The 57,671-nt window shown below is 68.9% G+C and carries 52 protein-coding genes and 3 pseudogenes (2 of these 55 cut by a window edge); 19 read left to right on the forward strand and 36 right to left on the reverse strand.

Translation table 11 applies throughout. The features are described 5' to 3' along the window. A protein-coding gene (locus IG65_RS0128815; RefSeq protein WP_036525995.1) for an NAD(P)/FAD-dependent oxidoreductase crosses the window boundary here: on the reverse strand, positions 1-1,337 show its 5' portion. It extends 172 nt beyond the left edge of the window; 1,337 of the gene's 1,509 nt are visible here — the first part of the coding sequence; its start codon is at positions 1,335-1,337; the stop codon falls past the left edge of the window. Positions 1,338-1,533: 196 nt separating this feature from the next. Between IG65_RS0128815 and IG65_RS0128820 the strand changes: the two genes are divergently transcribed. After that, the gene (locus tag IG65_RS0128820; protein ID WP_231509500.1) at positions 1,534-2,709 is read left to right on the forward strand and encodes a phosphatidylserine decarboxylase; all 1,176 of its coding nucleotides are present in this window, start codon (positions 1,534-1,536) and stop codon (positions 2,707-2,709) included. 315 nt (positions 2,710-3,024) lie between these two features. Here the strand turns inward: IG65_RS0128820 and IG65_RS35250 are convergent. Then, a pseudogene (locus tag IG65_RS35250) lies at positions 3,025-6,304 on the reverse strand (protein kinase). Between the two features lie 394 nt (positions 6,305-6,698). On the opposite strand from IG65_RS35250, the gene IG65_RS37275 reads away from it, so the two are divergent. The 3 genes from IG65_RS37275 (at position 6,699) to IG65_RS0128845 (ending at position 8,919) form a co-directional block, all read left to right on the forward strand. Further along, positions 6,699-7,292 carry a Zn-ribbon domain-containing OB-fold protein gene (locus tag IG65_RS37275; protein WP_255359492.1) on the forward strand — a complete coding sequence of 198 codons (594 nt, stop codon included), beginning with the start codon at positions 6,699-6,701 and terminating at the stop codon, positions 7,290-7,292. A 92-nt stretch (positions 7,293-7,384) separates the two neighbouring features. Next, a complete protein-coding gene (locus tag IG65_RS0128840) occupies positions 7,385-7,717 on the forward strand; it encodes a nitroreductase family deazaflavin-dependent oxidoreductase (RefSeq protein WP_231509492.1) in 333 nt (110 codons plus the stop codon). Between the two features lie 215 nt (positions 7,718-7,932). Further along, complete coding sequence (locus IG65_RS0128845) at positions 7,933-8,919, forward strand: zinc-binding alcohol dehydrogenase family protein (protein ID WP_030518093.1); 987 nt, start codon at positions 7,933-7,935, stop codon at positions 8,917-8,919. A 13-nt stretch (positions 8,920-8,932) separates the two neighbouring features. Here IG65_RS0128845 and IG65_RS0128850 read toward each other — a convergent pair whose 3' ends face one another. From IG65_RS0128850 to IG65_RS37285, 3 genes and pseudogenes are all read right to left on the reverse strand, one after another. Beyond that, positions 8,933-9,439, reverse strand: coding sequence for an FBP domain-containing protein (locus IG65_RS0128850; protein WP_030518094.1), 507 nt, complete (start codon positions 9,437-9,439; stop codon positions 8,933-8,935). A gap of 731 nt (positions 9,440-10,170) precedes the next feature. After that, positions 10,171-10,518, reverse strand: a pseudogene (locus IG65_RS37280) (TetR/AcrR family transcriptional regulator); the annotation flags it as partial. 128 nt (positions 10,519-10,646) lie between these two features. Continuing rightward, positions 10,647-11,669, reverse strand: a complete 1,023-nt coding sequence (locus IG65_RS37285; protein WP_030518096.1) for an NADP-dependent oxidoreductase — start codon at positions 11,667-11,669, stop codon at positions 10,647-10,649. Positions 11,670-11,922: 253 nt separating this feature from the next. Here IG65_RS37285 and IG65_RS0128865 point away from each other — a divergent pair, with 253 nt between their 5' ends. After that, entirely contained in the window at positions 11,923-13,038 is a 1,116-nt protein-coding gene (locus IG65_RS0128865; RefSeq protein WP_051757106.1) for an aminotransferase class I/II-fold pyridoxal phosphate-dependent enzyme, read from the forward strand. 19 nt (positions 13,039-13,057) lie between these two features. On the opposite strand, the gene IG65_RS0128870 is transcribed toward IG65_RS0128865, so the two are convergent. Together IG65_RS0128870 and IG65_RS0128875 are read right to left on the reverse strand one after the other, a co-directional pair. After that, positions 13,058-13,729 (reverse strand): DUF2064 domain-containing protein, encoded by a 672-nt coding sequence (locus tag IG65_RS0128870; protein ID WP_030518098.1) that lies wholly within the window; start codon positions 13,727-13,729, stop codon positions 13,058-13,060. Next, positions 13,726-14,388 carry a glycosyltransferase family 2 protein gene (locus IG65_RS0128875; RefSeq protein ID WP_227462922.1) on the reverse strand — a complete coding sequence of 221 codons (663 nt, stop codon included), beginning with the start codon at positions 14,386-14,388 and terminating at the stop codon, positions 13,726-13,728. Before IG65_RS0128875 ends, IG65_RS0128870 begins: the two co-directional genes overlap by 4 nt. A 113-nt stretch (positions 14,389-14,501) precedes the next feature. Here IG65_RS0128875 and IG65_RS38075 point away from each other — a divergent pair, with 113 nt between their 5' ends. From IG65_RS38075 to IG65_RS0128890, 3 genes are read left to right on the forward strand one after another with little or no spacing between them, the layout of a single operon-like run. Then, positions 14,502-15,908, forward strand: coding sequence for a hypothetical protein (locus IG65_RS38075; protein ID WP_369801605.1), 1,407 nt, complete (start codon positions 14,502-14,504; stop codon positions 15,906-15,908). Between the two features lie 5 nt (positions 15,909-15,913). Next, positions 15,914-16,603 carry a response regulator transcription factor gene (locus tag IG65_RS38080; RefSeq protein ID WP_030518101.1) on the forward strand — a complete coding sequence of 230 codons (690 nt, stop codon included), beginning with the start codon at positions 15,914-15,916 and terminating at the stop codon, positions 16,601-16,603. Next, entirely contained in the window at positions 16,593-17,669 is a 1,077-nt protein-coding gene (locus IG65_RS0128890; RefSeq protein ID WP_081879843.1) for a sensor histidine kinase KdpD, read from the forward strand. Before IG65_RS38080 ends, IG65_RS0128890 begins: the two co-directional genes overlap by 11 nt. Positions 17,670-17,678: 9 nt before the next feature. Here the strand turns inward: IG65_RS0128890 and IG65_RS0128895 are convergent, their stop codons facing one another. Continuing rightward, on the reverse strand, positions 17,679-18,743 hold the full coding sequence (locus tag IG65_RS0128895) for an NAD(P)-dependent oxidoreductase (RefSeq protein WP_030518103.1): 1,065 nt from the start codon (positions 18,741-18,743) through the stop codon (positions 17,679-17,681). A 239-nt stretch (positions 18,744-18,982) separates the two neighbouring features. Continuing rightward, positions 18,983-19,468 carry a MarR family winged helix-turn-helix transcriptional regulator gene (locus IG65_RS0128900; RefSeq protein WP_197039965.1) on the reverse strand — a complete coding sequence of 162 codons (486 nt, stop codon included), beginning with the start codon at positions 19,466-19,468 and terminating at the stop codon, positions 18,983-18,985. Between the two features lie 224 nt (positions 19,469-19,692). Here IG65_RS0128900 and IG65_RS0128905 point away from each other — a divergent pair, with 224 nt between their 5' ends. Then, a complete protein-coding gene (locus tag IG65_RS0128905) occupies positions 19,693-21,300 on the forward strand; it encodes a carboxylesterase/lipase family protein (protein WP_081879844.1) in 1,608 nt (535 codons plus the stop codon). 23 nt (positions 21,301-21,323) lie between these two features. Here the strand turns inward: IG65_RS0128905 and IG65_RS0128910 are convergent, their stop codons facing one another. Further along, entirely contained in the window at positions 21,324-22,805 is a 1,482-nt protein-coding gene (locus IG65_RS0128910; protein WP_030518106.1) for an amidase, read from the reverse strand. 342 nt (positions 22,806-23,147) lie between these two features. On the opposite strand from IG65_RS0128910, the gene IG65_RS0128915 reads away from it, so the two are divergent. Then, the gene (locus IG65_RS0128915; RefSeq protein ID WP_051757110.1) at positions 23,148-23,606 is read left to right on the forward strand and encodes an NUDIX hydrolase; all 459 of its coding nucleotides are present in this window, start codon (positions 23,148-23,150) and stop codon (positions 23,604-23,606) included. Here IG65_RS0128915 and IG65_RS39390 read toward each other — a convergent pair. The 3 genes and pseudogenes from IG65_RS39390 to IG65_RS0128925 form a co-directional block, all read right to left on the reverse strand. Further along, positions 23,596-23,844 (reverse strand): annotated as a pseudogene (locus IG65_RS39390) (NAD(P)H-binding protein); the annotation flags it as partial. The gene IG65_RS0128915 and the pseudogene IG65_RS39390 overlap by 11 nt on opposite strands. Positions 23,845-23,863: 19 nt before the next feature. Next, complete coding sequence (gene cbiE, locus IG65_RS0128920; protein WP_081879846.1) at positions 23,864-25,159, reverse strand: precorrin-6y C5,15-methyltransferase (decarboxylating) subunit CbiE; 1,296 nt, start codon at positions 25,157-25,159, stop codon at positions 23,864-23,866. A 123-nt stretch (positions 25,160-25,282) separates the two neighbouring features. Further along, positions 25,283-26,038, reverse strand: coding sequence for an SDR family NAD(P)-dependent oxidoreductase (locus IG65_RS0128925; protein WP_030518109.1), 756 nt, complete (start codon positions 26,036-26,038; stop codon positions 25,283-25,285). A 43-nt stretch (positions 26,039-26,081) separates the two neighbouring features. Here IG65_RS0128925 and IG65_RS0128930 point away from each other — a divergent pair, with 43 nt between their 5' ends. Further along, positions 26,082-26,492 (forward strand): TIGR03618 family F420-dependent PPOX class oxidoreductase, encoded by a 411-nt coding sequence (locus tag IG65_RS0128930; protein ID WP_030518110.1) that lies wholly within the window; start codon positions 26,082-26,084, stop codon positions 26,490-26,492. 55 nt (positions 26,493-26,547) lie between these two features. Here IG65_RS0128930 and IG65_RS0128935 read toward each other — a convergent pair whose 3' ends face one another. Further along, the gene (locus tag IG65_RS0128935; protein WP_030518111.1) at positions 26,548-27,675 is read right to left on the reverse strand and encodes a Xaa-Pro peptidase family protein; all 1,128 of its coding nucleotides are present in this window, start codon (positions 27,673-27,675) and stop codon (positions 26,548-26,550) included. 103 nt (positions 27,676-27,778) lie between these two features. Here IG65_RS0128935 and IG65_RS0128940 point away from each other — a divergent pair, with 103 nt between their 5' ends. Further along, complete coding sequence (locus IG65_RS0128940) at positions 27,779-28,744, forward strand: 5'-3' exonuclease (RefSeq protein ID WP_030518112.1); 966 nt, start codon at positions 27,779-27,781, stop codon at positions 28,742-28,744. A 63-nt stretch (positions 28,745-28,807) separates the two neighbouring features. Here the strand turns inward: IG65_RS0128940 and IG65_RS37300 are convergent, their stop codons facing one another. From IG65_RS37300 to IG65_RS0129005, 13 genes are all read right to left on the reverse strand, one after another. Beyond that, positions 28,808-29,545: a DUF4333 domain-containing protein gene (locus tag IG65_RS37300; RefSeq protein ID WP_030518113.1), complete on the reverse strand. Its 738-nt coding sequence runs from the start codon at positions 29,543-29,545 to the stop codon at positions 28,808-28,810. Positions 29,546-29,649: 104 nt separating this feature from the next. Beyond that, entirely contained in the window at positions 29,650-32,346 is a 2,697-nt protein-coding gene (locus IG65_RS0128950; protein ID WP_030518114.1) for an RNA helicase, read from the reverse strand. Further along, the gene (gene tatC / locus IG65_RS0128955) at positions 32,343-33,332 is read right to left on the reverse strand and encodes a twin-arginine translocase subunit TatC (protein WP_030518115.1); all 990 of its coding nucleotides are present in this window, start codon (positions 33,330-33,332) and stop codon (positions 32,343-32,345) included. The genes IG65_RS0128950 and tatC overlap by 4 nt, the downstream gene beginning before the upstream one ends. Positions 33,333-33,443: 111 nt before the next feature. Then, positions 33,444-33,734, reverse strand: coding sequence for a Sec-independent protein translocase subunit TatA (gene tatA, locus IG65_RS0128960; RefSeq protein WP_030518116.1), 291 nt, complete (start codon positions 33,732-33,734; stop codon positions 33,444-33,446). 100 nt (positions 33,735-33,834) lie between these two features. Continuing rightward, positions 33,835-34,878: a 2-dehydropantoate 2-reductase gene (locus IG65_RS0128965; RefSeq protein WP_036526000.1), complete on the reverse strand. Its 1,044-nt coding sequence runs from the start codon at positions 34,876-34,878 to the stop codon at positions 33,835-33,837. Beyond that, entirely contained in the window at positions 34,875-35,879 is a 1,005-nt protein-coding gene (locus IG65_RS0128970) for a YafY family protein (protein WP_030518118.1), read from the reverse strand. The genes IG65_RS0128965 and IG65_RS0128970 overlap by 4 nt, the downstream gene beginning before the upstream one ends. Positions 35,880-35,919: 40 nt before the next feature. Continuing rightward, on the reverse strand, positions 35,920-36,915 hold the full coding sequence (locus IG65_RS0128975) for a YafY family protein (protein WP_030518119.1): 996 nt from the start codon (positions 36,913-36,915) through the stop codon (positions 35,920-35,922). A 119-nt stretch (positions 36,916-37,034) separates the two neighbouring features. Further along, a complete protein-coding gene (gene pafA / locus IG65_RS0128980; RefSeq protein ID WP_030518120.1) occupies positions 37,035-38,393 on the reverse strand; it encodes a Pup--protein ligase in 1,359 nt (452 codons plus the stop codon). A gap of 324 nt (positions 38,394-38,717) precedes the next feature. After that, positions 38,718-39,500, reverse strand: a complete 783-nt coding sequence (gene prcA / locus IG65_RS0128985) for a proteasome subunit alpha (protein ID WP_030518121.1) — start codon at positions 39,498-39,500, stop codon at positions 38,718-38,720. Next, the gene (gene prcB, locus IG65_RS0128990; RefSeq protein WP_051757112.1) at positions 39,497-40,315 is read right to left on the reverse strand and encodes a proteasome subunit beta; all 819 of its coding nucleotides are present in this window, start codon (positions 40,313-40,315) and stop codon (positions 39,497-39,499) included. The genes prcA and prcB overlap by 4 nt, the downstream gene beginning before the upstream one ends. A gap of 26 nt (positions 40,316-40,341) precedes the next feature. Further along, a complete protein-coding gene (locus tag IG65_RS0128995) occupies positions 40,342-40,536 on the reverse strand; it encodes a ubiquitin-like protein Pup (protein ID WP_030518123.1) in 195 nt (64 codons plus the stop codon). A 182-nt stretch (positions 40,537-40,718) separates the two neighbouring features. After that, positions 40,719-42,218 carry a depupylase/deamidase Dop gene (gene dop / locus IG65_RS0129000; protein WP_030518124.1) on the reverse strand — a complete coding sequence of 500 codons (1,500 nt, stop codon included), beginning with the start codon at positions 42,216-42,218 and terminating at the stop codon, positions 40,719-40,721. An 82-nt stretch (positions 42,219-42,300) separates the two neighbouring features. Further along, a complete protein-coding gene (locus IG65_RS0129005) occupies positions 42,301-43,056 on the reverse strand; it encodes a TetR/AcrR family transcriptional regulator (protein ID WP_051757114.1) in 756 nt (251 codons plus the stop codon). 99 nt (positions 43,057-43,155) lie between these two features. Between IG65_RS0129005 and IG65_RS0129010 the strand changes: the two genes are divergently transcribed. Continuing rightward, complete coding sequence (locus IG65_RS0129010; RefSeq protein ID WP_030518126.1) at positions 43,156-44,055, forward strand: diiron oxygenase; 900 nt, start codon at positions 43,156-43,158, stop codon at positions 44,053-44,055. Continuing rightward, positions 44,052-44,942, forward strand: a complete 891-nt coding sequence (locus tag IG65_RS39395) for a DUF4873 domain-containing protein (RefSeq protein ID WP_231509494.1) — start codon at positions 44,052-44,054, stop codon at positions 44,940-44,942. Before IG65_RS0129010 ends, IG65_RS39395 begins: the two co-directional genes overlap by 4 nt. A gap of 10 nt (positions 44,943-44,952) precedes the next feature. Here IG65_RS39395 and IG65_RS0129020 read toward each other — a convergent pair whose 3' ends face one another. Together IG65_RS0129020 and IG65_RS0129025 are read right to left on the reverse strand one after the other, a co-directional pair. Continuing rightward, a complete protein-coding gene (locus tag IG65_RS0129020; protein ID WP_030518128.1) occupies positions 44,953-45,333 on the reverse strand; it encodes a nuclear transport factor 2 family protein in 381 nt (126 codons plus the stop codon). Positions 45,334-45,451: 118 nt separating this feature from the next. Further along, on the reverse strand, positions 45,452-45,820 hold the full coding sequence (locus IG65_RS0129025; protein ID WP_030518129.1) for an arsenate reductase family protein: 369 nt from the start codon (positions 45,818-45,820) through the stop codon (positions 45,452-45,454). Positions 45,821-45,935: 115 nt separating this feature from the next. Between IG65_RS0129025 and IG65_RS0129030 the strand changes: the two genes are divergently transcribed. Together IG65_RS0129030 and IG65_RS0129035 are read left to right on the forward strand one after the other, a co-directional pair. Further along, positions 45,936-46,544 (forward strand): TetR family transcriptional regulator, encoded by a 609-nt coding sequence (locus tag IG65_RS0129030; protein ID WP_030518130.1) that lies wholly within the window; start codon positions 45,936-45,938, stop codon positions 46,542-46,544. Between the two features lie 52 nt (positions 46,545-46,596). Then, on the forward strand, positions 46,597-48,198 hold the full coding sequence (locus IG65_RS0129035; protein WP_030518131.1) for an FAD-dependent monooxygenase: 1,602 nt from the start codon (positions 46,597-46,599) through the stop codon (positions 48,196-48,198). 15 nt (positions 48,199-48,213) lie between these two features. Here IG65_RS0129035 and IG65_RS0129040 read toward each other — a convergent pair whose 3' ends face one another. The 4 genes from IG65_RS0129040 to IG65_RS0129055 form a co-directional block, all read right to left on the reverse strand. Next, the gene (locus IG65_RS0129040; RefSeq protein WP_231509495.1) at positions 48,214-49,758 is read right to left on the reverse strand and encodes a glycosyltransferase family 39 protein; all 1,545 of its coding nucleotides are present in this window, start codon (positions 49,756-49,758) and stop codon (positions 48,214-48,216) included. Between the two features lie 129 nt (positions 49,759-49,887). Then, positions 49,888-50,748 (reverse strand): biotin-dependent carboxyltransferase family protein, encoded by an 861-nt coding sequence (locus IG65_RS0129045; protein ID WP_030518133.1) that lies wholly within the window; start codon positions 50,746-50,748, stop codon positions 49,888-49,890. A gap of 17 nt (positions 50,749-50,765) precedes the next feature. Beyond that, entirely contained in the window at positions 50,766-51,398 is a 633-nt protein-coding gene (locus IG65_RS0129050; RefSeq protein WP_030518134.1) for an allophanate hydrolase subunit 1, read from the reverse strand. Beyond that, positions 51,395-52,144 (reverse strand): LamB/YcsF family protein, encoded by a 750-nt coding sequence (locus IG65_RS0129055; protein WP_030518135.1) that lies wholly within the window; start codon positions 52,142-52,144, stop codon positions 51,395-51,397. The genes IG65_RS0129050 and IG65_RS0129055 overlap by 4 nt, the downstream gene beginning before the upstream one ends. 106 nt (positions 52,145-52,250) lie before the next feature. Here IG65_RS0129055 and IG65_RS0129060 point away from each other — a divergent pair, with 106 nt between their 5' ends. After that, positions 52,251-52,778 (forward strand): NUDIX domain-containing protein, encoded by a 528-nt coding sequence (locus IG65_RS0129060; RefSeq protein ID WP_030518136.1) that lies wholly within the window; start codon positions 52,251-52,253, stop codon positions 52,776-52,778. On the opposite strand, the gene IG65_RS0129065 is transcribed toward IG65_RS0129060, so the two are convergent. After that, positions 52,775-53,455 (reverse strand): TIGR00266 family protein, encoded by a 681-nt coding sequence (locus tag IG65_RS0129065; protein ID WP_030518137.1) that lies wholly within the window; start codon positions 53,453-53,455, stop codon positions 52,775-52,777. The two genes, IG65_RS0129060 and IG65_RS0129065, sit on opposite strands and share 4 nt — an antisense overlap. 198 nt (positions 53,456-53,653) lie before the next feature. Here IG65_RS0129065 and IG65_RS0129070 point away from each other — a divergent pair, with 198 nt between their 5' ends. Next, on the forward strand, positions 53,654-54,307 hold the full coding sequence (locus tag IG65_RS0129070; RefSeq protein WP_036526032.1) for a peptidylprolyl isomerase: 654 nt from the start codon (positions 53,654-53,656) through the stop codon (positions 54,305-54,307). A 63-nt stretch (positions 54,308-54,370) separates the two neighbouring features. Here IG65_RS0129070 and arc read toward each other — a convergent pair whose 3' ends face one another. Beyond that, positions 54,371-56,131: a proteasome ATPase gene (gene arc, locus IG65_RS0129075; RefSeq protein ID WP_030518139.1), complete on the reverse strand. Its 1,761-nt coding sequence runs from the start codon at positions 56,129-56,131 to the stop codon at positions 54,371-54,373. A 348-nt stretch (positions 56,132-56,479) separates the two neighbouring features. On the opposite strand from arc, the gene IG65_RS0129080 reads away from it, so the two are divergent. After that, positions 56,480-56,920 carry a nuclear transport factor 2 family protein gene (locus tag IG65_RS0129080; RefSeq protein WP_231509496.1) on the forward strand — a complete coding sequence of 147 codons (441 nt, stop codon included), beginning with the start codon at positions 56,480-56,482 and terminating at the stop codon, positions 56,918-56,920. 40 nt (positions 56,921-56,960) lie between these two features. Here the strand turns inward: IG65_RS0129080 and IG65_RS0129085 are convergent, their stop codons facing one another. Next, positions 56,961-57,671, reverse strand: partial view of a tRNA (adenine-N1)-methyltransferase gene (locus IG65_RS0129085; RefSeq protein ID WP_030518141.1) — the 3' portion only. 123 nt of this gene lie beyond the right edge of the window; only the last 711 of its 834 coding nucleotides appear in the window; its start codon lies off the right edge, out of view; it ends in the stop codon at positions 56,961-56,963.

Raw genomic sequence — 57,671 nt, forward strand, 5'->3', positions numbered from 1 at the left:
CACTGCGCAACGGGCCGCGCCATGATCCGGTACAGCGACACATGTCCGGCAGCGATGTCTCCGCCCACGTAATTGGCGTTGTGCGAGGACATTTCACTGGCGGGGATGCACCGCGAGCCGACGACGACATCGCGGAAACCGGGAGCGAACCGCTCGATCTGTTCGATCGCGGTCTCGGTGAGGTCGCGCGTCGACCCGTTGGGGACGTGCGCGTAGCTCCACAGCGGCCGGTGCCCGTCGGGACCGAGGCGGGTCGGGTCGACGACGGTCGGCTGACTCACCAGCATCATCGGTGCCGGGTTGTGGCGTCCGCGGCCGGCGTCCGATTCGGCGCGGGCCATCTGTTCGCGCGTGCCACCGAGGTGCACGGTGCCCGCCGCCGCGACCCGTGAATCGGCCCAGGGAACCGGCTCGCTGAGCACGAAGTCCACCTTGGCGACACCGTTGTTCGACGAAAAGCGGCCCACCGCCCGGCGGTAGCGGGCGCTGAGCCGGTCACCGAACACCTCGGCCAGCGTCCAAGGGTTCGTATCGAACAGGTACACCCGCGCCGGCGGGAGGTCCGCGACGGACTCGACACGCCGATCGCAGATCACCTCGGCACCGCGCGCAGCCAGGTCGGCGGTCAGCGCGTCGGTGATGGCCTGGCTCCCGCCGATAGGAATGGGCCAGCCGTGCGAATGCGCGAGCGTGCCCAGCAGCAACGCGGTAGCCGCGCCTGCCGTCGCCGGAATCCCGGTGTTGGCGTGGGCGCCGACGCCACTGAGCAGAGCACCGCAGACGTGCGCGTCGGTGGTGCGGTCCCACACCCGGGTGCCGAGCTGCATCGCCCGGATCCCCATCGTGGCGGCGGTAGCGAGCCCTCGCGGGTGCAGGACCGACGCGGGAATGCTTCGCACATCGGACAACCCGAGGCCGCGGACCGCGTCGACGCCCTCGACCAGCGGCGTCATGATCCGCCGGTACAGCCGACTGTCACGTTCGCTGTGTTCGCCCAGAGTGGCCACCGTTCGGGAAAGGTCGCGGTAGGCCAGAGCCGCGGGTGCCCCGTCGAGCGGGTGAGCGAAAGAAATATCGGGATACCCGAACCGGACACCGCGCGCCGCGAGATCGAACTGCGCGAAGAACGGCGAGGCCACCGCCATCGGATGCACGGCCGAGCACAGATCGTGCCACAGCGGAACCGCCAGATCGAGGCGTTGTGTACGGCATCCGCCGCCCGCCTCCGGCTCGGCCTCGAGCACCGTGACCGACAGGCCCGCCGCCGCACAGACGACCGCTGCCGCAAGACCATTGGGGCCCGATCCCACCACGACGACGTCGCTCGATGAGTTCATCCCGCGCGCCTTTCCGTCGACACCGCGTGCACAGGCCTATTCCACGAGGCGGCAGCTTCAAACACGCAAGCGCCCAGCTGGGCGGCGGGCGATGGTTCCGTCTGAACCGCCACTCGTGCGTGAGGTGTAAACGAGGCTGCGGGGGTAGCCGACAAGTGGGGTTGGTGGCGAGCGGAAGGGGTTCGACGTGAGTGATATGGCGATCGCGCAGCGGTTGAGAGACCTTCTCGACGAAGACCCGGACTTGGCCGCCGGCTTGGAGCAGTCGTTGGTGCAAGCGCGGCAGGTGGCCGAAGACGGGCTGAAGGACGAGCTGCTCGAGGCGCTCCCGTGGCCACAGTCCGTCGCGGAGTACGTCGACTACATCGACGATTTCGCTCGCTGGGTGCCGCGCGAGACCGACTCGCCCGCATGGCGCGCCCAAGCACCGCACCAGCGGTACGCCCAAGAGGTCAGCGACCGGCTCTCCCACTTCTTCTGGATCATCGACCAGAGACCCGACGGCCGTGACACGTCCGTGGCATACGGCTCGGACACATTCCGGGAATGGGTCACCGACTTCGCCCGGGACTGGGGCAGCTTCCTCGACACTCCCGAATCCTTCGGACCCGACGTGCTGAAATCGTTCATCGACAACGCTCCCGAATACCACGTCGGCGACTCCCTGATCGACGGCAAGCCGAACGCACCCAGCGGCTGGATGACCTTCAACCAGTTCTTCGCCCGCGAACTGAACGGCGGCCTACGACCGATTGCCGAACCCGACAGCAACCGATCGATAACCTCACCCGCCGACTGCACGTTCCAACACCGCTACGACATCGATGACGCCTCGAACATTCCGGCGACCACGATCAAAGACACCCACAAGTACGGCAATATCGCCACGCTTCTCACCGGCAGCGACTACGCCGAGAAATTCGCCGGCGGGACCTTCACCCACTACATGCTGCCGACCCACGCCTATCACCGCTTCCACCTACCGGTGGGCGGTGTCATCAAAGAATCGTTCGTGACTCACGGCCAAGTGTTCATGCAGGTAGAGCTGTCCGACCACGGCCTGAAGGGTCAGGACAACGCCGAAACCGGCTTCGAGTTCTTCCAGACCCGCGGCGTGGTCGTCATCGACACCACCGACTCGCCGTGCGGCGACATCGGAACGGTCGCGGTCGTGTGCGTCGGTATGCAGAACGTCGCATCGGTAACCCTCACCTGCACCCCCGGTAAGCACATGGCCAAGGGAGACGAATTCGGCTATTTCACTTTCGGAGGCTCCGACATCATCCTGCTGTTCCAAAAGGGCGTCGACATCGACATCGATACCGCCGAGGAAACCCGTCCGGTCGGCGTGCCGGTGGCGTGGTGCAGGTGACCCGGCCCCGTCGCGCTCGCTCGCCGCGGGCTATCGATGCGGCGCTCATCGACGGTTCGGGCGATCGCTCACGACGGCTTCTCGCCGGCGTCGACCCGTTGAACGAACTCCTGGCGGACGGAGCTCGGACGACCAAGCCGCATGCGAGGTCGGCGACCACACCCCTAGCAGGCCCCACCGCGATCGATGAAGGTGTCGATCTCACCGGGCCGGTCGACCCGCGCGGTTCGCGGTGCCAACGCGTACGAATTCGGCTGCGGGACAGCAGAACTCGTCGCTCCGGGATAGTGGCGACCCGGTTGCGACTCAGGAACTCTACCGACGAGCGCGGTCCACGAACCAGGCCGCTATCTGGGCGCGGGAGGTGAATCCGAGTTTTGTCAGGATGTGTTCGACGTGCCCCTGGGCGGTGCGCTGGGAGATCACCAGATTCGTGGCGATCTGCTTGTTGGTGAGCCCTCGCGCGACCAGCTCCGCGACCTGCTGTTCACGCTTGGTCAGCTGCGCCGGCCCGGTGGAGGCAGGAGGCGACTCGGCCGGCTGCTCGCCGAGTGCGTAGGCCACCGCGGCGTTCATCGTCATCGCCCGGCCGCGCCGCAACGCCGCATCGAACCGTCGCTCGCCGAGCGCGCGGCGCACGATGCGGTCGCATTCCTCGTACGACTCCGTCAAGTCCGGGAACGTGATCGAGGCACCGGAACCGGACCGGGAGAGGCTTTCCGCGGCGCCCATCAGCACCGCCGCGCGCTCGCCGTCCTCCTCCGCGATGATCCAGGACAGCGCCTCGAAGTCGAGCACCGCGACTACGGGACTGCAGACGCGTTCGTTCACCCGCAGCGATCGAGTCAGAAGTTCCTTCGCACGCGGTGTTTCACCCTGCCGCCAGGCGTAGATCCCCAAGCCGCACAACGTGCTCGACCGGAACAGCGATTCACCCCGCGACTCCGTGATCGCGAGGATTCGCTCGTGATTCTCGATCGCCTTCCGGGTTTCGCCCTGCGCCGCCAGCGCCCAGCCGAGCGTCATCGATGCCGCGATATAAAGATGCCCGGCAGGATTCGAGCCGAATACATCGATCGCGGTCTCGAGGCAGGGAATCGCGCGTGCGGCCTCGCCTCGGTACAGCGCCAGACTACCGTCGACGTAGGCGACGAGTGCCCGGTGCAGCGGAGCGGGGTCCTGTTCCGCAAGGTCACGGATTTGTGCCAGCAGCGGCTCCGCAGTCAGAAAATCTTGCTGCTCAGCGGCCATCAAAATTCCGACATGAAGGGCCTGGATCCGGGCGGGCAGAGCGCGAGCGGCCGGGTGTGCCAGGACGCGGTCGATCCAACGCCGACCCTCACCGTAATGCCCGCGGAAACTCCAGAACAACGACAGCGCGGTGACCGTGCGCAGCGCCGCCTCACCCGATTCCGCGGTGTTGTCGGACAGGCAGAATTCGAGCGCTTCGCGTAGGTTCAGTTGCTCGCGTTCGAGTCGCGCCAGCCAGTCGGGCTGCCGCTCGCTGATCCATTCGGCTTCGGCGTCCCCCGTCAACTGCCGGCACCAATCGAGGTGGCGCCGACGCACTGCGGTTTCCTCGCCGGCCTCCCGCAACTGCTCACGCCCGTAGTCGCGCACGGTCTCGAACATCCGGAACCGGACAGCGCCCTCGGGCTCCTCCCGGATCACGATCGACTTGTCCACCAGCGACGACAACTCGTCGAGCAGACTCCCCCGCCCCGCCTCGGCCGTACACACCCGCTCGACCGCATCCATCTCGAAACCGCCTGCGAATACCGACAATTGGGCCCACAGCCGCTGCTCGGCCGGTGCGCACAGGCGGTAGCTCCAATCGATACACCACCGCAACGTCTGCTGCCGCTGCGGCGCGGTGCGACTGCCGCGAGTGAGCAGTGCGTAGCGGTCGGTCAGCCGAGCCAGGATCTGCTCGGGCGACATCGTGCGGATCCGCGCGGCGGCGAGTTCGATCGCCAGCGGCAGGCCCTCCAACCGGGCGCAGATTCCCGCCACCGCGGACATATTCTTCTCGGTGACCTCGAATCCGGGCACCCCCGCCGCCGCGCGCTCGGTGAACAACGCCACCGCGTCGTATCGAGGCAGCCCCCGCAGCGTGGGCCGGTCGTCGTGGCTCGGGACGGTCAGCGGCGAGACCCGCAGCACCGCTTCTCCGGCGATGTCGAGCGGCTCCCGGGTGGTCACCAGAACCCGCAGGTCCGCACACGCCAGCAACAGCGTTTCCACCAGATCCGCCAACGCGTCCACGACCTGTTCGCCGTTGTCCAGAACCAGCAGCACCTCCCGCGCACGCAAGAATTCCACCAACGCCTCACGCATCGGCCGCGCCGGATCGTCGCGCAACCCCAGCGCACCCGCCACCACATCGATCAGCAGTGCCGGATCGGTCACGTCGGCGAGTTCGATCAGCCACACCCCGTCGGCGAAATCGGTACGCACCATCGACGCCGCCCGCAACGCCAGCCGTGTCTTACCGACGCCGCCGACACCGGTCAACGTCACCAGCCTCCCCGCCGCCAGCAAGTTCTTGATCTCGGCCGTCTCCACCCGCCGGTCGATGAAACTGGTCAGCTCGAGCGGAAGCTCGGCGGTGCCACCGCGGCCTGAAACCGGTTGCTGTGGAACGGATTCGGTATTCGACGACGCCGCCTCGCGCGGCTTTCGCGCGGCGGCCGGCTGTCCTCGCAGGGCCATCTCACCGACCCGGTATCCGTGGCGGTGCTGCACCTCTCGAATCACCTCGCCCAGCTCCGCCGCCGAGGGCCGCGCCTGCCGATCCCGATTCATCGCCGACTCCACGAGCGCGGCGACGTCTTCGGGGATGCCACCTTCTCGCAGATCCGGCAGCGGCGCACTGGTGATCCGCAGGAACTGCGCGACGACCTGCTCACCAGTGCGCCGCTCGAACGCGGCATGTCCCGTCAGCGCGGCGAACAGCGTCGCACCCAGCCCGTACGCATCCGCGGCCGGTGTCGCCGCTTCCCCTGCGAGCACCTCGGGCGCGGTGAAGGCCGGCGAGGCGGTCACCACCCCCGTGGCCGTATGAAAGCCGCCGGCGATCCGGGCGATTCCGAAGTCGGTGAGTGCCGGTTCCCCGTACTCGCTCAGCAGGATATTGCCCGGCTTCACATCCCGATGCATGATCCCCAGCCGATGCGCGGTCTCCAGCGCACCCGCGATCTTCACCCCCACCCACAGCACCGTCTCGACCCGCAACGGTCCTTCCCGGCGGATCCACGCATCCAGCGAATCCAGCGAGTGATAGGGCATCACCAGATACGGCCGCCCACTCGCGGTCACCCCGACCTGCAGCACCGTGACGATATTCGGATGTCCGGTCAACCGGCCCATGGCCTTCTGCTCGCGCAAGAACCGCGCCTGATTGTCGGCGTCCAACTCCGCGGTCAGTACCTTCACCGCCACCGTGCGATCCAGGGCCGTGCTGCGTACAGCGGTACACCACACCGAAACCGCCGTGCCCGATCTCCTCGGCATCCTCGAAACCCGACGCACTCAACTCCACCGCCACGGGTATGTTCACGTCGCGGCTGGTCCGCAGCGGATCCTCGTCGACCATCAGTCGCTCGCGAAGCATTGGGCTGTATCGGGCGCCATGCGCTCACCTTCCGACATCGCCAGCGTATCGCCGGCAACGCCGCGAGACCGGCGCTTCGACCACAGCACCCGGCTCCTCCGACACGGCCGCTCCGCACCGAGGAGCGGGCTCCCCGGTCGAAAAATAGGTATGTTCCGGGTAAGTTCTACCGTCGCGCGAGACACGCCCGGAAACGAAGCTGTGAATGCGGGGGATCCCGATATCACCTTCGAGGTTTGCGATGGTCCAGCACACACAGACACCGAGCGGCTACCACACCCGCACCGGCGACTCTCTGATGGTTCGACGCTGCAGGCAATGCGACGGAATGCACGCACCGACCACTGCGGAATGCGCCGCGTGCCGTACCCGGAACATGGAGTGGACGCCATCGTCCGGCCGAGGCTCGCTCGTGTCCTACCGGCTGGTGCACCGCAGCATGGGCGCACCGCATGCCGAGGTCGTCCCGCTGACGATCGCCATCGTCGAACTCGACGAGGGACCACGCATCTACGCCACCGTCGAAGGCGACCTCCCGACCTCCTCCGACCACCCGGTGCGGGTGCGCTTCGAGGCGCGGCCCAAATACGACCGCTTCCCGGTCTTCACGATCGACACCGCGCCCGCGGAACAGCTTCGCGAGTCGCCCGGTGACGCGGCAGACCGCAGCACGGAATGCGACGCCGCGTGGGTGCGGTCGTCGCTGCGCCGCTGCGATCTGATGGCACGAGCGGGCCTGCTGAGCACCGCCGAAAAGACGCTGGTCGCCTTCGCCGTTCGATGGGCGCCCTTCGGCGGCTCCAGCGCGGAGGAGTTGCTCGTGGCCTTCGGGACCGACCGGCGCAGGTTCCTGCATCTGGTGGCCGAAGCCCTGCGCCCACGACGGACCGACACTCGCGCGGTACGCGAACACAGAAGGCTGCTGCATCAGACGCTGATCCGAGCATGGCAGGTTGGACATACGAACTAGCGGAGGCCGACCGATCTCGCCGAAGCGGCCGAAATGGCCGGGGCCACCAACGCCCGTACGCCTATTCCCACACCTAGGGCGGACTGAAGCGGGTGTTCAATCCGCGCGCGATCGCGAACGGAAAGTGGCCGGTGTTGACTCACGTCGGCCGCACATCCGGCACGAGCTACCGCACACCGCTCGATGCGTATCCCGTCGACGGCGGCTACCTGTTCGTGCTGGTGTATGGATCCGGCGCCGACTGGGTACGCAATATCCTGGCGTCCGGTCGCGCACGGCTGGAAATCAACGGAGAGGCAATGGAATTCGAAAACCCACGCATCATCGGTGAATCCGAGGCGTTCCAGCATCTCCCCGACGCGGCGCGCCCGCCGCGGCTGATGCGGATCACCGAGTTCCTCCACATGGACCTGGCGGCAAGCTGACTTCGGATCCCGCCAAACGACCGCTGCAGCAACCCGATTCAGCAGAAATTCTTGCGCCGGTGCACCTCTACCGGTGGTAAGGCGGGCCGTCCGCGGGAATGGACAATCATCGTGGCGTCGGTGGCCGCGCTCGGCGGCCCGGTCGCCAGGAATGTGCCTCCGCGTTGTGGAGTTGATCTCCATCGATCGACGGCAGTGAAGTGTTGGGAGTGACGATGCGAGCCCTGGTGATGACCGCCCCCGGCGGTGCGGAGAAGTCGGAGATCCGCGAGGTGGAACCGCCGCGGCCCGCTGCGGGCGAGGTGACCATCGACGTTGCCTACGCGGGCGTGAACTTCATGGACGTGATGGCTCGCCGAGGCGATGCGGGCTACGCCTCGTCGTGGCCCTACCGCCCCGGATTGGAAATCGCGGGCACAGTGCGCGAAGTGGGTGCCGAGGTCACGGGACTGGCTGTCGGTTATCGGGTCGCCGCCGTCGCGCTCGGCGGCGGAGGTTTCGCCGAGATCGCCACGGCGCGAGCGGAACTCACCGTGCCGGTACCGGACGCCGTCCCGTTGAGCTCGGCCGCCGCCACCCCACTCGGCCTGGCGACCGCACTGCTGCTGCTCACCGAGGCCGGCCGCTTCACCGCCGGGGACACGGTTCTGGTGCACTCCGCCGCCGGCGGTATCGGCGGCGCAGTGGCACAGCTGGTGCCGCTGCTCGGTGGTGGCCGCCTCCTGGGGACAGTGAGCCGCGCCGGCAGGTCGGTGCCCGGCTACGACACCGTCCTCGTCCGCGGTGACGGCCTGGCCGAGGAGATCCGCGCGGCGACCGATGGCCGCGGAGTGGACCTCGTGCTCGACCCGCTCGGCACCGAGGCACTGGATCTGGATCTCGAGGTCACCCGCCCCACCGGCCGAATCGTCTTGTTCGGCAACGCAGGTGGCGGCGCACCCGCCCCGCTCCCGCCCTTCGGTCGCCTGCTGGGCGGCAACCTCACCCTGACCGGTTTCAGCCACCGCGGTCTCGTCGCCGGTGCACCGGCGAAGGTCGCCGCCGCTACCCGCCGGGTGCTGGACTACCTCGCCGAGGGCACACTGTCGCTCCCGGTCACCGAACTGGCGTCGCTGGACGAGGTGATTGCCGGACACGACCTGCTGGCGTCCGGACAGGGTATGGGCAAATACGTCGCCCGCATCGGTTCTGTGTCGACGTAGGTGCACAGCGGAGTCAACGCCGCGCCGGCTCGGATATGGCGCGCAGGAAAGCGATTGTGCGAGAGCGTAATCCGCTACGTCGTTGCCTGATCAGCTCGTCCGCCGACGGATCGAGCGGGCCGAGCGGCACGGCGCGCTTCACATTCGCATGGCAGTCGAGTCCGCTGCACAGATGCAGACCGCGACCGGACAATCGTTGCCGCTTATCCTTCGCGGCGCGGCGGGCGGTGAACACCGACACCTCGTTGAACCGCCGAGTGAACCGGCACAGGTCGCACATCATCGCCCGCGAACCCAACTCGGCCCGAGCCGGCGCCTGCCGCAACAACACGCCTGTGGCCGCCCCGTCGATCTCGGCAACCAGATACGCCCGCATGGGCGAACGCGGATCGCGCCACCCTAGATATTCGAGAGCGTCCCAGGAAATCTCGTCGAACCACCCGGGCAGCCGAACTCGGCTACCCGGAGGGTCCATATTGACAATCGCGGCGCGTACTTCGGCACGGGACATAGCTCGCATGGGATTCCTATCGACGTTTCCTGAATTGGGGGCGACAGGTGGCACGAGCGCCGAGCCGTCGCAGTGAGCTGTCCCGACTCGTCACCGTTCATCACGATGCGTCCACGGCGGCGGACCCTTTTACGGCCAGTCCGGTGGCAAGCGGAGGAATCGACGGCACAACACGGACCGAGGGCGCCGACCACGCTCACAGCGGGCAGTCGTCAACCCGGCGACGCGCGACGAGACAGCAGGATCAGGCCGAGCGGACCCCAACAGAGAACTTCCCGTGCACATCACGGGTGTACCCGATCGGTGATTGCGAACGGACGCCGGACCTTTCGCGGCCGGTCCGTTCGGCGGATGGACGCGCGGTTACGCGGCGCGGCGAGGCGCGCTCGGCGAGAACCGGGACATCAACACCCTCTTCCGAACTATCCAGGCCCGGAACCAGACCCTCCGGGCGCGCTCCAAGCTAGCAGGCCGACCGCCCCGTCACAACGAATTTTCGGACCGTCACATTCGATGACGGTCGCGCTGCTCGGAGAACGAGCCGGATCGCCCCGGCACCGCCGAGCGTGGCCACAGTCGGCATAGTCGCAGTGCACAGAACTCGAAGGCACCATGCATCGCAGGCGGGCGAGACGAAGCGAAACAGCCTTGGAGGGTTGCTTTTACGCTGTGGCGGCGGTGCGGTCCGACATGCGCGGATCCCGCAGGGATGGTTGGCCGGTCGACCGCCCCCGGCCGGCTCAGGCCGGCTGGGCGGCGGGTTGGAGGCCGTCCATCAGGAGGTTCAGTAGCCGGCTCGCCAGAGCTTCGTGGGTGGGCCTCGGGGTAACGGTGAAGATTCCGACGAGCATGGCGGCGATGTCTTCGGCGGTGGCGTCGGAGCGAAGGTCGCCTGCCGCATGGCCGGCGTCGAGGATCATGGTGATGGCCGCCAGTAGCTCGGTACGGGTTTGGGCGTGGGCGATCTCGCCCGCCTCGATCATCGCCACCAGCGTGCCGAGCATCCCGTTCTTGGTCGCGATCCAGTCGCCGAACAAGTCCATCCACTGCCGCATCGCCGCGGCCGGGGGCAGTTGGCCGAGCAGTTCCCCGCGGCGCGGACCGCACCGTGCTCTCGACAATGCGATTCAGCCCTTCCGTCACAGGCGTGTACAGCCCACCTGTTGACGTAGGGCCCCCTTCCGGAGCAGCCTCGCGGTCCTCGGCGGTCGATAGGTCAGGACTCCACGATGTCGACCAACTGCTTACCCAGATTGCCGCCCTCGAAGACAGCGCGCAGTGCACCGGGAGCGGATTCCAAGCCGATACTCACGGTTTCGGCGATGGTGAGTTCGCCCCGGTCGTGCCAGTCGCGCAGCGCCGCGAACGCCTCGGGAAAGCGGTCGAGATAGTCGAGGAAGATGAACCCTTCCATGCGTGCCCGGCGCATGGCCAGCTGCATGTAGTTCCGCGGCCCGTACTGCGGGTCCGCGCCGCTGTACCCGGAAGAGATCGCACCGGCCAGAACGACACGAGCGCCGTGCGCCAGGTGCGCCAAACCATGCTCGAGAACGCGGCCGCCGACACCGTCGAAGAAGACGTCGACACCGTCCGGGGCCAGGCGGGACAAACCGGCCGAGACGTCGTCGTTCTTGTAATCGATGGCGGCATGCAGGCCCGCACGGTCGGTGATCCAGGTGCACTTGGCCGGACCGCCTGCGATGCCGATGACAGTGCAGCCCAAGGCTTTCGCTATCTGTCCCGCAATCGATCCGGTCACACCGGCCGCAGCCGACACCAGCACCGTCCGGCCCGGCTCGGGCCGGCCGATATCCGTCATACCGAAGTACGCGGTCAAGCCGGGCGCTCCGAACAGGCTCAGCATCAGCGTCGGGGCGACACCGTCGGGCACCACGTTCAGCCCGAACAAACCCCCGTCGGACGCGACGACGTAATCCTGCCAGCCGACCATACCGGCGACCCAGCTGCCCTCCGGATAGCTCGCGGTGTTCGAGCGCACCACCTGTCCCACCCCGCTCCCCCGCATCACCGTGCCGACCGGGACCGCATCGATGTAGTTGTCCGAATCGTTGAGCCACCCACGCTGGGTGGGATCGATACCCAGTCGATGCACCCTGACCAAGGCCTCCCCAGGCCCCGGCACCGGAATCGGAGCGCTTCCGAGCTCGAAATCACCCTCCCGCAACTCCCCCTCGGGCCGCCTCCGCAGAATCCACTGCCGGTTCACCGTATCCGCCACCGGGCGATGCTAAATCACATACATCACAGCCTTCGAACCATTTTCCGCCGTGACCGGCAAGCACGGATTCGACTACTACCCCGGCCAGACGAGACGAGATCATGACGTCATTGTTTCGTCATCGCATCGCGGGGCACCTCCCCCTCCGAGTGCGCGATGATCTTCGGGGCGCCTGCTCATCAGGCTGTGGCGGCGGGCACCGACCAGGCAGGGCGAATCACACCGACGAGCGCGACCGACCGAGGAGACCGAGGTGGCAACAGTCGCCGAACGCGTGCAACAACATATCGGCCGCGGCCACGCGGCGGAGATGCGAGAAGCCCGGATGTTTCTTCGCGGCCCCGGCACGGCCGCAGCCGACATCGGACTGTCGACGAGCGACTACCTGGCGCTGTCCGGCGACAGGCGGATCACAGCCGCCATGAGCGAGGCGCTGCTCACCCCGATCGAGGCCGAACCCGGTCCTCTGGCGCACCGGCTGGCCGACTACACACACAGCGCTACGGCGGTGGTGTGCCAATCCGGCTGGGCGGCCAATATCGGGTTGTTGCAAGCGATTGCGGCGCCGGGCGTTCCGATACATGTCGGGGAGAACACGCACATGTCCTGGCGACAGGCGGCCCTGGCCGCAGCCGCGCCGCTGCACACCTTCGGGCACAACGACCCCGCCCGGCTGGCGGCACAGATCCGCGCCCACGGCCCCGGCATCATCGCCGTCGACGCGATCGACAACACCACCGGCACACCCAGCCCCCTGGCCGCACTGTGCGACGTCGCCGACGAGACCGGTTCTCTGCTCGTCGTCGACGAATCGCACTCTCTGGGCGTCGTCGGCCCGCGCGGTGCGGGTGCCGTGGTCGCGCTCGGGCTCACCCGGCGCGTGCCGTTTCGCACCGCCAGCCTGGCCAAGGCGTTCGTCGGCCGCGCCGGACTGGTGACCGCGCTCGACCCCGAGTTCGCACCCTATTTCGAGTCGGTGTCCTACCCTGCGATCTTCTCCTCGGGCCTGCGATCCCACGACATCGCCGGGCTGTCCGCGACCCTGGAGGTGATCCGAGCCGAGGACGGACGCCGCGCCCGGCTCCGCGAGATCGCCCATACCGTCCGAAAAGCGCTCGCCCGCACAGGTTTCGACATGGCGGGAGTCGACAGCCACATCATCGCCGTTCCCGCCGGAACCGAAGCCGACGGTCGCGCGGTGCGCGCGATCCTGGAAGCACACGGTGTCCTCGGCGCGCCGTTCTGTCCGCCCGCCACCCCTGCGGGCAGGTCGCTGATCCGGCTGTCGCTGCACGCCGCACTCACCGCCGAGCAGATCGGGCGAATCATCACCGCGTGCGAACAGGTCCATGCCGTATACGGCGGGTGACCTCGGCCGCGCTCGGCGCTCATGCGTGCGGAGCCGTCAGCGATCCGGCCGCCGCCGCGAACAGCCCCTGGCAGCCCGCTGCGACCTCGGCGATATCGGAGTACAGATCGACATCGTTGAGTTCCCGCAGCATCTCGACGCGACAACCGTTGCGCAACAACGCCTCCCGAGTGAGCGCACCGGTTCGATCGGTGGACATCGGCACCTCCGCGAGGACTCGTGCCGGGCGCACGTCACACAGCCCCAGCGCCCACCAGCCGCCGTCGGCCGCCGGCCCCAGCACCGCATCCGGGCCGGCCAGCAGCCGAGCCCCGCATTCGGCCAGCAGCGCCGGCCCGGCCTGCGGGGTGTCCATTCCGATCTGCAGAACGGGCAGCCCGAATCGCGCCGCGTCGGCGTGCGCATTCGCCAGGCGCACACCGAAACCGTCGCCGCGCTGCGGGACCACATCGAAATCGCGCAGGGCCGAACCTATTTCGCGTGCGCGGCAGGCTCGCTCCAGGTCGCCGGTCCACGCGACCACGCCTTGCGCCGCGCCGCAGTCGCGCACCGCGGCCAAGGTGTCCAGGAGCGCGGCGGCGGCCAGATCCGCCGCCTCGGCCGGAGCCAGCGGCGGGGTCAGCCGGGTCTTGGCGAATCCGGCGACCGGCGCCTTCGCCACCACCAGCAGCGTCAATGGCAGAACAGTCATCGCACACTCCAGAAGTCGCGGGCGGCACGTACCGTCCCGATTACCGAACCGGACACTTTCGACACACCGTGGGTGCGCGGCCGATAGGTGACATCACGTTCGACCACCTTCCACCCGGCCCGCGCCGCGCCGGCCAGCAGGGCCAGCGGATATCCCGACCGGGGATGCAGCGGGCCCAGTGCCACCAGCTCGGAGCGACGGATCACGCGCATCGCGGCCAGATCGTGCACGGGCAGCCCGTAATGGCGCCGCAACCAGTGCGCCAGCAGCCAATTGCCCAGGCGCGCATGCCACGGCCAGGCGCCCCGGACCGGGCGGCGGCGCCCGGCCACCATGGTCACATCGGGGCCCAATTCGGCCACCAGCAGCGGCAATTCGTCGGGCGCCATCGAACCGTCGCCGTCGAGCACCGCCACCAGTTCGGTTGTGGCGGCCGCGATCCCGGCTTGGACGGCGCTGCCGTAGCCCGGGACGGATTCGACGACCACCGTCGCGCCCGCGGCACGCGCCACCGCGGCGGTGTCATCGGTCGAACCGTTGTCCACGACGACCACCCGATACTCCGTCGGGACCGCCGCCAGGACGCCCGGTAGCGCGTCGGCCTCGTTCCGGCAGGGAATCACCACGGTCAGCTCTCCACTGGCTTCGACTGGGGTCACGTGTCGACCGTAAGGCCGATCGGACGAAAAACAGCTGGTGACACAGGTGACGAAAGTATGACGGCACGATCGCGTGCGCGCCGCGTCGCACCGACGGGACCTACGGTGAACGGGTGAGCGATACCCGCAGCAGCACCGCATCGCATACACGGCGAGTATCGGGCGTGCGCGCCGATGTCGCCTGCGCGGCAGCAGCGACGATCCTGGTGGCGGCCGCCTTCCTCGTGCCGAGGATCAGCACACCGCACTATCGCGAATCGCTCTACGCCGCGGCGGCGCCGATCTTCGGCTCCTGGCTTCCACATATCGGCTGGGGTACGGGCCCCGCGATCGTGATCGCCGTCGCCGTGGTGCTCTACGGCCCCCGGCTCGCCGCCACGCTCACCTGGCGACGGCTGCTGCCGGCCACCTGGGTGACCGCACTGGCGTGGGCGTTCTCCCTGGCCATGGTCGACGGGTGGCAGCGCGGATTCGCCGGCCGGCTCACGACGATGCACGAGTATCTGCACGAGGTCGGCGGAGTGCACGACATTTCGGCCATGCTGCGCGGATTCTCCGCCCGCATCCTGGACTTTCAACCCGATTCGTGGACCACGCACGTGTCCGGTCATCCACCGGGCGCACTGCTGGTGTTCGTCTGGATGGACCGGATCGGGTTGGGCGGCGGCGCATGGGCTTCCACGCTGTGCGTGGTGGTCGGCTGCAGCGCGTCGATGGCCGTGCTGGTGGCGATGCGGGCGTTGGGCGCGGAAAGCAGGGCGCGGGCGGCCGCACCGTATCTCGCCCTCGCGCCCGCGGCGATCTGGCTGGCGGTCTCGGCGGACGCGTTCTTCGCCGGAGTGGTCGCCTGGGCGGTGGCCGCGCTCGCGGTAGGACTCGGCGGCGCGCGGCCACGTCCGCTGATCCTGGTCGTCTCCGGGGTGCTGTTCGGATTCGGCATCTATCTCAACTACGGACTGGTTCTGATGGCCGTCCCGGCCGCGGCGGTGGCACTGCTGCGCGGTGTGCGAGCGGTGTGGCCCGCGGTGCTGGGCGCGCTGGCGGTCGTCGCCGCCTTCACGCTGTCCGGCTTCTGGTGGCTGGAGGGTTATCACCTGGTGGTGCAGCGCTACTACCAGGGCATCGCGACGACGCGTCCCGCGTCCTACTGGATCTGGGGAAATCTGGCGGCGACGGTGTGTGCGATCGGATTGGCGTCTGCCGCGGCGCTGCATCGGCTTCCGGGTGCGCTGCACCTTCCCGCGCTCACGCAGATTCGCGCCGCCCCCGCGGCGGCGTTCGCGCGCTGGCGCGCCCGCGCGGACCCGGCGGCGCTGCTGGCCCTGGCCGCGCTGACCGGTCTTCTGCTCGCCGATCTCAGCGGCCTGAGCAAGGCCGAGACCGAGCGGATCTGGCTGCCGTTCGACATCTGGGTGATCGGCGGAACCGCCTTCCTGCCGGCGCACACCGCGCGCGCCTGGCTGACCGTCCAGGCCGTCGGCACGCTGGTGCTCGCCCACCTCGTTCTCACGAATTGGTGAGCGCGGTGCGCATTTTGATCGCCGATGACGATCCCGTCGTGCGTGAGGTGGTCCGCCGCTACCTCGAACGCGACGGCATGGAGGTCACCGAAGCCGCCGACGGCGTACAGGCGGAACGCGCACTCGACGGCGGTGACATCGATCTGGCCGTTCTCGACGTGATGATGCCCGCGCCCGGCGGCATCGAGTTGTGCCGGTCGGTGCGCGAGGGCGAGCGTCCCGAGACACCGATCATCATGCTGACGGCCCTCGGCGAGGAGGAGGATCGCGTGCTCGGGCTGACAGCGGGCGCCGACGACTACCTGACCAAGCCGTTCAGTCCGCGCGAGCTGGCGCTGCGGGTGGCGTCGGTGCTGCGCCGCACCCACGGACCGGCGCCGACGGCCGGTGTGCTGCGCAGCGGCGAGATCCGCCTGCGGCCGGCGGCCCGGACGGTGGATATCGCCGGTCGGCCGGTATCGCTGACGGCACGCGAATTCGACCTGTTGTCTTTCCTGCTGGCCAATCAGCGGCGCGTGTTCAGCCGGACGGAACTGCTCGCGGCGGTGTGGGGCTGGGATTTCGGCGACCAGTCGACGGTGACGGTGCACGTCAAACGCTTGCGTGCCAAACTCGGCGATACCCACCGGATCGAGACGGTGTGGGGGCGGGGCTATGCCTGGGGTACCGGGACAGGAGTCGATCGTGCCGAATGATGTTGCGGGACTGGTCGGATGGGCACTGGCCGGGTCGGTGCCGGTCGTCGCGCTCGGAGCGGTGCTGCTGCGCGCCTTTCGCAATCGGGCCCTCGGGCTGTCGATGGTGATTCTGGTGTTGATCCCGACGCTGGCCACCCTCAGCGGTTTCATCGCCGTCAGCGGTCTGATGTTCAGCGACGCGCTGGCCAAGATGTCGGTGGTCCTCGTCGTGGTCACGGCGGTGACCGTGCCCGCGGCGGTCGTCTTGGGCCGGGCGCAGGCACGGCAGCTGGTCTGGGAGAAACAGATGCTCGATCAGGAGCGCGCCGCCGAGGCGTCGCGCCGCGAACTGGTGGCGTGGGTCAGCCACGATCTGCGCACACCGCTGGCCGGGATCCGGGCGATGGGCGAGGCGCTCGCCGACGGCGTGGTCGCGCAGACCGGAGATGTCGAGCGCTACGGCAGGCAGGTGGTGCGTGAGACCACGCGATTGTCGGGCATGGTCGACGACCTGTTCGAGATGTCGAAGATCAACGCCGGAGCCCTGCGCCTGCACCTGGAACCACTGGATCTGCGCGAACTCATCGACGAGGTGGTCGCCGCCACCGAGCCGGCCGCCGGGCGTGCGGGAGTGAAACTGTCTGCCCGGCAACCGGATTCGTCGATCACCGTGGCCGGCAGCGATCAGGCGCTGACCCGGGTGCTGACCAACCTCGTGGCCAATGCGATCGCGCACACCCCGCCGGGCGGATGTATCGACATCTCGGCCGGGGCCGCACGCGCCGACGCCTGGGTGCGCATCGACGACACCGGTCCCGGCATCACCGAGGCGGATCTCCCCCGCATTTTCGAGGCCGGGTATCGCGGCACCGCCGCGCGCTCGCCCGCGGCCGAGGGCGGAGGTAGCGGTATGGGCCTGGCGATCGCCGCCGGTCTGGTATCGGTCCACCACGGCGAAATCAGCGCGTCGAACCGGGAACGAGGCGCTCGCTTCGACATTCGGCTGCCACTGCTCGACGGTGCCGGCCCTGCCACGGTGTCGCCGCCCGCTCACGAGCGCGGGTTGTCGATCTCGTCGTCCTGAGCGTCGCCGTCAGTGCCGCCACTGCGGCGCCCCCGCACCGGCGGCGGCCCGCAACGGAGCGGTGGCGAAGTCGGTGAGCCCCTGCGTGGGATCGATCGCCGCGGTGAAGCCCAGCAGTTCGCGGGCGCGATCCGGTCCCGCGACGATATGCCGCACATCGCCCGGCCGGAACTCGCCGGTCACCACCGGCTCGGGACCGCCCTGGGCACGGGCGAGGATCGCGGCCACCGCGCCGATGCTGATCGGATGTCCCGACGCGATATTCAGCGCCGTAAACCGGTCCAACGGCTGTTCCACGGCCCGCCGGTTGGCGTCGGCGATATCGGTCACGTGCACGAAGTCGCGCATCTGGGCGCCGTCCTCGAATACGCGCGGCGCCGCCCCCGCCTCGAGCGCCGACCGGAAGATCGCGGCCACACCGGAATACGGTGTATCCCTGGGCATCTCGGGTCCGTAGACGTTGTGATAGCGCAGTGCGGTCACCGTCGAGCCGGTGGCCGTGGCCCACGCCGCGGCATAGTTCTCCTGCGCGAGTTTGCTGGCGGCATACAGGCTGCGCGGGTCCAGCGCCGCGTCCTCCGGCACCGGCGCCCAGTGCAGTGGCATACCGGTGTCGGGGTGGCGATGGTCGAATACGCCGCGCTCGAGGTCTGCGCGCCGGCGTGGCAGCGGCGTCGCCGCCACGGAATCGGCTGTGCGATAACGCCCTTCGCCGTACACCACCATCGACGATGCCAGCACCAGCCTGCGACAACCGGCCCGATCCATCGCTGCCAGTAGTACCGCCGTTCCCAGATCGTTGTGACTGGCGTAGGCGGGCGCATCCTGAACGGTCACCCCCGCACCCACCACCGCGGCCTGATGGCACACCACATCGATTCCCGGCAGCACACGGTCGAGCGCGTCCTGGTCGCGCACGTCGACGCGATGCAGCCCGGCCGGCGGCCGGGCCTCGACGCCGTGCGCCGCACTGAGCATCGCATCGACCGCCACCACCTCGTGCCCCGCATCGGTCAGCGCGCGCCACACGTGAGATCCGATAAACCCGGCCGCTCCGGTCAGCAGAATCCGCATACCGAGATTCTGGCCACGGTCGCGGCGCGATGCGGGGACGCGGCGCCACCGGTAAGCAAACCGTCATAATTCGAAACGACTCTCGGCCATCGCGAATCCGCCTCCGCAGCCGTGCGGATAGGCCTCGGCTCTTCCCGATCACCGGCGCACATGCCGAATACATCGGTGGCGCGACCATTCGCATCGACGGCGGCCTCATCAAAAGCGCCTTCTGACGGACTCTCCGGGCGGCGACACCGTCACCGCGACCCCGGCTGACCGCTGAGCTCCGCGAGCAGCCGCCGCAAGGCGGGGACCGCCGATTCCACCGCCCGGCGATCGGCGGCGGACAGCCGGGCCAGCGTTTCGCGCAGCATCGCCGCGCTCGCGCGGTCGTACCGATCCAGCAGCTCGCGTGCCCGCGCCGACGCGACGAGCATCGCCCCACGCCCGTCCCCCGGTGTCGGCAGCCGCTCGACGAGGTCGTCCGCGGTCATGGTGCGCAGCAGATTGCTGATGGTGGACTGTGCCACGTTCAATTCGGCGGCCGCCCGGCTCGGTGCGACTCCGCCCGTCGCCACCAGGAGCCGGAGCAGTTCGATCTGCGCTTCCGGGAGGTCCGGCAGATCCTCGGCGGCTCGCGTGCGACGCAGGACCGCCCGGCGCAGCGGTCCGAGCAGCGCGCTGAGTTGGGCGTCCACCGGCACCCGCGAGACCGGATCCGTTCGTGAGGCCGAGGTTTCCACCCCCACATTCTGCCCGCACGACCGGCGCGGGCCCCGCGGAGAGGATATTTGGGCGCCACGACATACTTACTTTTGCATTGAAAGTATCTACGAATATCGCTGCCGCGCAACCAGAAACGAATGCGTGCGCGACGGCCCTGGCTTTCGCGAAAACGGTGCGCGAGGCGAAGGCGCCCGCCTACAGTACTTTTGCTGCAAAATTAAATGGAGTCAGGGAGCTTCACATGTCGATCCCCACTGCCCCTCGCACCGGAGCGCGGCGGCTGTCCTCGATCCTGGTCAGCGTCGTCGCGGTAGCGATAGCCGTTATGGCGCCGACCGCCCACGCCGCACCGGACGCCGGTTCGGAGCCGGTTGTCGGTGTCACCGGCGGGCAGATTCGCGGCGTGCGCGCCGACGGTGTCGTTCGATATCTCGGGGTGCCGTTCGCGCAAGCCGCCCGGTTCGCGGTGCCGCAGCCCGCACCGCCCTGGCCGGGTGTCCGTCCGGCGGTCGCCCACGGACCGCAATGCCCGCAGGCGTCTCCCGTGCCCGGAGTGGTGTTGCAGCCGTCGAGCGAAGACTGCCTCAGTATCGACCTCTATGTGCCCGAACACCCGGCCGGCACCGCGCTGCCGGTGATGGTGTGGCTCTACGGCGGCGCGTTCGTCCTCGGATCCAATGCCCAATACGACTCCCCCGCCCGCCTGGTCCGCGACGGACAGGTCATCGTGGCGGTCCCGAACTATCGCGTCGGGCCCTTCGGCTTTCTGGCCCTGCCCGAACTTGCCGCCGAAAACGGCGGCGCGACAGGGACATACGGCACCCTCGATCAGCAGGCCGCGCTGCGCTGGATCCACGACAATGCGACAGCCTTCGGCGGAGATCCCGGCAACGTCACGCTGTTCGGTGAATCCGCCGGCGGCATGAGCGTCTGCACCCAACTCGCCTCCCCGACAGCGCGCGGCCTCTACGCCAAAGCCATCGTCGAAAGCGGTTCGTGCGCACGCAGTCCCCTCGCACCACCCACCCCGCAGGTTGCCTATCAGCGATCCGGCGACTACGCATCCAGCCTGGGCTGCGCCGACCCCGCCACCCGGTTGGCGTGTCTGCGCACCTTGCCGGTCGATCGGCTCCTCGACTCTCCGACGACGCAACTGAACACCATGGCCGTCACGTGGACACCCATCCGCGACGGGGTCGCGGTGACCGCCACGCCCGAGAACGCCCTGGCGGGCGGCGCGGCGCGTGACATTCCATTGATTGTGGGCAGCAATGCCGACGAAGGCTCGACCTTCATCGCGCTGCTCGACTACGGACACGGAACCACGCCCTCGGCAGACGATTACACGAAGTGGACCCGAGAACTGTTCGGCGACAACGCCGATCGCGTACTCCAGCGCTACCCGATCGCGACGTATCCCACACCCGCGGCCGCCAAGGAACGCGTGCTCACCGACGGATTCTTCGCCTGCCCAGCACAATTCACCGCCGAGACCGCCCGCCGCGGCGGCGCACAGGTGTGGCGGTACCAGTTCAACGACGCACCCCTGCCACCCAATCCGCTACTGCCGGGCGCGTTCCACGGCGCCGAGGTCCCCTACGTCTTCTCCTCGCTCATGGGCCTGCCCATTCCGTTGCCGCCCGCAGCCGACCGGCTTTCGCGCGATATTCAGGCCAGCTGGGCGCAATTCGCCCACACCGGAAATCCCGAAACACCGGCCCTGACCCCGTGGCCCCATACCGCCGCCGACACCACCCTCGAGCTCGGCAGCGACCGCATCGGACCCGCCGGCACCTTCGCCGCACAGCACCACTGCGACCTGTGGGCCGGTATCGATCACATCGGATAGAAGGCGACCGTTGCGCGCCGGTTTCAGCTCTGGAGCCGGCTCCGTTCGGCGACCTTGTCGAACCACGGCGCCGCCTGCTCGACCTGGGCGGCGATCTTGATCAGTGTCGATTCTCCGCCCAATGGGGCCACGAGTTGGACCCCCAGGGGAAGTCCGTCGGCGGTCCAATGCAGCGGCAGGGAGATCGCGGGTCTGCCGGTGATATTGGCGAGCTGGGTGTAGGGCACCCAGCCGAGATTATTGTTGATCAAGTCGTCGACGATCGAGGTGTGCTTGAGCAGGCCGGCGGTACGGGTCTTGAGAATCGCGTCGGTCACGCGTTGGAGCGACTTCGGCAATTCGAACTCCCCGATCTTGGGCGGCGGGGTGGCCATCGTGGGCGTCAGCAGCAGATCGTGGGTCCGGAAGTACTCGGTCAGTCGACGCGCATGGCCGTGCCGGGCCTCGACGGCGGCGACGTACTCCGGGCCTCGGGTCGCATTGCCCAACGCCGCCATGACCAGGGTGTCGCGTTCGAACCCCTCGTTGCCGCAGCCGGAGATCCGGCGCGCGTCGGCGACCTCGTAGGCGATGTAGACGAACCAGGTGAGCAAGAACTCGCCGGCCAGGGCAGCGTCGTCGAACGGTGCCTCTTCCAGGATTTCCACCTGGTGACCCAGGTCGGTCAGTACTCGCGTTGCCGCCTCGACCGCCGCGTAGGCCTCGGGGTCGGGTTCGGGCGTAATGGCTGTCGGGATCCGCACGCCGATCCGAAGCCGGCCGGGATCCTGGCCTACCGCGTCGCGGTAGGGCCCGGCCACCGCCGGCTGAAACGGACCCCACGATTCTCCACCGGCGATGACATCGAGCATCCCGGCGGTGTCGCGGACCGAGCGTGTGACGACCCCTTGAACAGCGGCGCCGTGCATGAGTTCTCCGGTCCCCGGCCCCATGGGGGTCACCCCGCGTCCCGGTTTCAGACCCACGAGCCCGCAGCAACCGGCCGGAATCCGGATCGAACCGCCGCCGTCGTTCGCACCGGCGGCGGGAACGATGCCCGCCGCGACCGCCGCCGCGGAACCGCCCGACGACCCACCCGGCGTTCGCGACAGGTCCCACGGATTTCGGGTCGGTCCCCAGAGCTCGGGCTCGGTGATCGCCTTGGCGCCGAACTCGGGCATATTGGTCTTGCCGAAGATCATCAGGCCGGCGTCGAGCCACCGCTGAACGATCGTCGCGTGCTCGGTCGCCGGAGTCGTGCGCAACGACCGCGATCCCTGCGAGGACGGGAGCCCGGCGTAATCCATTCCGAGATCCTTGATGAGGAACGGGACACCGGCGAAGGCTCCCGTGCGCTCCGCGTCGGCCGAGCACGGGACGTCGGCGATGATCGCGTTGATCCGCGGGTTCACCTCGGCGGCGCGTTCCCGGGCTGATGCCAGCAGTTCGGCGGCCGTGACCTCCTTCTTCGCGACCAGTTCCGCGAGACCGGTGGCGTCGTGTCGGCGGTACTCCTCGAAATTCACCTGCACTCCTGATTTCACTCGACCGGTCACACCACGCGCGCGAGTTCCAGCGTCCGCTCGAACTCTACGACGAGCGCTGCACGCCCGGAGCAATACCGATGGTTCACCGAATCCGTCCTTCCCGACCGGCTTGCCCCCGGTCGAGACCGCCCCCGTGGCCCTCGGACGGGAACCCGAGCGCGCCGAAGGCGCCGACCACGCCAACGGTTCGACCGTGACACACCAAGGCGACCGAATCCGCCCTTCGCGCACCGCTTCCGGTCTACCGTAATAATGGGTCGTCTTGTACTGCCCGTGTGGTGCACCGATCGAGGGTTGGTGAGTCGGATGATCTCTACATCCATGCTCGACGAACTGTACGAAAGCGCGGAAAAGGACGGTGTCGCACTACGAATCGGCACGATCATCGATCGCGGCGGGGAGGTTCTGCTGCTGGAACGTGACGACAGCGGCCCCATCAAGGCCACCCTCAAACTTCCCGGCACCACCGTCGAACCCGGCGAGCCGCTGGACGCGGCCGTGGCCCGCGGCGTCGCCACCGAGACCGGGCTGATCGTCACCCGAATCCGTTGCCACGTAGGCTCTTTCGACTATCTCTCGCCCGGCGGAAAACCGGTCCGCCGCCTGCATTTCGCCGTCGACGTGGCCGCCACGTACCCCATCCGCCTGTCCGTGCACAGCGCCTACACCTGGGCGCCACTGGGCAGCGACCTGCGCGTGACTCCCTCCATTCGCCGCATTCTCGAGGACTACCGCAAACTTGCCGAGGCTCGAACCCCGTTGTCGGAAACCTTGGGATGAGATCAGCCGGATCTGCGTAGTCGCCCCCGTAAGCCATGTGCAGGACGCCGTCGGCGGCTGCCGCGCCGCTCCGCAGACCGTCGAGGTCGTCCAGGGAGCCCGGATGCGTTGTCGCGCCCAATGATTCGAGCCGGGCGGCGGCGGCCTTCGAGCGGGCCAGACCGGTCACGGTGTGGCCGGCCGCGATGAGTTCGGTGACAACTGCGGGCCCGGTCTGATACAGACGGACTCCCAACACTGACCAGCGCCACGTTTCGCTATTCAGGCGATACGGACCGATCGGTCGGCTTGACTGCGATCCACTGCGCGACCGGTAGATGCGGGCGCCAGGCCGTGAATCCGCCGAGCGGCTCACCCCGGTAGATCTGGAATTTCCGCAGTTCACCGCCGTGCGTCGCGGCCCAGCGCAGCAGCAGCGCCTCGGATTCCGCGGTCACGGCGTTGGCGACCAGCCGTCCCCCTGGCCGCAGCCGGTCCCAGCATGTCGCGAACAGTCCGTCCTGAGTGAGGCCGCCGCCGAGGAAGATCGCGTCCGGCGTTGGATCACCGGCCGCGGGCAGATCGGCGGGCGCCTCGCCGCGCACGACGATCGCGGGCACTCCGAGCGCCGCGGCGTTGGCCGCGATCTGGTCGCGCCGCGCGGCACTGCGCTCGAATGTGATTGCGCGGCAGTCGGGATGGGTTCGGCACCATTCGATCGCGATGGTGCCCGACCCGCCGCCCACATCCCAGAGCAATTCGCCGGGCGCGGGCGCGAGCGCGGCGATCGACAGGGTGCGGACCTCCGCCTTCGTCAGCTGTCCGTCGCCGCCGTAGGCGGTATCGGGCAGTCCCGGAAGCCGGGTGAGCCGGGGTGCGGCCGGATCACGGACCGCCTCGACGGCGACGATGTTCAGCGGATCCCCGGGCGGCCGCGACCACTGCGCCGCCGTAGCGGCGACGATCCGCTCGGCGGGACCACCGAGCTGCTCCAGCACGGTCAGTCGTGATTCACCGAAACCGTTGCACCGCAACAGTTCCGCCACCCGAGCCGGAGAATGTTCGTCGGCGCTGAGCACCAGCAACCGCCGGCCGTCGGCGAGAGCCGGCAGAACCGTCTCCAGGGGGCGGCCGACGATGCTCACCACCGGTGTGTGCGCACTCGCCCAGCCCAGTCGCGCACAAGCCAGTGTGGCCGAGGACGGCTGCGGGTAAACCCGGATCGCTTGCGGGCCGAGCAAGTTCGCCAGCGTGACGCCGATGCCGTAGAACATCGGATCACCGCTGGCCAGTACGCAGATACGCGAACCGCGATGCGCGGCCAGCAGTTCCGGCAACGCGGGCAGCAGCGGTGTCGGCCAGGCCCGGCGCTGCGCGGTGCTCGCGTCGGCGGGGATCAGATCCAGCTGGCGGCGCGATCCGAAAAGCACCTGGGCCGCGGCGATCTCGTCACGCATGCGCGAACTCAACCCCGGCCAGCCGTCGGCGCCCATGCCCACCACCGCGATGAGGCGATCGTTCTCCGGTGCGTTCTGCGTGGCTCCCGTTGCGAGAGTGTGTTTTTCGCCTGTCATACCGTCACCGCACGCCGTCGAGGCACTGCCCCGACCCGCAGACCTCTGCCGCGCACGCGGGCAACGGCACTGACGTGCTTGTGGCGCAGCGGTTCTGCCGCTCAGCCGGGATAGACGCGCGCATCAGCGGGGCATCCGGCGCCAGACGGCCCGCGGCACCCATCGGGCCACCGCAAAAGCGAATCGCAAGGTGCGCGGTACCCAGACTTCGCCCGCGCGCCGGTGCAAGGCGGTGACCACCGCGTCGGCCACCTGCTGCGGTGTACTCGACAGCGGCGCCGGGCTCATGCCCTCGGTCATCCGCCCGACCACGAAACCCGGCCGGACGAGCAACAGGTGAACGCCACTGCCGTGCAACGCGTCCGACAGTCCCGAGGCGAATCCGTCCAGCCCCGCCTTGCCCGATCCGTAGACGTAGTTGGCGCGTCGCACCCGCACCCCGGCGACCGAACTGAACACCACCAGCTGCCCGCTGCCCTGGGCGCGCAGCAGATTCGCCAGCACCGTCAGCAGGTTCACCTGCGCGACGAAGTCGGTGCGCAGTACCGCGACCGCCGCGGCCGGATCCTGTTCGGCGCGGGCCTGGTCGCCCAGTATCCCGAAGGCCAGGATCGCCACCCCGATACGGCCGTGGTCGGCGGCCAGTTTCTCCAGCAGCGGCTGATGGCCGGACAGGTCGTCGGCGTCGAACTCCACCGGATGGACCGCACGGGCGCCCGCCGTGCGCAGCATCGCGGTCTCCTCCCCCAGCCGATCGCTGCGGCGCGCCGCGAGCACGACCTCGCGGTCCGCGCAGATCCGGCGGACGACCTCGAGTCCCATCTCGCTGCGCCCGCCGAACAGTACGATCACCCCGTCGTCGACCTCACGCACACCCATGGCGCATAGTCTGCCATCGGCGCCGGTTGCTAGCGTCGCAGCCATGACGAGTACCGCGGCCGCACGCATCGACCTGTCTCCCAGCGCGCTGGAATTCGTGACCGAACGGCATCTGGCCACGCTCACCACGCTGCGTGCGGACGGTACACCGCACGTGGTCGCGGTCGGCTTCACCTGGGATTCCGAGGCCGGCATCGCGCGGGTGATCACCAGTGGTCCCAGCACCAAGGCGCGCAACGCGGACCGGCGCGGATACGCCGCGCTGAGCCAGGTCGACGGCCCGCGCTGGCTCACCCTCGAGGGCCCGGCCGAGGTCTGGACCGAACGCGATCAGGTCGCCGACGCCGAAGCTCGCTACGCCGAGCGCTACCGCACCCCGCGGGAGAACCCGCAGCGCGTGGTCATCGCGGTGCGCGTCGCGCGGGTGTTGTCGAGCAGCACCCTGCGCGGCTGAGTTCTCCGCGCCGGGTTCTCCGCGCCGGCTCAGCGATGCCTGTACTCGTTCGACCTCACAGCACCGTGAGACCGTGCGGACGCCGGTTCACAGGTTCGCCGCCGTCTTCGGTGACCACCACGATGTCCTCGATCCGGGCGCCCCATTCGCCGCCGAAGTAGATGCCCGGCTCGATGCTGAACGCCATCCCCTGCCGCAGCACGGTCTCGTTGCCCGCCACGATGTAGGGCTCCTCGTGCACCGACAGCCCGATGCCGTGGCCGGTGCGGTGAATGAACGCCTCGCCGAAACCCGCCTCGGACAACAGGTTCCGGGCCGCGGCGTCGACCGATTCGGCGGTGACGCCCGGTCGCACGGCAGCCACCGCGGCGGCCTGGGCGCGTTCGAGTGCGGCGTAGCGCTCGGCGATCTCCGGATCGGGCTCCCCCAGCACGTAGGTGCGGGTGGAATCGGAGAAATATCCGGGTTCGACGGGGCCGCCGATATCGATGACCACCACGTCACCGGCTTCGATGATCCGGTCGGAATGGCTGTGGTGCGGGTTGGCGCCGTTGGGTCCGCTGCCGACGATGACGAAATCGGCGCGGTCGTGTCCCTCCTCGACGATCGCGGCGGTGATGTCGGCGGCGACCTCGGCCTCGGTGCGGCCCGGCTGCAACCACTCACCCATCCGGGCATGGACCCGGTCGATGGCCGCACCCGCGCGGCGCAGAGCGTCGATCTCGGCGGCATCCTTGATCATCCGCAACTCGCGGATGATCGGGGTCGCCGACACCGGCAGTGCCGTCAGCGCGTCCGCGATCGGAAGCAGATGCAGGGCGGGCATGGCATCGTCGACCGCGACTCGCGCGCCCGCGTTCAGCGTCGACTTCACGACCCCGTACGGGTCCACGCCGTCCACCCACGACACCATGTGCAATCCGAGTTCACCGGCCGCCGAGCCGTCCAGCGCGGAGAGCTCCAGCTTCGGCACCACCACCGACGGGGTTTCGCCGCTGGCCGGGACGACCAGGCAGGTGAGCCGCTCGAAGGATTGCGCGGCCGACCCCAGCAGATATCGCAGATCCGGTCCGGGCGTGATCAGCAGCGCGTCCAGATGTGCCGCGCGGGTCAACTCCGCCGCCCGCTCCAGCCGCTTGCCGTAGATCTCGGCACCGAATCGTGACTCCGTATGCGCGCTCATGCGATACGACGTTACCTGCCGCGCCGGACACGGTCCGGGCGATCACGACGTTCGCGACCGGGTCGTGGCCCGATTGTCGGTGCCGCCCGGTAGCGTCTGCGCCATGCTCACCTCCAGTGCGAGTGACCGGCCACTGCTGCTGCTCGACGGCGCCAGCCTGTGGTTCCGGGCGTTCTATGCCATCCCGGAGAAGATCACCGCACCCGACGGCCGGCCGGTGAACGCACTGCGCGGCTTCACCGATATGGTCGCCGCGCTGATCACCCGGCACAACCCGGGCCGCCTGGTGGTGTGCCTCGATCTCGATTGGCGCCCGGCCTTCCGCGTCGAGCTCGTACCCTCCTACAAGGCGCACCGGCTCGACACCGGCGCCGATGCCCAGCCGGGCGCCGAGGAGGTGCCCGACACCCTCACTCCGCAGGTCGACATGATCGCCGAGGTGCTCGCGGCGGCCGGGATCGCGACCGCCGGTGCGGCCGGCCTGGAGGCCGACGACGTGATCGGCACCCTCGCCACCCGCGAGCGCGACAACGAGGTGATCGTGGTCAGCGGTGACCGCGATCTGCTGCAGGTGGTGCGCGCCGACGCGCCACCCGTCCACGTCTTCTACGTGGGCCGCGGGCTGGCCAAGGCAGAACTGTACGGCCCTGCCGAGGTAGCCGCGAAATACGGTGTGCCGCAGGAGAATGCGGGCCCGGCCTATGCCGATATGGCGACACTGCGCGGCGATGCGTCCGACGGCCTGCCCGGTGTCGCCGGTATCGGCGACAAATCCGCCGCCACGCTGATTTCGCGCTACGGCTCGCTCGAGGCGCTGGTGGCCGCGGTCGCCGACCCGGCATCGGATCTGGCTCGTGGCGTGCGCGCGAAACTCGCTGCGGCCGAAGAGTATTTGAAGGCGGCCGCACCGGTCGTGCGGGTCGTCCGCGACGCCGAGGTCGACCTGTCCGGCCCCGATCTGCTGCCCGCCGAGCCGGCCGATTCGGACCGGCTGCACGCGCTGGCCACCGCCTACAACGCCGAGAGCCCCGTCAAGCGACTGACCGCCGCCTTGGCGGCGAGCGCCTGATACCTGGCATTCATCACCGCCACGAGAACGTGGCGCCCGGCGATGGCTCCGGGCGCACGGCACTCAGTTGGGCCGGCCGACCTCGTAGGTGCCGTCGTCCTTGGTGATCTTGACGGTGACCTTCTTCTGCTCGCCACCGACCTTCAGGGTGCAGTCGAACGTGCCGCCGACCTCGACCTTCTGCCCCGAGGGGCAGCTGACGTTCTGAACGTCGTCGATGCCGTAGGAATCCTTGAGGACCTTCTGCACGCCGTCCTGCACGGCCTTGTTGTCCAGTTTGTCGCTGCCCAGGAAGACGAAGGCGAGGACCACGGCGACGACCACCACGACCAGCACGCCGATACCGCCGAAGAGCAGGCCCTTCTTCGACTTCTTGGCGGGCGTGGTGCTCAGCTGCGGTTCCTGCATCCCCCACTGCTGCTGCGACTGGTCGGGCTGCGGCGCCCACCCCTGCTGGGTGGGCTGCTGCTGCGCCCACTGCTGCTGCGACGGCTGCGGCGGCTGCCCCCACTGCTGCTGGGTCGGCTCCCACGGCTGCGCCTGGGCCGGTTGCTGCTGGGGCCAGGACGGCTGGCTCTGGCCACCCCACTGCGGCTGCTGCGCCTGTTGCGGTTGCGGCGCCCACTGCTGCTGCGACGGTGCGGGCTGGCCCCACTGGGGCTGCTGCGGCTGCTGGCCACCCCACTGCGGCGGCGGTCCGGACTGGCCGGGCTGCGGCTGCCCCGACCACTGCTGGGTCGGATCGCTGCTGTGGCCCTCCCCTGGGCCAGGGGTCTCGTTCGGTCCGTACGGGCCGCTCATGTGCCTGCCTCCACTCGCACTCGTCGTCTCACATCCCCCCGCGTGAGGTGATCAGGCCCTCACCACGGTCGGTACCGGTAGTCATCCAATCACAGCCCGGCACGCTACGCGGCGTCCACCGCCACAACGCCACGCCGGATGGCACGCACCGACTTGGCGGCGGTGGCGGCGATTTCGGTGTCGTCGGCGGTCTGGTGGATCTGGTCGAGCAGATCGATCACCTGCCGGCACCAGCGCACGAAGTCGCCCGCCGACAACGCACTGCCCTGATCGCCACTGGCCAGCAACGATTCGGCCAATCCGTCTCCGCGGGCCCATTTGTAGATGCCGGTGACGAAGCCGAGATCCGGTTCCCGGGTCGGCGGCAGTTTGTGCTTGGCCTCGTCGGTGCGCAGCTGGCTCCACACGCCGATGGTGGCGCCGACCGCGCGCCGCACCGGCTCGGTCGGCCCGGACGGGCCGAGGTAGCCGCCCTCCTGCCGCGACTCGAAGACCAGCACCGACACCACGCCCGCGAGTTCGGCGGCACCGAGCCCGCGCCACAGCCCCTGCCGAAGGCATTCGGCCACAACGAGATCCGCCTCGGTATAGATCCGGGCGAGCCGCCGGCCGTCGGCGGTGACCTCCCCGGCGTCGACATAGCCGCGCTCACTCAGCAGCGCGACGATCCGATCGAAGGTGCGCGCGAGCGAATTCGTTGTCGCAGCGACCTTCTGGCGCATCGACTCGGTCTCGCGCTCGAGCCGGTTGTAGCGCTCCCCCAGCCGGGCCAGCTGCTCCCGGTCGGGCCGGGAGTGGGCGGGATGAGCGCGCAGCGCCCGCCGCAGCGTCGCCAGTTCCCGATCGTCGGCCGCGCGGGCACGACCACCGCGCCGGCCCCGCCCGGGTACGGCGATCCCGGTGCTGCGCAACGCCGAGGCCAGATCACGGCGCGCCCGCGCGGTGCGGTGGTCGACGTGGCGCGGCAGCCGCATCCGGCCCAGCGGCTGAGCGGGGGTCGGGAAGTCGGCGGCCGAGACGCGACCGGCCCAGGTGTCGGCCGTCAGCACCAGCGGCCGCGGATCGCCCGGACTCGCGTCCGGTTCCAGAATCACCGCGAGACCCTGGCGGCGCCCGGTCGGGATGGCCACCACGTCACCGCGGCGCAGCGAGGTCAGCGACTCGACCGCCGCCCCGCGCCGGTCGGCGCGGCCCTGCCGTTCCAGTTCGCGTTCGCGCTGTTTGATCCGCTCTCGCAGCGACAGATACTCGAGGAATCCGTCGTCACCGATCTGCGAGCGCAGCTTGCGCACCTGCGCCTCGTTGCGCTCGATACCGCGGACCAGGCCCACCACCGAGCGGTCGGCCTGGAACTGCGCGAACGAGCGCTCCAGCAGCTCTCGCGACTGCGCGGCGCCCATCCGGTCGATCAGGTTGATCGACATGTTGTAAGCGGGCCGGAACGAGCTGCGCAGCGGATAGGTGCGGGTCGAGGCCAGGCCCGCGACGGCGCTGGTGTCGACATCGGGGTGCCACATCACCACCGCGTGGCCTTCGATGTCGATGCCACGCCGCCCGGCTCGGCCGGTCAGCTGCGTGTACTCGCCGGGAGTCAGCTCGGCATGGGTTTCGCCGTTGAACTTCACCAGCCGCTCCAGCACCACCGTGCGCGCCGGCATATTGATGCCGAGAGCCAGTGTCTCCGTGGCGAATACGGCCCGCACCAACCCACGGACGAACAATTCCTCCACGGTGTGCCGGAAGGCTGGCAGCATGCCGGCGTGATGGGCGGCCAGGCCGCGGAAGAGCGCCTCCCGCCATTCCCAGTAGCCGAGCACATCGAGGTCGGCGCGCGGCAGATCACCGGTATGGCGTTCGATCACCGCCTCGATTTCCGCCGCCTCCTCGGGACGGCTCAGATCCAGGCGTGAGCGCAGGCACTGAGCGAGGGCGCCGTCGCAGCCGGCCCGGCTGAAGATGAACGTGATCGCCGGCAGCAGCCCTTCCTCGTCGAGGCGGGCGAGCATCTCCGGGCGCGGCAGCGGCCGGAAGTCGCGGCGCGGACCACCGCGGTGGCGCGGACCGGACCAGCCGTTCATCCGGTCGGCGGCCTCGCGATGTTTGATGTAGCGAACCAGATCCTCGTCGACGAGGATTTTCTGATCGCTGGACTTCGTATCGAACAGATCGAACAGCCGCCGCCCGACCATGACGTGCTGCCACAGCGGCACCGGCCGCGTCTCGTCGACGATGACCGCGGTATCGCCGCGTACGGTCTCCATCCACGCGCCGAACTCCTCGGCGTTGCTGACCGTCGCCGACAGGCTCACCAGCCGCACCTCCGGCGGCAGATGCAGGATGACCTCTTCCCACACCGCGCCGCGGAATCGGTCGGCCAGATAGTGCACCTCGTCCATGACGACGAACGACAGCGCGTGCAGCGCGTCCGAACCCGCGTAGAGCATGTTGCGCAGCACTTCGGTGGTCATGACCACGACCCGGGCGTCCGGATTGATCGACTGATCACCGGTCAGCAGTCCGACCGCGTCGCGGCCGTAGCGATCCACCAGATCGGCGTACTTCTGATTCGACAGCGCCTTGATCGGGGTGGTGTAGAAGCACTTGCCACCGGCCGCGCGGGCCAGGTGCACGGCGAATTCCCCGACGACGGTCTTACCGGCGCCGGTCGGCGCGCACACCAGCACACTGTGCCCGTTCTCCAGCGCCGCGCAGGCCTGCTGTTGGAACGGGTCCAGGGAGAATTTCAGGTCGGCGGCGAATGCCGCGAGTTCGCCAGTCAGCGACGGTTGTCCCACGCTCAGAGGGTATCGGAGTAGTCCGACACCGGGCGCGGAGTTTTCGGCGCGGGCTCGGCCGAGACCGGTCCGCTCGCCGTCACGGGACGGGCGGGCTCCACCGGGCTCACACCGTCCAGATCGTCGGGTCCGGCCAGCGGGGAGGCCTCGTCGTCGGACAGCGCGCCCCAGTTGTCGCCCCGGCGCGCGCGGCGTCGGTCGTTGAGCCGCGCGATCTGCACGGCGACCTCGAACAACACGGTGAGCGCGGCGGCCAGCGCCAGCATCGAGAAGGGATCCTGCGGGGTGACGATCGCGGCGAAGACGAACAGCCCGAAGATCATGCCGCGGCGCCACTTCTTGAGCCGCTCGTAGGTCAGCACGCCGACCATGTTCAGCCCGATGATCAGCAGCGGCGTCTCGAAGCTGACGCCGAAGATGATCAGCAGCTTGATGATGAATCCGAAGTACTGACTACCGCTCAGCGCGGTGATCTGCACATTGCTGCCGATTCCCATCAGGAAGCTCAGCGCGTGTGCCACCACCCAGTACGCGAGGACCGCGCCGGTGACGAACAGCACCACGCCGGAGGCGACGAAGCTGATCGCGTACTTGCGCTCCTTGGCGTAGAGGCCGGGCGTGACGAACGCCCACAGCTGGTACAGCCAGATCGGGCAGGCCATCACCACACCCGCGGTGAAGGCGACCTTGAACCGCAGCATGAACTGTTCGAACGGTGCGGTGGCCAGCAGCCGGCAGGCGCCGTCGGTGGTCAGCTGCGCACGATGTTCCGGCGGCAGCGAACAGTACGGGCCGCGCAGCAGATCACCCAGGCTCTCGATGCCCAGGAAGGAGTGCGAGTACCAGAAGAATCCGAGGATTGTGGTCAGCGCCACCGCCAGCAACGACTTCAACAGTCGCGAACGCAACTCTTGCAGATGTTCGACCAACGACATGGTGCCGTCGGGATTCGTCCTGCGCCGGCTACGGCGGGGGTCGAACGGAATGCGCATGGATGTGACTGCCTCGCTGATCACCTGGCCGGATCCGGATGAAACGCCCAACCGCCATCGCACCGCCACCCCGCGGGCGTTGCCGGGGTGACGGCCTCGAGACGGACCGAATCAGGCCGTGTGACGATCCTTGTCGGCCTGCGGGGCCGGATTCACCGGCTGGGCAGGCGGCAGTTCGGCCGCGGGCGCCGACTGCTGCGCGGTGCCGGACGTGTTCGCCGACCCCGTGTTCGCAGAACCCGCGTTCGCCGAGCCCTCGGAATGCATCTCGCTCATCTCGCTCTTGAAGATGCGCAAGGAACGTCCGAGACCCCGGGCGGCGTCGGGCAGCCGCTTGGCGCCGAACAGCAGCAGGATCACCAACGCAATGATGAGCCAGTGCGTCGGGCTCAATGAACCCATCGAAAACCTCCCAAGACTGTGGTATGTCCGATGCTACCGGACCCCGATCCGACGACTACGCGCGTCGTCACCCGTAGAACGGCCGGATGCCGGCGCGGGTTCAGCGCGACACCGGTCCCGATGCCGCCGCGGTCGCGGCCCCGCGCAGCTCCGCGAGCAGGTCCGGGCCGGTCCAGCGTCGTTCGTCGCCGTTCTCGGCGGCCCGGATCAAGGCGACCAGCCGCGCGTTCACCGGGGTAGGCACGGCCACCATCCGGCCCAGCTCGACGATCTCCCCACAGAGCCAATCTATTTCGGTGCGCCGGCCCAGGGTCAGATCGTCGGCCATCGACGAGCGCGCCATCGGGTCCACCGCGAGCACCCGTCCGGCCACCCGCTCGAAGACGGCATCGGGAACGGTCAGCAGGCGGGCCATCACGCGCGGCGGCAGGACGGTCAACCGCGCGGGACGGATCCGGGCCCGCCGCATCACCGCGAGTGCCTCACCCTGCGCCAGCGCCAGGCAGCGCCGGTAGTCGCGGGCGGCCAGTTCCTCGCGCAGCGGCCTGCCCGACAGCGCGTTGATCGCGTTGTTGAGGTTGAGCAACAGCTTGGCCCATTGCACCGGGCGCAGATCGGAATGGCGGTCCAAGGGCAGCCCGGCCCGCTCGAACAGCGGCGCGAATCGAGACAGCGCCGGATCTTCGGACACCGCCACGGTGCCGCCGGTCCCGCGATGGAAATGGCCGGGGCCGCTGTGGACGACGTTGAACATCACCATGCCCGCCGAGACCACCGCCGCGGGCAGCACCTCCCGGATCGCCGCATCGTTGCCGATGCCGTTCTGCAGGCTGATCACCACGGTGTCCGCGCGCACCCGATCGCGCAGCTGCGCCGCCGCCTGGGCGGTCTGCGCCGATTTCACGGTGACCAGCACCAGGTCGGCGGTGGCCGCGCTGTCCGGTTCGGTCTCGGTGCGGAAACCGCTCGCCGCGACGCGGTCGTCGCCGCCGTCCAGATCGGTCAGCCGCAATCCGTGGGCGCCGATCTCGTCCAGCAGCTGCGGGCGGCCGACGAAACTCACCTCGGCACCGGCGGCGGCGAGCTTGCCACCGACGAACAGACCGATGCTTCCGGCGCCGAGCACCGTCACCCGGAACGTCACGCGGGCCCGACCTCCTCGACCATGTTCCGGTCGTATCCGAGATCGCCGACGTGGTCGTAGGCGGCCAGCGCCGCGGCCGAGCGTTCCCGCACCGCGCTCACCAGCTCGGGCGGTCCCAGCACGGTGACACCCGAACCGAAGCCGAGCAGCAGTCGCGCAATCCAGCCCAGCGTGGCGAACCGCATGGTGGCCTCGACGCTGCCGTCGGGATGCACCACCACCGGATGCATCGGATACTGGTCCAGCACCCACCCGTAGTCGGCACGAATCCGCAAGCGCGCCAACGCAACTGCCGGATCGTCGGAGAACAGGTCGAGACCCGCGGACTCCTCGGTGGCGTGGCTGGGCGGGTTCGCCGCCTCCTCGAGTTCGGTGGCCTCCTCGATCCGGTCGAACCGAAACAGCCGCACCCCCTCGGCCTGCCGGCACCACGCCTGCAGGTAGGAGTTGTTGTCCACCAGCACGATTCGGATCGGATCGACGACGCGTTCGGACACCACATCCCGGCTCGCCGAGTAGTACACCAGCCGCAACGCACGCCCGTCGGCCAGCGCGGACCGCACGGTGGTCACCGCCGGCGCCTCGGCCGGTTCCGCGGTGTCGGGTTCGCTGCGATGCCCCGCCTCGCCGGAGATGGCGGATTCGATCTTGGCGGTGGCCGACCGCGCGGCCGTGGGATCGACCATGCCCGGCAGATCCGCGATCGACCGCAGGGCCACCAGTAGCGCCGTCGCCTCGATCGAGGTCAGCCGCAGCGGCCGCTCGATACCGGCGGAGAAGGTGACCTCGATGCTCTCCTCGGAGAACGACAGATCGATCAGATCACCGGGACCGTAGCCGGGCAGTCCGCACATCCAGAGCTGATTGAGGTCGCTCATCAGCTGTTTGGTGCTGACACCGAGTTCCGCGGCCGCCTCGGGCGCACTGATCCCCGGATTCGCGAGGAAGTACGGGACCATATTCAGCAGCCGGGACAGCCGCGTCGACAATCGGCTGCTCATCGCCGCACCCCCGTCCGGGCCGTCGCGACGCTCGCGCGTCTCATGCCGACACCTCCGTCCGTTCCAGTACCGACCGCAGCCGCGCGATCACATCGGCCCGCAGATCCTCCGGGGCCAGTACCAGCGCATCCGGGCCGAGACCGGTGATCAGCCGCGCCAGCCAGTCCCGCGACCGCACCGGCACCTCCACCACCGAACCCGGGCGCCCGGCGACCGTCTCCTCGGCGATCACCACCCCCAGCCGGCGGATCTCCTGGCCGCGGCCCTGCGCCACCCATACGGTCGCCGATCCGCTCACGGGCGCCGCACCCGTCACCTGCGCCACGATTCGGCGCAGATCCACATCCGCCGGTTTGTGCACGGCGTTCTCGGGTCCGTACACCTCCACGTCCGCCCCGATCCGCGACAGCCGGAAGGTTCGCACCGCATCCCGGTCGCGGTCGTGGCCGACCAGATACCAGCGCCCGTGCCGGGTCACCACACCCCAGGGCTCCACATCGCGCGTGGTGTAGGGCGCGTTGTGGGTGACCCGATGCTCGAATCGCACCGCCCGCCCCGCATCGATGGCCGCCAGCAGTTTGCCCAGCGCGGCCTCCGACCCGCGCGTGCGCGCCGGTACCGCGGGCACCGACGCCGAGGCCGCGTCCGCGTCGACGTGCACGCCGGCGGCCCGCAACTTGAGCACCGCGCTCTCCGCGGCGCTGGCCAGCTCCGGGGACTCCCACAACTGCACCGCCACCGCGACCGCCGCCGCTTCCGCGCTGGTCAGGTCGATATCGGGCAGTTCGTAGGCATCGCGATTGATGCGATACCCCTCCTGCCCGGAGAACCGGCCCACCGGGCCGACCTCCAGCGGGATCCCCAGATCCCGCAGTTCGTTCTTGTCGCGCTCGAACATCCGGCTGAACGCTTCGTCGCTGGCCGACTCCTCGTAGCCGGCGACGCTGTCGCGAATGCGTTCCGCAGTCAGGAACTGCCGGGTCGACAGCAGCGCGATCACCAGATTCATCAGCCGCTCGACCTTGGAAATCGCCACCCGACACAGAGTAATCGGACTCCCGGAACGACGGTGCACCACCGCACCGATCCGCGCCGGGATATCGCTGCCGGAATCCGGATCGACCGGTCCCGCGGACCACCGCGGGGCCGACAACCTCACATCGAGGCGATCAACCGATCCACACGCTCGTCCACGGACCGGAACGGGTCCTTGCACAAGACCGTGCGCTGCGCCTGATCGTTCAGCTTCAGATGCACCCAGTCGACGGTGAAATCGCGGCCCGCCTCCTGCGCGGCGGTGATGAAATCACCGCGCAGTTTGGCCCGCGTCGTCTGCGGCGGAGTCGTCACCGCCGCATCGACCGCCTCGTCCTCGGTGACCCGCTTGACCAGACCCTTGCGCTGCAGCAGATCGAACACCCCGCGACCGCGCTTGATGTCGTGATAGGCCAGATCCAGCTGGGCGATCTTCGGATCCGACAGCTCCATCGAGTACCGGTCCTGGTAGCGCTGGAACAGCTTGCGCTTGATCACCCAGTCGATCTCGGTGTCGACCTTCGCGAAATCCTGCGCCTCGACCGCGTCGAGCGTGCGGCCCCACAGGTCCACCACGGCGTCCACCTGCGGATCGCGCTCACGATTGCGCAGATGCTCGACCGCGCGGGCGTAGTACTCACGCTGGATGTCGAGCGCGCTGGCCTGGCGGCCACCCGCCAGTCGCACCGGCCGCCGGCCGGTCAGATCGTGGCTGACCTCGCGGATCGCGCGGATCGGATTGTCGAGCGCGAAATCGCGGAACGACACCCCGGCCTCGATCATCTCCAGCACCAGCGCCGCGGTGCCCACCTTCAGCATGGTGGTGGGTTCGGCCATATTCGAGTCGCCGACGATCACATGCAGACGGCGGTACTTCTCCGCGTCGGCATGCGGCTCGTCACGAGTGTTGATGATCGGCCGCGACCGCGTGGTCGCCGACGACACCCCCTCCCAGATGTGCTCGGCCCGCTGCGACAAGCAGAACGTGGCCGCCTTCGGCGTCTGCAGGATCTTTCCGGCACCGCAGATCAGCTGCCTGGTCACCAGGAACGGCAACAGCACATCCGAGATCCGGGAGAACTCGCCGGCCCGCACCACGAGGAAGTTCTCGTGGCAGCCGTAGGAGTTGCCCGCCGAATCGGTGTTGTTCTTGAACAGATAGATGTCACCGCCGATCCCCTCCTCCGCCAAGCGCTGCTCGGCATCGATCAGCAACTCCTCGAGCACCCGCTCACCCGCGCGATCGTGGGTGACCAGCTGAACCAGCGAGTCACATTCGGCCGTCGCATACTCCGGATGGGAACCGACATCGAGATAGAGCCGCGCTCCGTTGCGGAGAAATACGTTCGAACTACGGCCCCAGGACACCACCCGGCGGAACAGATACCGGGCCACCTCGTCAGGACTCAACCGACGGTGACCGTGGAACGTGCACGTCACCCCGAACTCGGTCTCGATCCCCATAATTCGTCGCTGCACACCATCGACATTACGGCAAAGCGAACGGCGAAAGTGGCTGTGCGAGCAAGCGGTTGCATACGGGTTCACAACAATATGGGCGGGGTCCGACGGCGCCGGCGCCGGCCGCACGGCACCAGCGGCCTCTGGACCTCGTCGTGGGAGACCTGGTCCGTGCTTCCGCTGTGCGTCCACAGCGGGCGCTCGACCACGCCGCTGACACAAATCCACAGGTCAGAGCGCATGTTCGCGATCGTGTCCCGCTACCGGAACGCGACGACGCCCGGCCCGCTCCTCCATGCGGAGGACCGGGCCGGGCGTCTCGTTCGAAGCCGCTACCAGTGCTTACGGGTTGGAGGGGTCGCCGGCGGAGGGTGTCTCCGGTTCGGCGTTCTCCTCGTCCGCACTCGCCGCACCGTCGACGGAGAGCAGCGTCTCCAGCGTGGCGTGCGGAATGCGGCGGAAGGCCCGGCGCGGGCGGGCCTGCTCCAGGGTCGCCACCTCCAGCGAGGATACCGCGATACCGCGCTTGTCCTTGTCGCTGTTGTCCGGCGAACCCTTCTGCAGGGCGTCCACGGCGGTGCGGATCGCGGCCCGCAATTCCAGGCCCGGCTGGAAGGTGTCCTTGAGCGCCGTGCTGATCGGGTCGGTATTGCCGCCCATCACCACGAAGTCGCGCTCGTCGACGATAGAGCCGTCGAAGTTGATCCGGTACAGGACCGAATTCGACGCCTGCTCCGGATAGCCGACCTCACCGATGCAGATCTCGACCTCGTAGGGCTTGAGCTGGTCGGTGAAGATCGTGCCGAGGGTGGACGCGTACATGTTCGCCAGCGCCCGCCCGGTCACATCTCGCCGGTCGTATTGGTATCCACGCAGGTCGGCCTGCAGGATCCCACCACGACGCAGGCTTTCGAACTCGTTGTACTTGCCGACCGCGGCGAATCCGATGCGGTCGTAGAGCTCGCTCACCTTGTGCAGCGTCGCCGAGGGGTTCTCGGCGACGAACAGTACACCCTTGTCGTACACCAGCACCACGACACTGCGTCCCCGGGCGATGCCTTTGCGCGCAAGTTCGGTCTTGTCGCGCATGATCTGTTCGGCCGACGCGTAGTACGGCAGTGTCATGGACGCGCACTCCCTTCTTCGGCCATCCGCTCGTCGACGATCGAGCGCGCGATCTGTTCGAGCCGCTCGTCCGAAACCTCCAGCGCCCCTTCGGCATTGATGACGATCGCCGTCGGGAAGATGCCGCGCTGCAGATCCGGGCCGCCGGTGGCGGTGTCGTCGTCGGAGGCGTCCAGCAGCGATTCGACGGCGATGCGCAGGGCGCGGTCCTCGTCCATATCGCGGCTGTAGGTCTTCTTCAACGACGACTTGGCGAACATCGAGCCCGAGCCGGTGGCGGTGTAGCCGAAGCGCTCTTCGCTGCGACCGCCGACCACGTCGTAGGACACGATGCGGCCGGCCCGCGCCGAATCGGTGGCCTCGAGGTCGTAACCGACCAGAATCGGCACCACCGCCAGGCCCTGCAGTGCCGCGGGCAGATTGTCGCGGACCATCTTCGACAGCTTGTTGGCCTTACCGTCGAAGGTCAGCGGCACACCCTCGATCTTCTCGTAATACTCCAGCTCCACCGCGAACAGGCGGATCATCTCGACCGCCACGCCCGCGGTACCGGCGATACCGGCCGCGGAGAAGGTGTCGGTGATGTACACCTTCTCCATATCGCGGCTGGCCAGCAGGTTGCCCTGGGTGGCCCGGCGGTCGCCGGCGATCAGCACACCGCCGCGGTAGCTCACCGCGACGATGGTGGTGCCGTGCGGCGCCAGGTCCCCGGCCGAGCCGTTGCCCCCGGACCCGCGCCCGAAACCGTTGCCCGGCAACAGTTCCGGCGCGTTTTCCCGCAGATATTCGGAGAATGACGAGAGGGCGTACCCCATGTGGAGCCGCAAGGGGTCACCTGATGTCACTGGCCGCCTTTCTGGACGTAGGCACGCACGAAGTCCTCCGCGTTCTCCTCGAGCACGTCGTCGATCTCGTCGAGCAGGTCGTCGGTCTCCTCGGCCAGCTTTTCGCGGCGCTCCTGTCCCGCGGCCTCGACACCGGCCGCGTCGTCGTCCTCGTCGCCACCACCGGCGCGCTTGGTCTGCTCTTGTGCCATAGCAGCCGACCTCCTCTGTACTGATCATCGGCGAGCATCGGAAACCTCCGATGCTCGTCCCTCAACACTACCCAGCGACGGTGACAACATGCCGGATTACATCGCAATGTGCCCCCGCCGCAACGTCACAGCACGCCGTGCCACCCCGGCACGAACGCACCGCCGGCAGCCCGGCCGCCCGGTCAGGACGTGAGCTGCTTGACCAGTTCGGCGGCCGTGCCCGCGCCCTCGAGCAACTTGCCGACGTGGGATTTCGTCCCGCGGCGCGGCTCCAGGGTGGGAATGCGGACCAGCGAGTCGCCGCCCAGGTCGAAGATCACCGAATCCCAGCTCGCCGCGGCGATATCGGCGCCGAAGCGGCGCAGGCATTCGCCCCGGAAGTAGGCGCGGGTGTCGGTCGGCGGGTTGGTCATCGCGTCGGTGACCTGCTGTTCGGAGACCAGCCGCTCCATCGAACCGCGCGCCACCAGGCGGTTGTAGAGGCCCTTGTCCAGGCGCACATCGGAGTACTGCAGATCCATCAGATGCAGCTTCGGCGCCGCCCAGCCCAGACCCTCGCGGCTGCGCATACCCTCGAGCAGGCGCAGTTTGGCCGGCCAGTCGAGCAGGTGCGCGCAGTCCATGGGGTCGCGTTCGAGCAGGTCGAGCACGTGCGCCCACTTCTCCAGCACATCGGTGACGCGGGCGTCGTCGGTGCCCTCGCGGTCGTGGAACTTCTCCACTCGGTCGAGGTAGATCCGTTGCAGCGCAAGGCCGGTCAGTTCGCGGCCGTCCACCAGCGCGACCGTGGCACGCAGGCTCGGGTCGTGGCTGATGGTGTGCACGGCGGTGACCGGACGGGCCAGTTGCAGATCCGACAGGTCCTCGCCGGCCTCGATCAGATCCAGCACCAGCGCGGTGGTGCCGACCTTGAGGTAGGTCGACCACTCGGCCAGGTTGGCGTCGCCGATGATCACGTGCAGGCGGCGGTACTTGTCGGCGTCGGCGTGCGGTTCGTCGCGAGTGTTGATGATGCCGCGCTTGAGGGTGGTCTCCAGGCCGACCTCGACCTCGATGTAGTCCGAGCGCTGCGACAGCTGGAATCCGGCATGGTCGCCGGACTGCCCGATGCCGACCCGCCCCGAGCCGGTCACGACCTGCCGGGAGACGAAGAACGGCGTCAGGCCGACGATGATCTGATTGAACGGCGTATCGCGGTTCATCAGATAGTTCTCGTGGGTGCCGTAAGAGGCGCCCTTGCCGTCGACGTTGTTCTTGTACAGCTGCATGCGCGGCGCACCCGGCACGCTGGAGGCGTAGCGGGCGGCGGCCTCCATGACCCGCTCACCGGCCTTGTCCCAGATCACCGCGTCCAGCGGGTCCACGACTTCCGGGGCCGAATATTCGGGGTGGGCGTGGTCGACGTAGAGGCGGGCGCCGTTGGTGAGGATCATGTTCGCCGCGCCGACCTCGTCGGCGTCGATCACCGGCGCCGGCCCGTTGAGCCGGCCCAGGTCGAAGCCGCGGGCATCGCGCAGCGGCGATTCCACCTCGTAGTCCCAGCGCGTGCGCTTGGCCCGGGGTACGCCCTCGGCCGCCGCGTAGGCCAGCACCGCCTGGGTGGACGTGAGAATCGGGTTCGCCGAGGGTTCCGTCGGTGTCGAGATGCCGTACTCGACCTCGATTCCGATGATGCGCTGCATGGGTCGAGCCTAGGCGACGCGCGGGATCCCCGGGGCCGCCCGGGTGCGGTGGCCCGTCACCGCAGCGCTGCGCGCCGCGAAATCAGTTGACCGCCAGCGGGTCCGAGGCCGCGGCATCGGTCCGGGCGACCAGGTCGGCGACGGTGGCGTCGCGGTCCAGCGGAACCCCCAGACTGCGTGCATTGCTCTCCAGCAGACCGAGCACCGATTCGGTCACGATCGCCTCGATCTGCTCCGATCCCAGCGCCGAAGCGGTGTCGGCGCGCCAGCTGTTGACCACCCCGTCGACGAAGCCGACGATGCCGAAGGCCATCGGCCGGGCCCGCACGGGATCGATCCCGACGCGCGCGGCGGCGGTGGCGAACAGATCCGCGAGCCGGGCGCCGATGCGGTCGCGGGCCCCGGCCAGCGCGAGCGACGAATCTCCTTGCGGGGCACTCGCCGCGAGGAAGCGGTGCAGCTGCGGATGCGATGCCACCCATCCGACGTAGGTGCCGACCGCCCCGCGCACCGCGTCTTTGACCGTGCCGTCCGCCCGCAGCGTCGGAAGCAGTTGTTCGAGTAGCGATTCCAGGATCCGGCCGCGAATCTGCTCGTCCAGATCGGTCCGCCCGTCGAAGTGGCGGTACACCACCGGACGCGGCAGGCCCAGCCGGTCGGCGATCTGCTGGACCGACACCTCGGCGCCGTTCTCCTCGATCACCGCGACCGCGGCCTCGATCACCTCGGCACGCCGTCGCTGTTTGTGCCCGTTCCAGCGGGTACTGCGACCGTCCACACCGGTCGCGGCGGACCGTTCCGCACGCCGCGGGGGCCGCTGTCCACCGGTTTCACTCACATGTCAACGATACTCATGCGGTATTGACCGATACATGCCGTCTCACTAACCTTGGTGTTACAGCCTGTCTCGGTAATTCGATTCGTTTGGAGCGCAGTCATGGGCAACGACGCCACCCTGCTCCCGCGGGATACCTTCGCGCAGCGCCTGCTGCTCGGTTCGGTCCGCAAGTCCTACGACCCGGTGGTCGATCTGGACTGGGACGCGCCACTGGATCCGGACAAGTTCTTCCTCCCGCCGGAGGTGGTCTCGCTCTACGGCACCACACTGTGGGACGGGATGTCCCCCGAGCAGCGGCGCGAACTGTCGCGGCAGGAGCTCGCGAACATCCTCTCGGTGGGGATCTGGTTCGAGAACATCCTGAACCGGCTGCTGTTGCGGGAGTTGATGAACGGCGACCCCACCTCGCACCGCTCGCACTACACGCTGACCGAGATGGGCGACGAATGCCGGCACATGACCATGTTCGGCAAGTTGATCGACCGCATCGACGCCCGGCCCTATTGGCCCAAAGCTCCTGCCCGGCTGGCGATCTCGTCGCTGCAGCTGGTTCTGCACGGCCCGATGGTGTGGGTGGGAGCGCTGGTCGGTGAGGAGATCTTCGACGCGCTGCAACGCCGCACCATCGACGATCCGCAGTTGCAGCCGGTGGTGGCGCGCACGTTCCGCGTCCACGTCACCGAGGAGGCGCGTCACATCGGCTTCGCCCGCGACGCACTCGCCCGTCGCGTGCCGGCGATGTCGCGGGCGGAACGCGCCTATGTGCGCCTGTGTGTCGCCGTGGCCGCACCGCTGTTCGTCCGGCTGATCACCAACCGGCACATGTACATTCGGGCCGGCCTGGACGGGCGGGCAGCCACGCGGGCCGCGCTGGCCAATCCGCACGCGCATCGCATGCTCGCGGCCGGAGCCGCCGACCTCGGCGCATTTCTGGACGAGAACGGCCTGCTCGGCCCGATCGGCAAGCGGCTCTGGCGGCGGCGGGGGTTGCTCGGATGAGGCCGGTCCGGCACAGCCCGGGTGGCGTGGCCGCCGTCGCTGCCCGTCCGTCGGCTCCGATCGTCGCGGCGACGCTGCGGCGCAACGGAATCCGCGATCTCACCGTTCTCGGCTCGACCTCGCGCACGGCCGATCGGCCGCCGCCCGCGGTGCACACCATGGAATTCGACGGCGCACACGACCTCTGGCGGCTGCGTTCCGACGACGGCACGACCACGGCGGCGGTGGTGATCCTCGCCGATGCCGACCTCGACCCGCGCCGCATCGCCGGAGTCGGCGCCGACCTGCATACGCTGCTGGCCGATAGCCGGGTGGCCCATCTCGGCACGACGATGCACGAGATGCCCAATCTGTTCTGGACGCACTCCCCCGCCGGCGCGAACTGGCCGCACTATCCGGTGCGGGCCCGCGCCGAATATGCCGCGCGCTGCATCGTGGCGACGCGGCGGGCCGGTGGTAGCCGGATCCAGCTGCGACGTGCTGTGCAGCACGAGTCGGCTCGCCGCTGGGCGGCAGATCCCCGCCCCGGCCGGCGGCTGCCGCGACCGGATTCCGATCACTTCGACACGACCGTCGCCGCCGAGCGGGCGCCCGCCTACGAGTACGCCGGTCCGGCGGTACTCGACGCGCCGGGCGCCGAACTCGCGGTGACGGTAGCGCTGAACGGGCATCCGGACCCGATCGACGGCCACTACCACTGGTACGGCCGTCTCAGCGCCGCGGAGGCGGACCGCCTGCCCGATCCGGGGCGCGGTGCGGTATCGCTGCGGATAGCGGGCGGCGAGCCCGCCCCGGGCCGGCTGCAGGAGCGCGACCCGTGGGGAAATCTGCGGATCGCCGGAATCGGACGACCCCCGTTTCCCCTGGCGGACAACGGCATTCACTGAGAACGGGCGGTCAGCCCGGGATCTTGTCCAGGAATCCGTGCACGCGGGCGATGCGATCACCGTCGAGAACGACCACATCGAAGCCCACGATCAGCGGTTCGGCGCCGGGAGTGCCCAGCGTCCACGTGAATCGCAGTTGGTCGTGGTGTCCGTCGACCGGTCCGAGACCGAATCGCATACCGGCGAACTGCTCCCGGACGCCGGCGATCATCTCGTCGATCGCGGCGACTCCTTCGACGGCCGCGAGCGGATCGGTGTAGGTGGCATCCGGCCGGTACAGCTCGTCGAGCAGTTTGCGCCGGGCCGGGGCGTCGGCTTCGTTCCAGGTGTCGATGTAGCGCCGGGCGACGGTGTCGTAGGTGCTGGTAGTGGTGGTTTCGTTTTCGCTCATATGACGAGCATGTCGCAGCGCGCGCGCCCGGTCGATTACCCGTCGGGTAATGCCGCGCCACACCGAAGTGGTTGCCGCGCAGCCGGTCTGGACCTCCGGCCGCGCGGCGCGGGAAGGATTACAGCACCGATTTGAGCGATTGCTCGTCCCGCGCGACGACGGCCCGGCCGTCGGGGGTGACCACGATCGGCCGCTGGATCAGCTTCGGATTGCTCGCCAGCGTTTCGATCCACTGCTCGCGATCAGCCTCTGTCCGCGACCAGCCCGCCATACCGAGCTCCTTGGCCTCCGGTTCACCGGTGCGGGTGATGTCCCAGGGCTCCAGGCCGAGCTGGGCCAGAACCTCGCGCAGATCCGCCACGGTCGGCGGATCGTCGAGATACTGCCGCTCGATGTAGTCCACCCCGGCCTCGTCCAGCGCGGCTTTGGCCGCGCGGCTCTTGGAACAGCGAGGGTTGTGCCAGATCTGCGTGTGCCCGGAAGTCATAGCCGAAACCCTAGCGCGCCGGCCTGATCGCGACGACGGAGCTAATTTGCCCGAAAGGCAAACTTTCCTGTCGTGCACTATTGAAGTCACTCGCACTTTCGCCGATACTGAGTTCATGACCACGGAGCCGGCCCTCGGGCTGCGGGAGCGCAAAAAGCTCGATACGCGGCGCGCGCTCAGCGATGCCGCACTCGAGCTGATGTTCGAACGCGGCCTGGACCAGGTGCTGCGCGAGGACATCGCCGCCCGCGCGGGGGTCTCGGTGCGGACGTTCACCAACTACTTCGCCAACAAATACGAGGCCCTGGCGTACCGGCAGATCGACCGGATATGCCGAGGGATCGAACTGTTGCGGGCACGGCCGGCCGGCGAGCCGCTGTGGGCCGCGATCACCGAGGCGATGCTGGAACCGTTGCGGGTCGACGGCCTCGATGCCGATCCGCCGCCGCGCGACCGGCTGGCCGAAGTTGGCAAGCTCGTCGCCAGCCCCGAGGCGCAGGCGGCACTGACCCGCACCACCACCGACGCCTTCACCGAGGCGGTCGCCGAACGCACCGGCACCGATCCCGGCACGCTCTACCCACGGCTGGTCGCCGAAGCCGTGCTCGGGGCACTGGTGGCGGCGATCGAGGTCTACCCCCGGTGCGATCCCCCGGCCTCGATCACCGCGCTGACGCGGCAGGCACTGGAACTGGTCGCCGCCGGCCTGCCCGAACCCAACTGACTTCTCCACCCTTCCCTCGAAACCGCCTATCCCACAAAGGGGTTGATTTGTCATGCCCGAAAACACCTGTGAGGTACTGATTTCCGGTGCCGGACCGAACGGACTGATGCTGGCCTGTGAACTCGCACTGGGCGGCATCACGGCGACCGTCCTGGAAGAGCTGCCCGCACCCAGCACCGAACCCAAGGCCAACGGCCTCGTCGGGCAGGTGGTGCGGCTGATGGATATGCGCGGCTTGTACCGCCCCGCCGCAGGTGACGATGCTCCGGCGATCCCGCCACCGCTTCCGCGCTACTCGTTCAGCGGGCTGCCGCTGGACCTGGCGGAATTCGCGGACAACCCGTTGTACGCCCTGCCGATTCCGCAACCGCGACTGGTGGCGCTGCTCGTCGCCCGCGCGCGGGAGCTGGGTGTGGCGGTCCGCTGGGGACACCGCCTGCACGATCTCGAATCCCACCGCGACCAGGTAATCGCGACCGTCGACGGTCCCGACGGGGACTATCGCATCCGGGCCCGCTATCTGGTCGCCGCGGACGGCGGGAAGAGTGCGGTGCGCAAGCTGGCCGGAATCGACTTTCCCGGCTGCACGGTGGCCGATCGCGTCACGCGATTCGGTCATGCCACCGTTCCGGACGGGCTGCGAACACCCGACGGCGGCATCGACATCCCCGGCGCGGGACGGTTCCACTTCGGCCACAACCGCGTGGACAAGGGCATGTTCATCTTCGCCGAGCTGACCCCCGGGCGGCCGATGATCGGAGTGAGCGAATACGGCACCGACCATCTCCCGGCCGAGGACGAACCCATGACCTTCGCGGAGCTCCGCGAGAGCATCGAGCGAGTACTCGGAGCCGATGTGCCGATAACACCGCCGACCGGCGCCGGCCCCCATGCGTTGCGCCGCACCGTCGGTCAGAACACCCGGCTGGCGGAGCGTTATCGCGCGGGTCGGGTGCTGCTCCTCGGAGATTCCGCGCACGTACACTCCGCGATGGGTGGCCCGGGGCTGAACCTCGGACTGCAGGATGCGGTCAATCTGGGCTGGAAGCTGGCGGCGGAGGTCAACGGCTGGGCGCCGGCCGGACTGCTGGACACCTACCAGAGCGAACGCCACCCGGTGGCCGAGCGCGTGATGATGCACAGCCTGGCACAGAGCGCGTTGATCGCACCGGGACCCGAAATCTCCGGACTACGCGACCTCTTCGCGGAACTGGTACGGATCCCGGCGGTCGCCGCCCACCTCGCCGAGCTACTGGCCGGGTCCGACACCCGTTACGACGTCGGCGACGACCATCACCTGTCCGGACGGCTGGTCCCCGACTTCTCGGTCACCACGGACGGCACTCGCGTGCCGATCGCCGACCTGCTGCACACCGCCCGGCCGCTGCTGATCGACGGGACGGGCGTAGCGGCCGCCGCAGCGGCGGAATGGCGGGAGCGTATCGAAATCGTTTCCGGCGCAATCACTCTCACGGAATCGAACCGGTCCGTCGACACCGCGTCCGGACCCGACATCGCGAGCACGCCCGCGGCGATGCTGCTGCGCCCCGACGGGTACGTCGCGTGGGCCGCCGACGACGCGAGTGCCGACGGTCTGCATCGGGCGCTCACCCGGTGGTTCGGCGCAGCACCGGTGCTGTCGCACGCGCAGTGAGGTGGCGCACCGAAATCACAGGTGCATCCACTCCGGCCACATCCGCGACCACGGCTGCGTCGGGCCGGTGCAGTCGAAGATCGTGACATCGCGGGTGTTGCCGACGAATCCGAGCCGGGTGTCGACCCTGCCGACCGGGGTGAGCGAGGCGCACCGGCCGCGCAGGTCCGCCTCCTCGCCACCGACGATCAAGGCCGTCTCGGCACTGTCGGGCGGGGCGCCGAAGTAGCCGAAGCCGCGACTGGGGCTGTAGACCGGCGGCAGGTCCGCGCGGCCGAGGTGGTCGAGGGCGCTCGCCTGCCAGTAGGTGTCGGTGACGACGACAGCGCGGTCCCGGCGCGCGGCGGGCAGCCCGCGATAGGCCGTCGTGACCGCCGCGGTGAGTTCCGGCCAGCCGAATTGCCCGTAGGTGCCGATCGCTATCGCCGCCGAGACATCGTCTCGGGGTGGCTCGACCGCCGCGGCCGGACGCCACGGCAGCGAGCTCACGATCGTGGCCAGCGCCGCAACAGTTACGACCGCGGTCGCGACACCGGCGATCCGGCGACCGGCCGCCGACCGCGCTCGCATCCAGTGCACCAGCGCGACGGCGCCGGCCGCGAGCACCACCCCGTACATCCCGGCCGGGTAGTACACCCGGCCGCCGGTGACGAGGAAGACGAGGTCGACCAGAATCAGGGCGGCGCCCAGAAAACGATACGGCCGCAACGGCTTCCAGCGCAGCAGCGCCCACAGCCCGCCCAGCAGCACCGGGACGCCGAGAACGCCGGCCAGGATCAGCGAGATCGGCACGAACAGCACCCGGCCGCCGATGATCGCCTGTTCGGATGCGATCTCCGCACCCATCGCCAGTTGCGGCCAGCCGTGACGCACCTGCCAGATCACCTGCGGCACCGCAGACAGCACGGTGACTCCGGCACCTGCCCACAGCAGCGGACGGCGCAGCAACTCGCGGGGACCGAAGACCACACAGCTCACGGCCAGCGCGATCCAGAAGAAGGGAATCAGCCATTTCACCTGCAGGTCCACCGCCGTCACGAGACCCGCGATCAGCAGCAGGCCGTCGCGGCGGGTCCGCACCCACCGCACCACCAGCCAGGTGATCAGCACCCACAGTGCGGTATCGACGGTGTTGGTGGTCAGCATCGACCCCTGCAGCAGCAGAAACGGCGAGCACGCGTAGGCGAGGGCGGCCAGTGCCTGCGCGGTGCGCCCGCCACCGAACTCGCGAGTGATCATGGCGCACAACGCGATCGCGGCGACCGTGATCAGCACCGCGGGCAGACGCAACGCCGGATAGGAACCGGGAACGAGCGTGTCCATCGTCCGGGCCAGCAGCGGCAGCATTGGGCCCTGATCGGCGTAACCCCAGCTCAACCGGCGACCGGCAGCGAGGAAGTAGAGTTCGTCGCCGAAATATCCGTACCTCGAGGCCGCGAACAGCAGAGCCGCCGCGCCGAGGGCGGCGATCGGCGCGACCGCCGGCCACGCGAACGGGGGAATCGCGGCCGATTCGGTCGCACCGCGCGCGTCGGTGTCGGACTCGCACACATCGGTCACCGGCACACTCCTGTAGCGGATTTCGTGGGGACGTCTGCAAACGTATCGGTTTCCGGCCGCGGCGGAGTCGCCCCGCAGACCGATCCGCGGTCAGCCTCGAGAGGTATGCCGACCCATCCCCACGGCGGATCAGGGCTGCCAGGAACGAAATTCGATCAATTGGCCGGGACGGGCCTGGCCCAGCAGATCGACATCGGCGTCGATCACCGTGCCCACCACGGGATAGCCGCCGGTGATCGGCCGGTCGGCCAGCAGCACTACCGGGCGACCCGCGGGTGGCACTTGAATCGCACCCAAAGCCATTCCCTCGGTAGGCAGTTCGGCATCGTTCGCCCGCCGCAGCGGTGGGGCGTCCGCGTGGCGGTCCAGGCGCACACCGATCCGGTCGGTGTCGGTGGAGACCGCCCAGGCGCCGGTGAACAGATCGGCGGGATTGTGGAACCAGTCCGCGCGCGGCCCGAGCCCCACGCGCACCCGCAGCGTCCCCTGGGTGAGCGGCGCGACGGGAGCCATCTCGACCGTCGGCCAGCCGCGCGGCGGGGCGCCGACCGGGAGGGTGTCGCCCCGGCGCAACGGTTCCGGACCCAATCCCGCCATGGTGTCTCGGCTGCGCGATCCGAGGACCGGCTCCACCGCGATCCCGCCGCGCACCGCCAGATAGCAGCGCAGGCCCGCTTCAGCCATGCCGATCCGCACCCGCTGCCCGGCCGCGACGAACAGCACCGAAGCCGGGGGTTCGGGCCGGACGCCGACGTTGATCGGTACCGGCGCTCCGGTGATGCTCACCACCGCCGGGGCGTCGAATTCCACGCTCAGCCCGCCCAGCACGCATTCGATGGCCGCCGCCGATTCGGCATTGCCCACCAGGCGGTTGGCCAGCCGCAGCGCCCGCCGGTCCACGGCCCCGGAGACCCCGACCCCGGCATGGAACCAGCCGGGCCGGCCGAGATCCTGCACGGTGCTCAGCGCGCCCGGTTCGAGCACCCGCATCCGCGCCGCCGAGGACCTCACCGATCCACCGCCTCGAACCGGACCCGGGTACCCGCGCGCAACAGCGCCGGTTCGGGCCGCGCCACATCCCACAGGACCACGTCGGTACGGCCGATGATCTGCCAGCCGCCCGGCGAACTGCGCGGATAGACGGCGCTGTATCCACCCGCCAGGGCGACCGAACCCGCCGGAACGACGGTCCGGGCCTGCGAGCGCCGCGGCACCGACAGTCCGGCGTCGGGCGCGTGCAGATAGCCGAAGCCGGGCGCGAAACCGATGAACGCGCACCGCCACTGGGCATCGGTGTGCCGTTCGACCAGTTGCCCGGCTGTGATGCCGAGAAGTTCGGCGGCATCGGCGAGGTCGGGGCCGTCGTAGCGCACCGGAACGGTGACCACATCCGCCGCGGCCGCACTGTCGGAAGCGGCGTCCGATGCGAGATCCAGTGCGCGCACGCGTGATTCGATCGCCGCGGGGTCGATGCCGGGACACAGTGTGAGCAGGACGGTCCGGGCGGCGGGAAGGAGGTCGGCCACGCCGTCGATCGGCGCCCGCCGCAGGTGGTCGAGCAGCAGCGGCAGCTGGGCGGCGTCGGCCGGTTCGAGCAGCAGCGCGCGGTCTCCCGCGGCCCGCACGGTCACCGAGCTCATGTGAAACTCCGCAGTTCGACGCCCTTGTCCAGCAGCGACTGCCGGATCGAGCGCGCCATCCGGACGGCATCGGGCGAATCGCCGTGGACGCAGAGGCTGCGCACCTCGACCCGTACCGGCTCACCGGCCACCGTGTGCGCGTGCCCGTCCACGGCGATCGACACCGCCTGTCCGAGCGCCGCCTCCGCGGCCAGCACCGCACCGGCTCGCCCGCGCGGCACCAGCCTGCCCTCGGGCGTATAGGCCCGGTCGGCGAAACCTTCCGCGTGGAACGGGATTCCGGCCGCCTCCGCCGCGCGTGCCAGTTCGGAATCGGCGGGGCCGAGCAGGCTCAACTCCTCGAAGGCGAGCAGCGCCGCGACCACCGCCTCGGCCGCCTCCGGATCCGATGCCGCCGAGTGATACAGCGCGCCATGGGGTTTCACATAGCGCACCCGGTCACCGGCCGCCCGGGCGAAACCGTCGAGCGCGCCGATCTGATAGATGGATTCCGCGGTCAGCTCGGCCGGGGACACCATCATCTCGCGCCGGCCGAATCCGGCAAGGTCGCGATAGGAGATGTGCGCGCCGATCCGCACCCCGTGCGCGACCGCGAGATCACACGTGCGCCGCATGATCACCGGATCCCCGCCATGGAAGCCGCAGGCGATATTGGCGCTGGTCACGACGTCGAGCAGCGCCGCGTCGTCGCTCATCGTGTACGCACCGAACCCCTCCCCGAGATCGCTGTTCAGATCGATCACCACGGAGTATCACCTCGCCTCGCCGTTGTCCTACCACCATCGTCCGCGCCCGTCGCCGATCCGCCACCGTGGGCGCATTCTCCCGCACTCACCGCCTAGGCTGGCGGGAATGGGTGAGGTGATCGCCGTCTACGACGGCCGCGGCAACGAGACCGGCAGTGCCGAACGCGCCGAGGTGTATGCCGAAGGATTGTGGCATGCCAGTGCCGGCGTGCTGGTGCGATCGCTCGACGGGCGGCGCATCTACGTCCATCGGCGTACGGATACGAAGATGGTGTTCGCCGGAATGCACGACTGCCTGGCCGGCGGGGTGCTGGCCCCCGGCGAGGATCCCGCCGCCGCGGCGGCGCGCGAGCTGGGCGAGGAATTGGGAATCGTTGCCGCGCCGGGCGAACCGCGGCCGCTGGCCCGGGTGTCCTGGGACGGCAGCTGGGCGGGCCGCCCGATGCGGTGCCACCTGTTCGCCTACGAGATTCGCTCCGACGGGCCGATCACCGTCCAGGCCGAGGAGATCGCCGCGGGCTGGTGGTGGACCGACACGCAGCTGTGGGAGCACCTGAGCGATCCCGGCTGGCCGTTCGTCCCCGACACCCGGGTCCTGATCGACGAACTGCTGCATCCGCGCAATCGGACCTAGCCGGACGAGGTGACCGCGCCGGCCCAGGCCGCGAACGCGCCGGGGTTGCGGGTCTGTAGCAGCACCCGGCCCGGACCGGTGAAGTCGAACACCAGACCTTCGCCGGAAGTGATCGACTGCAGCGAACGACCCGAAACCGCCCGGCGGATACCGAATTTCAACGCCAGGTCGTAAGCCACCACATGGCCGCAGTCGATGGTCACCGACTCCCCCGGCTGCAGATCGATCACGTCGATCGCGCCGAAGACGCCGAGCACGACCTCGCCCTGCCCCTGGGCACGCAGGCCGAATCCGCCCTCACCGCCGAACATGTTCGCGAAACCGCCCCATTTCGCTTCCACTTGCACGCCATGGGAATTGGCGATCCAGCCGCCGCGGCTGATGAAGTACGGGCGATCGGGCGCGATCGGCAGCGCCAGCATGTCCCCGGGCAGCGCCGGCGCCACATCGACCCAGCCGCCCTGTGGCGGCGCGGTGAACGTGGACACGAAGAACGACTCACCCGCCAGCACGGAACGCTTCAGCCCCGCCAGGAATCCGCCCTCGGCCTTCGCGGCCAGGCTCACCCCGGCCGAATGGGCCACCATCGCACCGGTTTCCGCACGCAACGGCTCCCCACCGGCGAGAAAACACCGTGCCACCGTGGACGACGGATTATGCCGCAACACCACCTGCATGGCCGCGACGTTAGCAGCGCCGGGGCCGGGATGTCCCATTCACCCGCACCCGGCGGTCGGGCATGCGATGATGCCGGGCGACCGAACCCATCACGAGACGAATCTCGGAGGCCCGCCCCGGTGCATATCGATGTCCCACACTCGCAGTCCGATCTCGACCACTCCGCCCGACGCGACCGCAGATCGCGCAGATTGCCGGTGCGCAGCGGCCTGGCGGCGGCGGGTGCGGCGATCGCACTGCTGGCCGGCGGCACCCCTGCCGTGGCTGCCCCGCTGCCACTGCACACCCAGGCACCCGGCTGCATGACCCCCGGCGACGCCCAGCCCAACGGCAAGCAGTGGCCGGCCGAACCGGCGGTGACCATCGACCCCAACGCCGGGTACACGGCGACGCTGGAAACCAACTGCGGAACCATCACCGTCGCCCTCGACGCCGCGCGGGCCACGCACACGGTCAACTCGTTCGCCTTCCTCGCCGGCGAGCAGTACTTCGACCACACGCGCTGCCACCGCCTGACCACCGAGGGCATCTTCGTGCTGCAGTGCGGTGACCCGACCGGAACCGGCACCGGCGGTCCCGGCTACCGGTTCGGCGACGAGAACCTGGCCGGGGCGACCTACCCGGCGGGAACGGTCGCCATGGCCAACTCCGGACCGAACACCAACGGAAGCCAGTTCTTCCTGGTTTACTCCGACAGCAAGCTGCCGCCCAGCTACACCCCCTTCGGCCGGATCACCGGCGGTATGGACGTGTTGCAGAACATCGCCGCGGGTGGCGTGAAGGACGGATCCGGCGACGGCGCACCGGCCACCGATATTGTGCTCGACTCGGTGGCCACTGCCCGGCGCTGACACCGGATACGGCGAAGGCCGCGCTCGCGATGCGGGCGCGGCCTTCGTGTGTGTGCGGTACTCCTAGAGGTACTGACCCGTATTGGATTCGGTATCGATCGCCCGGCTCGCCGAAGCGTTCTTACCGGTAACCAGCGTCCGGATGTAGACGATCCGTTCGCCCTTCTTACCCGAAATACGTGCCCAGTCATCCGGATTGGTGGTGTTGGGCAGGTCCTCGTTCTCGGAGAACTCGTCGACTATCGAATCGAACAGGTGCTGGATGCGCAGACCGGGATTGCCGGTCTCGAGCACCGATTTGATCGCGTACTTCTTGGAACGGTCCACGATGTTCTGGATCATGGCGCCGGAGTTGAAGTCCTTGAAGTACAGGACCTCCTTGTCACCGTTGGCGTAGGTGACCTCGAGGAAGCGGTTGTCCTCGCTCTCGGCGTACATCCGGTCCACGACCCGCTCGATCATCGCCTTGACGCACTTGGAGCGATCGCCGGCGAATTCGGCGATGTCGTCGGCGTGCAGCGGCAGTCCCTCGGTGAGGTACTTGGAGAAGATGTCCTGTGCCGCTTCGGCATCCGGACGCTCGATCTTGATCTTGACGTCCAGGCGGCCGGGCCGCAGGATCGCGGGGTCGATCATGTCCTCGCGGTTGGACGCGCCGATCACGATGACGTTCTCCAGGCCCTCCACGCCGTCGATCTCCGACAGCAGCTGCGGCACGACCGTGGTCTCCACATCCGAGGACACACCCGAACCACGAGTGCGGAAGATCGAGTCCATCTCGTCGAAGAACACGATCACCGGGGTGCCTTCGGAGGCCTTCTCACGAGCCCGCTGGAAGATGATCCGGATGTGGCGCTCGGTCTCGCCCACGAACTTGTTCAGCAGCTCGGGACCCTTGATGTTGAGGAAGAAGGACTTGGCCTCCTTGGCGTCCTCACCGCGCGCCTCGGCGATCTTCTTCGCCAGCGAGTTGGCGACCGCCTTGGCGATCAGCGTCTTACCGCAGCCCGGCGGACCGTAGAGCAGCACACCCTTGGGCGGGCGCAGCGCGTATTCGCGGAACAGATCCTTGTGCAGGAACGGCAGCTCCACCGCGTCGCGGATCTGCTCGATCTGGCGGCCCAGGCCACCGATGTCCTCGTAACCGACATCGGGCACCTCTTCGAGCACCAGATCCTCGACCTCGGCCTTGGGAATGCGCTCGAACGCGAATCCGGCCTTGGTGTCGACCAGCAGCGAGTCACCCGGCCGCAGCCGCCGCACGGGCGCGTTGGGATCTTCGACGTCGTCCGCGTCGACCAGCGCCGACAGCGGGCCCGACAGCCAGACCACGCGTTCCTCGTCGGCATGGCCCACGACCAGGGCGCGGCGGCCGTCGTCGAGGACCTCGCGCAGGGTACCGATCTCACCGGTCCGGTCGAAGGTGCCGGCCTCGACCACCGTGAGCGCCTCGTTCAGACGCACGGTCTGTCCGTAGTGCAATTCGGAGGTGTCGATGTTCGGCGAGCACGTCAGGCGCATCTTGCGTCCGGAAGTGAACACGTCGACCGTCTGATCCTCGTACACACCGATCAGCACGCCGTAGCCGCTGGGCGGCTGGCCCAGCCGGTCGACCTCCTCACGCAGCGCCACCAACTGCTGACGGGCCTCCTTGAGGGTGTCCATCAGTTTGGTGTTGCGAATCGTCAGCGAATCGATACGAGCTTCCAATTCCCTTGAACGATCCGGCGAGTCGGCGAGTTGCCTACGGAGTGCAGCCGCCTCGGCGCGTACCACCTCGAGTTCTCTCCAGGCCGCCGAATCCGAATTCTCGATGGGGCTCATGATGCTGCTCCTCCCAGTCCCGGTCTATCAACGCTACCGGGCGCGAACCGTTCTCGCTTTCCGACATGGTTTCGTCGTGATCACATCTCAGCTGCGGTACCAGCCCGGGCAACCATGTTAGCCTGCCCTAACCTGCATTCGGCGAGCGATTTCGCCGGACCGAACCGAAAGGTCTAGTCGATGCTCCTTCCTAGCCGCCACAGCGCTACTCCCTTCGGTGGCAGTACCCGCACCCGGAGCAACGCCACGCGGACCGCCGGTGTTTCCGGTGTGCGTCGCTCCTGGATGCATCTTGCCGGGTTCCGCCTTGCCACGGCTACAGCCTTTACCGCGCTGGCCGTTACCGCTATGACAGCATGCGGGTCCGACAATTCCCAGGACTCCACGCCGACGGGCACCACGACGGCCACCTCGGCCGCGGCCGCCGCCACGAGCGCCGCCGCCGCGCCCGCCCCCACCGCCGAGGAACTGCAGGCCACCCTCAACGGCTTCGTGGATCCGGCCAAGCCGACCGCCGAGAAGCAGAAGCTGGTGGTCGGAGGCGATAAACGAGCCGCCAACATCGACACCATGACCAAGGGCCTGGCCAACTACGGCACCATCACCTTCACCGTCGCCGACGTCAAGACCGAGGGCGATCAGGCCACCGGCCAGGTCACCATCACCTCGCCGCACGGCCCGGCCGGCCCGATGCCGATGACCTGGCAGCACTCGGCGGCCGGCTGGCAGCTGTCCGACGCCTCCGCCTGCCAGATCCTGGCCATGGGTATGGCGCCCTGCCAGCCCTGAGCGCCGCACGGCCCGAGAGAGGAAGGCCTCAGCCGCTCGCTCAGCCCTTGGAGGGCCGCCGCTGCGGCTTGGGCGCCACCACACCGTCGGCGAGGCGCCGGGCGCTCACCAGGAAGGCCGTATGCCCCTGCATGCGATGCTCGGGACGCACCGCCAGGCCGACCACATGCCACGGTCGCACCAGCGACTCCCATGACCGCGGCTCGGTCCAGCACTGTTGCTGACGCAGCGCCTCCACGATTTCCGACAGCTGCGTGACGGTGGCGACGTAGACGATCAGGACCCCGCCGGGGATCAGCGCGCGCGATACCGCGGGCAGCGCGTCCCACGGTTTGAGCATGTCCAGCACCACCCGGTCGACCTGCTCGCCGTCGTAGTCGGCGACGTCGCCCAGGGTCAGCGTCCAGTTGTCGGGGCGTTCGCCGAAGAATCGCTCGACATTGCGGACGGCGTGCTCGGCATGGTCCTCGCGGATCTCGTAGGAGCGCACACTGCCGTTCGGGCCGACCGCGCGCAGCAGCGAACAGGTCAGCGCGCCCGATCCGGCGCCGGCCTCGAGCACCCGCGCACCGGGGAACACATCACCCTCGTGCACGATCTGAGCGGCGTCCTTGGGGTAGATCACCGCCGCACCGCGCGGCATCGAGAGCACGTAGTCGACCAGCAGTGGCCGCAGCGCGAGATACGGTGTGCCGTTGGCGGATTGGACCACACAGCCCTCGTCGGCGCCGATCAGCTCGTCGTGGCGGAT

The sequence above is a fragment of the Nocardia sp. NRRL WC-3656 genome (assembly GCF_000720265.1).
GTDB lineage: Bacteria > Actinomycetota > Actinomycetes > Mycobacteriales > Mycobacteriaceae > Nocardia > Nocardia nova.

Bases quoted from the DNA above. Each gene is read 5' to 3' on its own strand.
- prcB (WP_051757112.1), bottom strand. From the start codon at position 40,315: ATGGGGTACGCCCTCTCGTCATTCTCCGAATATCTGCGGGAAAACGCG.
- IG65_RS0129025 (WP_030518129.1), bottom strand. From the start codon at position 45,820: ATGACTTCCGGGCACACGCAGATCTGGCACAACCCTCGCTGTTCCAAG.
- IG65_RS0129030 (WP_030518130.1), top strand. From the start codon at position 45,936: ATGACCACGGAGCCGGCCCTCGGGCTGCGGGAGCGCAAAAAGCTCGAT.
- IG65_RS0129035 (WP_030518131.1), top strand. From the start codon at position 46,597: ATGCCCGAAAACACCTGTGAGGTACTGATTTCCGGTGCCGGACCGAAC.
- IG65_RS0128940 (WP_030518112.1), top strand. From the start codon at position 27,779: ATGCTCACCTCCAGTGCGAGTGACCGGCCACTGCTGCTGCTCGACGGC.
- IG65_RS0129045 (WP_030518133.1), bottom strand. From the start codon at position 50,748: ATGCGGGTGCTCGAACCGGGCGCGCTGAGCACCGTGCAGGATCTCGGC.
- IG65_RS0128930 (WP_030518110.1), top strand. From the start codon at position 26,082: ATGACGAGTACCGCGGCCGCACGCATCGACCTGTCTCCCAGCGCGCTG.
- IG65_RS0128925 (WP_030518109.1), bottom strand. From the start codon at position 26,038: ATGGGTGTGCGTGAGGTCGACGACGGGGTGATCGTACTGTTCGGCGGG.
- IG65_RS0128935 (WP_030518111.1), bottom strand. From the start codon at position 27,675: ATGAGCGCGCATACGGAGTCACGATTCGGTGCCGAGATCTACGGCAAG.
- IG65_RS0128820 (WP_231509500.1), top strand. From the start codon at position 1,534: ATGGCGATCGCGCAGCGGTTGAGAGACCTTCTCGACGAAGACCCGGAC.
- arc (WP_030518139.1), bottom strand. From the start codon at position 56,131: ATGAGCCCCATCGAGAATTCGGATTCGGCGGCCTGGAGAGAACTCGAG.
- IG65_RS0128870 (WP_030518098.1), bottom strand. From the start codon at position 13,729: ATGACTGTTCTGCCATTGACGCTGCTGGTGGTGGCGAAGGCGCCGGTC.
- IG65_RS0128895 (WP_030518103.1), bottom strand. From the start codon at position 18,743: ATGCGGATTCTGCTGACCGGAGCGGCCGGGTTTATCGGATCTCACGTG.
- IG65_RS0129065 (WP_030518137.1), bottom strand. From the start codon at position 53,455: ATGCAGGTGGTGTTGCGGCATAATCCGTCGTCCACGGTGGCACGGTGT.
- tatA (WP_030518116.1), bottom strand. From the start codon at position 33,734: ATGGGTTCATTGAGCCCGACGCACTGGCTCATCATTGCGTTGGTGATC.
- IG65_RS0128995 (WP_030518123.1), bottom strand. From the start codon at position 40,536: ATGGCACAAGAGCAGACCAAGCGCGCCGGTGGTGGCGACGAGGACGAC.
- IG65_RS39395 (WP_231509494.1), top strand. From the start codon at position 44,052: ATGAGGCCGGTCCGGCACAGCCCGGGTGGCGTGGCCGCCGTCGCTGCC.
- IG65_RS0129050 (WP_030518134.1), bottom strand. From the start codon at position 51,398: ATGAGCTCGGTGACCGTGCGGGCCGCGGGAGACCGCGCGCTGCTGCTC.
- IG65_RS0128905 (WP_081879844.1), top strand. From the start codon at position 19,693: ATGTCGATCCCCACTGCCCCTCGCACCGGAGCGCGGCGGCTGTCCTCG.
- IG65_RS0128915 (WP_051757110.1), top strand. From the start codon at position 23,148: ATGCTCGACGAACTGTACGAAAGCGCGGAAAAGGACGGTGTCGCACTA.
- IG65_RS0129020 (WP_030518128.1), bottom strand. From the start codon at position 45,333: ATGAGCGAAAACGAAACCACCACTACCAGCACCTACGACACCGTCGCC.
- IG65_RS0128850 (WP_030518094.1), bottom strand. From the start codon at position 9,439: ATGCGAGCTATGTCCCGTGCCGAAGTACGCGCCGCGATTGTCAATATG.
- IG65_RS0129080 (WP_231509496.1), top strand. From the start codon at position 56,480: ATGACAGCATGCGGGTCCGACAATTCCCAGGACTCCACGCCGACGGGC.
- cbiE (WP_081879846.1), bottom strand. From the start codon at position 25,159: ATGACAGGCGAAAAACACACTCTCGCAACGGGAGCCACGCAGAACGCA.
- IG65_RS0128970 (WP_030518118.1), bottom strand. From the start codon at position 35,879: ATGAGCAGCCGATTGTCGACGCGGCTGTCCCGGCTGCTGAATATGGTC.
- IG65_RS37275 (WP_255359492.1), top strand. From the start codon at position 6,699: ATGGAGTGGACGCCATCGTCCGGCCGAGGCTCGCTCGTGTCCTACCGG.
- tatC (WP_030518115.1), bottom strand. From the start codon at position 33,332: ATGCGCATTCCGTTCGACCCCCGCCGTAGCCGGCGCAGGACGAATCCC.
- dop (WP_030518124.1), bottom strand. From the start codon at position 42,218: ATGCAGCGCATCATCGGAATCGAGGTCGAGTACGGCATCTCGACACCG.
- IG65_RS37300 (WP_030518113.1), bottom strand. From the start codon at position 29,545: ATGAGCGGCCCGTACGGACCGAACGAGACCCCTGGCCCAGGGGAGGGC.
- prcA (WP_030518121.1), bottom strand. From the start codon at position 39,500: ATGACACTGCCGTACTACGCGTCGGCCGAACAGATCATGCGCGACAAG.
- IG65_RS0129010 (WP_030518126.1), top strand. From the start codon at position 43,156: ATGGGCAACGACGCCACCCTGCTCCCGCGGGATACCTTCGCGCAGCGC.
- IG65_RS0129060 (WP_030518136.1), top strand. From the start codon at position 52,251: ATGGGTGAGGTGATCGCCGTCTACGACGGCCGCGGCAACGAGACCGGC.
- IG65_RS0128845 (WP_030518093.1), top strand. From the start codon at position 7,933: ATGCGAGCCCTGGTGATGACCGCCCCCGGCGGTGCGGAGAAGTCGGAG.